The 57,671-nt window shown below is 42.1% G+C and carries 59 protein-coding genes, 1 rRNA gene and 1 pseudogene (1 of these 61 running past the window's edge); 27 read left to right on the top strand and 34 right to left on the bottom strand.

From position 1 onward, the window contains the following. The 4 genes from tgt to secF form a co-directional block, all read left to right on the top strand. On the top strand, positions 1–973 hold the 3' portion of the coding sequence (gene tgt, locus F946_RS13840; RefSeq protein WP_004697695.1) for a tRNA guanosine(34) transglycosylase Tgt. It extends 158 nt beyond the left edge of the window; the window shows 973 of its 1,131 coding nt (coding positions 159–1,131); the start codon falls outside the window, past its left edge; its stop codon occupies positions 971–973. A 104-nt stretch (positions 974–1,077) separates the two neighbouring features. Continuing rightward, entirely contained in the window at positions 1,078–1,407 is a 330-nt protein-coding gene (gene yajC, locus F946_RS13835; RefSeq protein WP_004697692.1) for a preprotein translocase subunit YajC, read from the top strand. 55 nt (positions 1,408–1,462) lie between these two features. Continuing rightward, positions 1,463–3,364 (top strand): protein translocase subunit SecD, encoded by a 1,902-nt coding sequence (gene secD / locus F946_RS13830; protein ID WP_004983529.1) that lies wholly within the window; start codon positions 1,463–1,465, stop codon positions 3,362–3,364. 8 nt (positions 3,365–3,372) lie between these two features. Next, complete coding sequence (gene secF, locus F946_RS13825; RefSeq protein ID WP_171065426.1) at positions 3,373–4,347, top strand: protein translocase subunit SecF; 975 nt, start codon at positions 3,373–3,375, stop codon at positions 4,345–4,347. A gap of 32 nt (positions 4,348–4,379) precedes the next feature. Here the strand turns inward: secF and F946_RS13820 are convergent, their stop codons facing one another. The 20 genes from F946_RS13820 to F946_RS13725 form a co-directional block, all read right to left on the bottom strand. Then, positions 4,380–5,054: a 4'-phosphopantetheinyl transferase family protein gene (locus F946_RS13820; protein ID WP_004983522.1), complete on the bottom strand. Its 675-nt coding sequence runs from the start codon at positions 5,052–5,054 to the stop codon at positions 4,380–4,382. 90 nt (positions 5,055–5,144) lie between these two features. After that, positions 5,145–6,554: a ribosome biogenesis GTPase Der gene (gene der / locus F946_RS13815; protein WP_004697684.1), complete on the bottom strand. Its 1,410-nt coding sequence runs from the start codon at positions 6,552–6,554 to the stop codon at positions 5,145–5,147. A gap of 167 nt (positions 6,555–6,721) precedes the next feature. Continuing rightward, the gene (gene bamB / locus F946_RS13810; RefSeq protein WP_004983521.1) at positions 6,722–7,867 is read right to left on the bottom strand and encodes an outer membrane protein assembly factor BamB; all 1,146 of its coding nucleotides are present in this window, start codon (positions 7,865–7,867) and stop codon (positions 6,722–6,724) included. Next, a complete protein-coding gene (locus tag F946_RS13805) occupies positions 7,864–8,562 on the bottom strand; it encodes a YfgM family protein (protein WP_004983519.1) in 699 nt (232 codons plus the stop codon). Before F946_RS13805 ends, bamB begins: the two co-directional genes overlap by 4 nt. Before the next feature lie 27 nt (positions 8,563–8,589). Next, entirely contained in the window at positions 8,590–9,885 is a 1,296-nt protein-coding gene (gene hisS, locus F946_RS13800) for a histidine--tRNA ligase (RefSeq protein WP_004983518.1), read from the bottom strand. Continuing rightward, entirely contained in the window at positions 9,882–10,997 is a 1,116-nt protein-coding gene (gene ispG, locus F946_RS13795; RefSeq protein WP_004697677.1) for a flavodoxin-dependent (E)-4-hydroxy-3-methylbut-2-enyl-diphosphate synthase, read from the bottom strand. The genes hisS and ispG overlap by 4 nt, the downstream gene beginning before the upstream one ends. 18 nt (positions 10,998–11,015) lie before the next feature. After that, entirely contained in the window at positions 11,016–11,792 is a 777-nt protein-coding gene (locus tag F946_RS13790) for a helix-turn-helix domain-containing protein (protein WP_004697676.1), read from the bottom strand. Then, positions 11,783–12,583 carry a type IV pilus biogenesis/stability protein PilW gene (gene pilW / locus F946_RS13785; RefSeq protein WP_004983514.1) on the bottom strand — a complete coding sequence of 267 codons (801 nt, stop codon included), beginning with the start codon at positions 12,581–12,583 and terminating at the stop codon, positions 11,783–11,785. Before pilW ends, F946_RS13790 begins: the two co-directional genes overlap by 10 nt. Positions 12,584–12,599: 16 nt before the next feature. Then, on the bottom strand, positions 12,600–13,835 hold the full coding sequence (rlmN, locus tag F946_RS13780; protein WP_004983510.1) for a dual-specificity RNA methyltransferase RlmN: 1,236 nt from the start codon (positions 13,833–13,835) through the stop codon (positions 12,600–12,602). Positions 13,836–13,957: 122 nt separating this feature from the next. Next, a complete protein-coding gene (gene ndk / locus F946_RS13775) occupies positions 13,958–14,389 on the bottom strand; it encodes a nucleoside-diphosphate kinase (RefSeq protein ID WP_004983508.1) in 432 nt (143 codons plus the stop codon). Between the two features lie 110 nt (positions 14,390–14,499). Continuing rightward, positions 14,500–14,700 (bottom strand): Fe-S cluster assembly protein IscX, encoded by a 201-nt coding sequence (gene iscX / locus F946_RS13770; protein ID WP_004697668.1) that lies wholly within the window; start codon positions 14,698–14,700, stop codon positions 14,500–14,502. 90 nt (positions 14,701–14,790) lie between these two features. Continuing rightward, positions 14,791–15,342, bottom strand: a complete 552-nt coding sequence (locus F946_RS13765; protein ID WP_004697666.1) for a phosphatase PAP2 family protein — start codon at positions 15,340–15,342, stop codon at positions 14,791–14,793. 191 nt (positions 15,343–15,533) lie between these two features. Further along, positions 15,534–16,814 carry a glycosyltransferase family 4 protein gene (locus F946_RS13760; RefSeq protein WP_004983507.1) on the bottom strand — a complete coding sequence of 427 codons (1,281 nt, stop codon included), beginning with the start codon at positions 16,812–16,814 and terminating at the stop codon, positions 15,534–15,536. A gap of 140 nt (positions 16,815–16,954) precedes the next feature. Continuing rightward, positions 16,955–17,371, bottom strand: coding sequence for a hypothetical protein (locus tag F946_RS13755; RefSeq protein WP_004983505.1), 417 nt, complete (start codon positions 17,369–17,371; stop codon positions 16,955–16,957). A 13-nt stretch (positions 17,372–17,384) separates the two neighbouring features. Further along, positions 17,385–19,688 carry a fimbria/pilus outer membrane usher protein gene (locus F946_RS13750; protein ID WP_004983502.1) on the bottom strand — a complete coding sequence of 768 codons (2,304 nt, stop codon included), beginning with the start codon at positions 19,686–19,688 and terminating at the stop codon, positions 17,385–17,387. A 20-nt stretch (positions 19,689–19,708) separates the two neighbouring features. Continuing rightward, entirely contained in the window at positions 19,709–20,413 is a 705-nt protein-coding gene (locus F946_RS13745; protein ID WP_004983499.1) for a fimbrial biogenesis chaperone, read from the bottom strand. Between the two features lie 72 nt (positions 20,414–20,485). Beyond that, complete coding sequence (locus tag F946_RS13740) at positions 20,486–20,998, bottom strand: hypothetical protein (protein WP_004983496.1); 513 nt, start codon at positions 20,996–20,998, stop codon at positions 20,486–20,488. A 1,174-nt stretch (positions 20,999–22,172) separates the two neighbouring features. Further along, positions 22,173–23,189, bottom strand: coding sequence for a ketol-acid reductoisomerase (gene ilvC, locus F946_RS13735; RefSeq protein WP_004983494.1), 1,017 nt, complete (start codon positions 23,187–23,189; stop codon positions 22,173–22,175). Between the two features lie 105 nt (positions 23,190–23,294). Next, entirely contained in the window at positions 23,295–23,786 is a 492-nt protein-coding gene (ilvN, locus tag F946_RS13730; protein WP_004697653.1) for an acetolactate synthase small subunit, read from the bottom strand. Continuing rightward, positions 23,783–25,510 carry an acetolactate synthase 3 large subunit gene (locus F946_RS13725; RefSeq protein ID WP_035327125.1) on the bottom strand — a complete coding sequence of 576 codons (1,728 nt, stop codon included), beginning with the start codon at positions 25,508–25,510 and terminating at the stop codon, positions 23,783–23,785. Before F946_RS13725 ends, ilvN begins: the two co-directional genes overlap by 4 nt. A 790-nt stretch (positions 25,511–26,300) precedes the next feature. On the opposite strand from F946_RS13725, the gene F946_RS13720 reads away from it, so the two are divergent. From F946_RS13720 to F946_RS13690, 7 genes are all read left to right on the top strand, one after another. Beyond that, positions 26,301–26,648, top strand: a complete 348-nt coding sequence (locus F946_RS13720) for a DUF4124 domain-containing protein (RefSeq protein WP_407637091.1) — start codon at positions 26,301–26,303, stop codon at positions 26,646–26,648. A 134-nt stretch (positions 26,649–26,782) separates the two neighbouring features. Continuing rightward, positions 26,783–29,404 carry a leucine--tRNA ligase gene (gene leuS, locus F946_RS13715; RefSeq protein ID WP_004983486.1) on the top strand — a complete coding sequence of 874 codons (2,622 nt, stop codon included), beginning with the start codon at positions 26,783–26,785 and terminating at the stop codon, positions 29,402–29,404. Positions 29,405–29,621: 217 nt separating this feature from the next. Further along, on the top strand, positions 29,622–30,131 hold the full coding sequence (locus F946_RS13710; RefSeq protein WP_004983482.1) for an LPS-assembly lipoprotein LptE: 510 nt from the start codon (positions 29,622–29,624) through the stop codon (positions 30,129–30,131). Positions 30,132–30,140: 9 nt separating this feature from the next. Continuing rightward, the gene (gene holA, locus F946_RS13705) at positions 30,141–31,130 is read left to right on the top strand and encodes a DNA polymerase III subunit delta (RefSeq protein WP_004983481.1); all 990 of its coding nucleotides are present in this window, start codon (positions 30,141–30,143) and stop codon (positions 31,128–31,130) included. A 115-nt stretch (positions 31,131–31,245) separates the two neighbouring features. Continuing rightward, complete coding sequence (locus F946_RS13700) at positions 31,246–32,580, top strand: MacA family efflux pump subunit (protein WP_004983480.1); 1,335 nt, start codon at positions 31,246–31,248, stop codon at positions 32,578–32,580. A 2-nt stretch (positions 32,581–32,582) separates the two neighbouring features. Further along, positions 32,583–34,574 carry a MacB family efflux pump subunit gene (locus tag F946_RS13695; RefSeq protein ID WP_004983479.1) on the top strand — a complete coding sequence of 664 codons (1,992 nt, stop codon included), beginning with the start codon at positions 32,583–32,585 and terminating at the stop codon, positions 34,572–34,574. Positions 34,575–34,583: 9 nt separating this feature from the next. Further along, on the top strand, positions 34,584–35,993 hold the full coding sequence (locus F946_RS13690; protein WP_004983478.1) for an efflux transporter outer membrane subunit: 1,410 nt from the start codon (positions 34,584–34,586) through the stop codon (positions 35,991–35,993). Positions 35,994–36,017: 24 nt separating this feature from the next. Here F946_RS13690 and F946_RS13685 read toward each other — a convergent pair whose 3' ends face one another. From F946_RS13685 to orn, 6 genes are all read right to left on the bottom strand, one after another. Further along, entirely contained in the window at positions 36,018–36,434 is a 417-nt protein-coding gene (locus tag F946_RS13685; RefSeq protein ID WP_004983477.1) for a hypothetical protein, read from the bottom strand. A 259-nt stretch (positions 36,435–36,693) separates the two neighbouring features. Further along, positions 36,694–37,068 (bottom strand): hypothetical protein, encoded by a 375-nt coding sequence (locus F946_RS13680; protein WP_212749327.1) that lies wholly within the window; start codon positions 37,066–37,068, stop codon positions 36,694–36,696. Between the two features lie 26 nt (positions 37,069–37,094). Beyond that, positions 37,095–37,682 (bottom strand): DUF6036 family nucleotidyltransferase, encoded by a 588-nt coding sequence (locus F946_RS13675; RefSeq protein WP_004983475.1) that lies wholly within the window; start codon positions 37,680–37,682, stop codon positions 37,095–37,097. Between the two features lie 257 nt (positions 37,683–37,939). Next, positions 37,940–38,743 carry an enoyl-ACP reductase FabI gene (locus F946_RS13670; RefSeq protein ID WP_004983469.1) on the bottom strand — a complete coding sequence of 268 codons (804 nt, stop codon included), beginning with the start codon at positions 38,741–38,743 and terminating at the stop codon, positions 37,940–37,942. Positions 38,744–38,886: 143 nt separating this feature from the next. After that, entirely contained in the window at positions 38,887–39,621 is a 735-nt protein-coding gene (locus F946_RS13665; RefSeq protein ID WP_004697636.1) for a Bax inhibitor-1/YccA family protein, read from the bottom strand. Positions 39,622–39,779: 158 nt separating this feature from the next. Continuing rightward, positions 39,780–40,334 (bottom strand): oligoribonuclease, encoded by a 555-nt coding sequence (gene orn / locus F946_RS13660; protein ID WP_004697635.1) that lies wholly within the window; start codon positions 40,332–40,334, stop codon positions 39,780–39,782. 124 nt (positions 40,335–40,458) lie between these two features. Between orn and rsgA the strand changes: the two genes are divergently transcribed. From rsgA to secB, 4 genes are all read left to right on the top strand, one after another. After that, complete coding sequence (rsgA, locus tag F946_RS13655) at positions 40,459–41,517, top strand: ribosome small subunit-dependent GTPase A (protein ID WP_004983468.1); 1,059 nt, start codon at positions 40,459–40,461, stop codon at positions 41,515–41,517. A gap of 97 nt (positions 41,518–41,614) precedes the next feature. Beyond that, entirely contained in the window at positions 41,615–42,022 is a 408-nt protein-coding gene (locus F946_RS13650) for a rhodanese-like domain-containing protein (protein ID WP_004697633.1), read from the top strand. A 19-nt stretch (positions 42,023–42,041) separates the two neighbouring features. Further along, a complete protein-coding gene (gene grxC, locus F946_RS13645; protein WP_004697632.1) occupies positions 42,042–42,296 on the top strand; it encodes a glutaredoxin 3 in 255 nt (84 codons plus the stop codon). Positions 42,297–42,323: 27 nt separating this feature from the next. Continuing rightward, entirely contained in the window at positions 42,324–42,773 is a 450-nt protein-coding gene (secB, locus tag F946_RS13640) for a protein-export chaperone SecB (protein ID WP_004697631.1), read from the top strand. A gap of 60 nt (positions 42,774–42,833) precedes the next feature. Here secB and F946_RS13635 read toward each other — a convergent pair whose 3' ends face one another. Beyond that, positions 42,834–43,223 carry a cytochrome b562 gene (locus F946_RS13635; protein WP_004983466.1) on the bottom strand — a complete coding sequence of 130 codons (390 nt, stop codon included), beginning with the start codon at positions 43,221–43,223 and terminating at the stop codon, positions 42,834–42,836. 77 nt (positions 43,224–43,300) lie between these two features. Further along, positions 43,301–44,575, bottom strand: a complete 1,275-nt coding sequence (gene coaBC, locus F946_RS13630; RefSeq protein ID WP_004983463.1) for a bifunctional phosphopantothenoylcysteine decarboxylase/phosphopantothenate--cysteine ligase CoaBC — start codon at positions 44,573–44,575, stop codon at positions 43,301–43,303. 111 nt (positions 44,576–44,686) lie between these two features. Here coaBC and radC point away from each other — a divergent pair, with 111 nt between their 5' ends. Together radC and F946_RS13620 are read left to right on the top strand one after the other, a co-directional pair. Continuing rightward, complete coding sequence (radC, locus tag F946_RS13625) at positions 44,687–45,379, top strand: RadC family protein (RefSeq protein WP_004983461.1); 693 nt, start codon at positions 44,687–44,689, stop codon at positions 45,377–45,379. Between the two features lie 75 nt (positions 45,380–45,454). Beyond that, positions 45,455–46,366, top strand: a complete 912-nt coding sequence (locus F946_RS13620) for a bestrophin family protein (RefSeq protein WP_004983451.1) — start codon at positions 45,455–45,457, stop codon at positions 46,364–46,366. 67 nt (positions 46,367–46,433) lie between these two features. Here the strand turns inward: F946_RS13620 and F946_RS13615 are convergent, their stop codons facing one another. Beyond that, positions 46,434–47,285, bottom strand: a complete 852-nt coding sequence (locus F946_RS13615; RefSeq protein WP_004983448.1) for a PHP domain-containing protein — start codon at positions 47,283–47,285, stop codon at positions 46,434–46,436. A gap of 44 nt (positions 47,286–47,329) precedes the next feature. On the opposite strand from F946_RS13615, the gene F946_RS13610 reads away from it, so the two are divergent. Genes F946_RS13610 through mnmC form a run of 4 tightly spaced genes read left to right on the top strand, consistent with a single transcriptional unit; the run spans position 47,330 to position 50,728 of the window. Then, complete coding sequence (locus F946_RS13610; protein WP_004983445.1) at positions 47,330–47,944, top strand: inner membrane-spanning protein YciB; 615 nt, start codon at positions 47,330–47,332, stop codon at positions 47,942–47,944. A 29-nt stretch (positions 47,945–47,973) separates the two neighbouring features. Next, positions 47,974–48,276: a YciI family protein gene (locus tag F946_RS13605; protein WP_004697623.1), complete on the top strand. Its 303-nt coding sequence runs from the start codon at positions 47,974–47,976 to the stop codon at positions 48,274–48,276. A gap of 4 nt (positions 48,277–48,280) precedes the next feature. Then, positions 48,281–48,784, top strand: a complete 504-nt coding sequence (locus F946_RS13600; RefSeq protein WP_004983442.1) for an SH3 domain-containing protein — start codon at positions 48,281–48,283, stop codon at positions 48,782–48,784. A 30-nt stretch (positions 48,785–48,814) separates the two neighbouring features. Beyond that, positions 48,815–50,728 carry a bifunctional tRNA (5-methylaminomethyl-2-thiouridine)(34)-methyltransferase MnmC2/FAD-dependent 5-carboxymethylaminomethyl-2-thiouridine(34) oxidoreductase MnmC1 gene (mnmC, locus tag F946_RS13595; protein WP_004983440.1) on the top strand — a complete coding sequence of 638 codons (1,914 nt, stop codon included), beginning with the start codon at positions 48,815–48,817 and terminating at the stop codon, positions 50,726–50,728. A gap of 100 nt (positions 50,729–50,828) precedes the next feature. Here mnmC and F946_RS13590 read toward each other — a convergent pair whose 3' ends face one another. After that, positions 50,829–51,143, bottom strand: coding sequence for a rhodanese-like domain-containing protein (locus F946_RS13590; protein ID WP_004983438.1), 315 nt, complete (start codon positions 51,141–51,143; stop codon positions 50,829–50,831). A 91-nt stretch (positions 51,144–51,234) separates the two neighbouring features. Here F946_RS13590 and F946_RS13585 point away from each other — a divergent pair, with 91 nt between their 5' ends. From F946_RS13585 to F946_RS13575, 3 genes and pseudogenes are all read left to right on the top strand, one after another. Next, entirely contained in the window at positions 51,235–51,723 is a 489-nt protein-coding gene (locus F946_RS13585; protein ID WP_004697619.1) for a YajQ family cyclic di-GMP-binding protein, read from the top strand. Between the two features lie 28 nt (positions 51,724–51,751). Continuing rightward, positions 51,752–52,252, top strand: coding sequence for a DUF4442 domain-containing protein (locus tag F946_RS13580; RefSeq protein ID WP_004983432.1), 501 nt, complete (start codon positions 51,752–51,754; stop codon positions 52,250–52,252). A gap of 137 nt (positions 52,253–52,389) precedes the next feature. After that, positions 52,390–52,888, top strand: a pseudogene (locus F946_RS13575) (nuclear transport factor 2 family protein). Between the two features lie 73 nt (positions 52,889–52,961). Here F946_RS13575 and F946_RS13570 read toward each other — a convergent pair. Genes F946_RS13570 through F946_RS13560 form a run of 3 tightly spaced genes read right to left on the bottom strand, consistent with a single transcriptional unit; the run spans position 52,962 to position 54,730 of the window. Beyond that, entirely contained in the window at positions 52,962–53,384 is a 423-nt protein-coding gene (locus F946_RS13570; RefSeq protein WP_004697616.1) for an acyl-CoA thioesterase, read from the bottom strand. Positions 53,385–53,401: 17 nt separating this feature from the next. Beyond that, positions 53,402–53,833: a thioredoxin TrxC gene (trxC, locus tag F946_RS13565; protein WP_004697614.1), complete on the bottom strand. Its 432-nt coding sequence runs from the start codon at positions 53,831–53,833 to the stop codon at positions 53,402–53,404. Beyond that, positions 53,834–54,730, bottom strand: a complete 897-nt coding sequence (locus F946_RS13560) for an alpha/beta hydrolase (RefSeq protein ID WP_004983429.1) — start codon at positions 54,728–54,730, stop codon at positions 53,834–53,836. Between the two features lie 124 nt (positions 54,731–54,854). On the opposite strand from F946_RS13560, the gene F946_RS13555 reads away from it, so the two are divergent. The 3 genes from F946_RS13555 to F946_RS13545 all read left to right on the top strand — a co-directional run bounded on the left by F946_RS13555 (position 54,855) and on the right by F946_RS13545 (position 57,215). Next, positions 54,855–55,190, top strand: coding sequence for a protein tyrosine phosphatase family protein (locus F946_RS13555; protein WP_004983428.1), 336 nt, complete (start codon positions 54,855–54,857; stop codon positions 55,188–55,190). After that, complete coding sequence (locus F946_RS13550) at positions 55,183–55,608, top strand: protein tyrosine phosphatase family protein (protein WP_004983427.1); 426 nt, start codon at positions 55,183–55,185, stop codon at positions 55,606–55,608. The genes F946_RS13555 and F946_RS13550 overlap by 8 nt, the downstream gene beginning before the upstream one ends. Before the next feature lie 209 nt (positions 55,609–55,817). Next, positions 55,818–57,215, top strand: coding sequence for a dihydrolipoyl dehydrogenase (locus F946_RS13545; protein ID WP_035327142.1), 1,398 nt, complete (start codon positions 55,818–55,820; stop codon positions 57,213–57,215). Between the two features lie 243 nt (positions 57,216–57,458). On the opposite strand, the gene rrf is transcribed toward F946_RS13545, so the two are convergent. Then, positions 57,459–57,573: ribosomal RNA gene (rrf, locus tag F946_RS13540) — 5S ribosomal RNA — on the bottom strand. Positions 57,574–57,671: the final 98 nt, after the last annotated feature.

Below are 57,671 nucleotides of genomic sequence, written 5' to 3'. Positions count from 1 at the left end.
TATTTTAGGTAACACCTTCCATCTTTACCTACGCCCTGGCCTTGAAGTGATTAAAGAGCATGGCGGTTTGCATAAATTCATGAAGTGGGATAAGCCCATTCTGACCGATTCAGGCGGTTTCCAAGTCTTCAGTTTGGGCGCGATGCGTAAAATTAAAGAAGATGGCGTAACGTTCCGCTCTCCAATTGACGGTTCTAAAGTATTTTTGTCTCCTGAAATCTCAATGGACATCCAACATACATTGAACTCAGATATCGTGATGATTTTTGACGAATGTACCCCTTATCCTGCAACGCATGAAGAAGCGCAAAAGTCGCTACAATTGTCATTGCGTTGGGCAAAGCGTTGTAAGACTCAGCATCATGATGTGCTTGAAAATAAAAATGCGCTATTCGGCATTATTCAAGGCGGTATGTATGAAGACTTACGTGATGAGTCTTTAAAAGGCTTACTTGAAGTGGGTTTTGACGGTTATGCCATTGGTGGTCTGTCCGTCGGTGAACCGAAAGAAGAAATGATCAAGGTGCTGGATTATCTTCCAGAAAAAATGCCAGCAGACAAACCGCGCTACTTGATGGGCGTGGGTAAACCTGAAGACATCGTGGAAGGCATCCGCCGTGGTGTCGATATGTTTGACTGTGTCATGCCTACACGTAATGCCCGAAATGGACATTATTTTGTGACCGACGGTTTAGTACGTATCCGTAACAGTAAATACCGTCATGATCAAAGTCCGCTTGATCCACACTGCGACTGTTATACCTGTACCAACTTTACTCGCGCGTACTTATTCCATTTGGAAAAATGTGGAGAGATGCTGGGTTCAATGCTAGGTACTATTCACAACTTACGTTACTACCAACGCTTCACTCAAGACATTCGTGATGCATTGGATAATGATCGCTTTGATGCCTTTGTTGAAGATTTTTATGCACGTCGTGGTTTAGAAGTTCCACCTTGCCCCCAAGATTAATTGTTGTGAGCATTTGCGCTTGGTAAAAAGACAAGGTAAATTGCAGAACAAGTCTATTTATGATCAATTCGTTGGTCACCGTTTTTTTAGTTTAGGAATTTGAAATGAGCCTTTTTATTTCTACAGCTCACGCAGCGGGTGAAGCTGCACAACAACCAAGTATGGTCGCAAACTTATTGATGATTGCTGTTTTTATTGCAATCTTCTATTTCTTAATTTGGCGCCCTCAAGCAAAACGTGCTAAAGAGCACCGCTCTTTGGTTGAAAGCCTTGGCGTAGGCAGCGAAGTAGTATTTGCTGGTGGCTTAATGGGTAAAATCACTAAACTCGAAGGTGACTTTGCAGTGGTTGAACTGAGCCGCGGTGTAGACGTAAAAATTCAACGCGCAAGTGTGATTTCAGTTCTTCCTGAAGGCACATTAAATAACCTTTAATCAAAAAAATTAGTCGTGCATCCGCACGACTTTTTTCATTTTAAGAAGAAAACAAATGCGTTACCCAGCATGGAAATATCTACTGATTCTCGTGGTTTTGACGATCAGTACATTATATGCCCTGCCTAGTTTGTATCCGGATGAGCCTGCGGTTCAAATTTCTGGTGCCAAAGCTGGTACCCAAATTGACCAAAGCATCGTACAAAAAGCAGAGCAGATTTTAAAATCTGAAAGTATTTCAAGCCATGACAACAGTTTTAGCAATAATGCTGCACTGTTACGTCTTGACTCTAGCGAAGCACAATTAAAAGCCAAAGAAGCGTTACGTCGTGGCCTTGGTGATGACTATGTTGTCGCGTTGAACTTGGCGCCAACCACGCCAGAGTGGCTACAAAAAATTGGTGCAAAACCAATGAAGCTCGGTCTGGACTTACGTGGTGGTGTTCACTTCTTATTAGAAGTGGATATGGATAAAGCGATTGCTCAACGCATGGAAACCTCTGCGACTGATTTACGTCGTCAGTTCCGTGACAACAAAATTAAATTTAACAGCCTTGCATTAAACAACAACACCATTACCGTTCAGTTCGCCAACAATGATGATCGTACTGCGGCTCAAGACTACTTACGTAGCAATGGTAATGAATTTAATCAGCAAGCGGTCGCAACTGCGACAGGTTCAACCTTACGTTTAACCTATACCGATGTTCGCCGCCAAGAAATTCAATCTTATGCCGTGAACCAAAACTTAACCACTTTACGTAACCGTATTAACGAGTTAGGTGTGGCAGAAGCCTTGGTACAAACACAAGGTAGTAACCGCATCGTGGTTGAGCTTCCAGGTGTTCAGGACACTGCTGAAGCAAAACGTGTCTTGGGTCGTACAGCAAACCTAGAGTTCCGTTTGGTCTCTGACCAAAATGACCAAGTGATTGACCCTTATACCGGCAAGAGCAATGGTCAACCGCTTCCACCAGGAACCGAACTTTTTGCATATCAGTCTTTAGACAGCGGACGTGAATTACTTTTAAACCGTAACCGTATTTTAACGGGTGAACGTGTTCAAAACGCATCAAGTGGCTTTAGCCAAGACACTGGCGGTGCTGAGGTAAACATTACCTTAGACACAGCAGGTGGTAAACTGATGGCGGATGCAACCCGTAATGCGGTGGGTAAGCGTATGGCTGTGTTGTTCATTGAAAATAAACAACGTATTAGCTATATCACCGATCCTGCGACTGGTGCGCAAACCGAAGTCCGTACACCTTATGCAGAGTCTGTCGTGATTAACGCTGCAACTATTCAAGCAGTCCTCGGCTCTCAATTCCGTATTACGGGTCTAGATTCACCTCAAGAAGCGTCTGAACTCGCACTAATGCTACGTGCGGGTGCACTTGCTGCGCCAATGTACTTTGTTGAAGAGCGTGTTGTTGGTCCAAGCCTCGGTCAAGAAAACATTGATAAAGGTGTGCTATCGACTCAAATCGGTTTCTTACTTGTCGCGATCTGGATGGTGGTGTTCTTCCGTCTCTTTGGCTTAATTGCTAACTTTGCCTTGGTCTTCAACTTAGCCATGATTCTAACGGTCATGTCTTGGATTGGTGCTTCCCTTACCCTCCCAGGTATTGCGGGTATCGTGATTACCATTGGTATGGCGGTCGATGCCAACGTCTTGATCTGTGAGCGAATACGTGAAGAAATAAAGTGGGGAGCATCGCCCAAACAAGCCATTGTGGCGGGTTATGACCGTGCTTATAACACCATTTTCGACTCAAACTTAACCACGTTCTTGGTTGCGTTTATCCTATTTGCTATCGGTACTGGCCCAATTAAAGGCTTCGCTGTGACCTTAATGATCGGTATTATCTGCTCTATGTTTACTGCTATTACAGTAACACGTGCGATTGTACAGCTCATTTATGGCAAAAAACGTAACTTGAAAAAGTTGAGCATATAAGGAGATCGATGATGACTGATGTGACTCAACAAGATTCAAAAAAATACGGCCGTCCAGATGATGAACGTGTGATTGATTTTATGAAGATTGCGCTGCCTGCAGCCATTCTTTCTATTGTCTTAACCATCGGCAGCCTATTCTTTATTTTCACCAAGGGTCTTAACTTAGGTTTGGACTTTACTGGTGGTATTTCTGCCGAATTGAACTATAGCAAACCAGTGAAATCAGCCGATGTATCTGCTGCACTAACCAAAGCTGGCTTTCATGACCCTGTGGTACAAACCATTGGTTCAGATCGTGATTTGATTGTGCGTATGCCTGTACAAGAGGACACAGCCGCAGAAGACTTAACCAAAACCATTACCCAAGCTGTACAGTTACCGGGTAACTCTGCTTCAGTTAACAAAGTTGATGTGGTGGGTGGACAAGTCGGGAATGAACTCTACATTCGCTCAGCGGGTGCTGTGGCTTTAGCGTTACTGCTAATGTTGGTCTACGTAACGGTTCGCTTTGAGTTCAAACTGGCGATGGGTGCGGTACTGTCTTTGTTCCATGACGTGGTGGTCACCATTGGTATTTTTGCCATGATGCAGTGGCCATTTGACTTAACTGTATTGGCTGCAATTCTGGCTCTGATTGGTTTCTCACTGAATGACAATATTGTCGTTTCGGATCGTATACGTGAAAACTTCCGTAAGATTCGTGGCGCTTCGCCTTTAGAGATCGTTAACATCGCTTTAACTGAGACCCTACGTCGTACCATTCACACCTCAATGACTTTATTGTTGGTGGTGATCTCGATGATGATCCTCGGTGGTGATGGCCTTAAATGGTTCTCTGTTGCGATGTTTGTGGGCGTCTTTGTGGGTACCTACTCTTCAATCTACATCGGTACAGCTTTTGCTTTATGGCGTGGCTTAAACCGTCAAGACTTCATTGTTCAAGTGAAGCCTGAGTTTGAAGAAGAAAATGAAATTCCATAAATGCACACCATAGTGTGAAAAAAGAAAGCCTCTCAATCGAGAGGCTTTTTTATGTCGGTGTGAAGATGTTGTATCAGCTCAATCTGAGGCAACGCATAGCCACGGCAGGACTGTTCTGCCCGCCAAGCCACGGTCAACATCACATCTCCCAACTCAAAATTTTGATAGGCAAAAATCCCAATCAGCGGATGACTACACATGCCGCCATTATGCGTTGGATGTGCTTGAGTGTTCAGTTCATTTAAGTTTAAACGAATGCCTAAACCTGATGCTTTAAGCACAGCTTCTTTGGTGGTCCAGACCTTAAACCAGTATGCTTTGTCCTGATCATACTGTTGCCACACGCGAAGTTCCTCTACGTGAAAAGCATGTTTAGCCAAAGCCTCAAAGCGGACTTTTCGGCTTAACTCCTCCACGTCCACGCCTAGATCCTGCATCCGCTCACTGGTAGCTAAAGCGTAGTAGTTTTGGCTGTGACTATGATTGAAATGAAAGGTAGGTTGATCAAGCAAATAAGGTTTACCTGTCTCACTCAGCGCAATGGAGTGATCATCCACAACCATCTGCCGTTGTTCGGATAAGCATTGATTGCGATATTGATAAATGGCTTGTTTTCGCTGTGCAATTTGCTCCACACGTGACAGGCTGTGATCGACCTGCACAATGTCCTCAATCTTTTTCAGCTCAACACGTATTGTCCTTGCCACTTTACCGTCCTATCATGGTTTCATGCATCATAAAATAAAAAAGCCCAAAGATCACTTTGGGCTTTTCAGCATCAAAAACTTAATGCCTGATTAGCGTTTGAATTTCTTCTCAGCTTTCTTAAATTTCTGAACATAACGACGCTTACGCGCTGCTGTACGTTCATCCACCTGTGACTTACGTCCTTCAAATGGGTTTTCAGAGGTTTTAAACTCAATACGTACTGGCGTACCTTCAAGTTTGTACACTTTACGGAATACGTTTTCTAAATAACGACGATAATCCGCAGGCGTTTTATCAACTTTGTTACCATGCACCACAATCGTAGGTGGATTTTGTCCGCCCATATGGGCATAACGCATTTTAATACGGCGACCACCGACCATTGGCGGCTGGTGCGCATCCGTAGCATCACTTAAAATTTGTGTGATTTTTGCAGGTGAAACTTTCAAATGTGACGAATCATAAGCACGGTGAATCGATGGATATAGATCCCCCACCCCCGTACCATGCAATGCAGAAATTAAATGTACTTTTGCCCAAGGAATAAAGTCAAAGCGACGATCGACATCCAATTTACATTGTTTGCGATCATACTCAGACATGTTGTCCCATTTATTAATCGCAATCACCATCGCTCGGCCCGCTTCAAGCGCATAACCAATCAAATGTAAATCTTGCTCAACCACACCTTCACGTGCATCAAGTACAACCACGATAACATGGGCATCTTTAATGGCCTGTAGCGTTTTCACAATTGAGAACTTCTCAATCATTTCATCGACTTTACCTTTACGACGCACACCTGCAGTATCGATTAAGGTGTACTGACGGCCATCACGTTCATACGGAATATAGATCGAGTCGCGGGTTGTCCCCGGTTGGTCAAATGCAACTACACGCTCTTCACCCAATAAACGGTTCACTAGCGTCGATTTACCGACGTTTGGACGACCAATAATCGCTAAACGTAAGCCTGTGTTCTTGTCGTGCTCATCTGCATCTTCATCTTCGGGCACACTTGAAAGCACGTCTTCAAGCATTTGCTGTACACCGCGACCATGGCTCGCAGCCACTTGCATAGGTTCGCCCATACCTAACTTGTAAAATTCAACAAGTGCAGCTTCGGCATGTACACCATCAACTTTATTCGCCACAAGGTAAACTTTCTTACCGAGTGTACGTAGCTCACGAGCAATTTGCTCATCCGATGCGAGCAGGCCTGCGCGTGCATCAACTACGAATACAATAATATCGGCTTCATTGATGGCAGTTTTAGACTGTTCTGCCATGTAAGAGTCGATACCACCTTCATTTTCGCCAATACCACCAGTATCAACCACAATGAAAGACTTATTTTGAAATACAGCATCACCATATTTACGGTCACGAGTCAGACCGGCAAAGTCAGCAACAAGCGCGTCTCGGCTTTTGGTGATCTGGTTAAATAGCGTTGATTTTCCGACGTTCGGACGACCAATGAGCGCAATTACGGGTTTCATAGATTAACCTTTATTCAAGATCAGCCAGTGAGACTGGTCTGAACATCAGAAACTGGAAGAAAATTAGGTGAAAAACCTGAATAAAAACTCGGGGTTTTGACTAAGCAAACACCCCGAGGAATTTAAAAAATACGAATTTCGACTAGTTTAACATAAGTCGAACAGAATTAACGATTCTGCCAAATGCTTAATGCACCCTTTCGTGTTGCAACATAGAGTTGATCATCAATCACACGTAAAGTACGAACTTCACCAGACGTCTTCGCACGACCGATCAACTCACCTGTCGCAGGGTTCAGCATGTGCAATACGCCATCTAGATCACCGACAATTAGGTCTTGGCCCAAGATCACTGGATTACTCAATTGGCGGTTCAGCAAGCTGTCATTTTCCCAAAGCTTTTGACCCGTGCTAATTTCATAAGCCACTAACTTGCCGTCAGTTTGCGCCACGAATACACCATTACCCACCACTTCAGGGCGCTGCGTACTACTCGAATCTTCACTCCACACCACTTGCTGTGAAGCCAAGTCTGTCATGGTCACTTGACCTTGATAGCTGGTCGTAATCAAGTACTGACCTGCCACTACAGGATCACCATCAACATCATTCAAACGTTGAATATCCGAACGACCATCCGACACAGCTACACGGCGCTGCATACGTGGCACGCCAGTGAGCACATCTAAAGCATAAACATAGGCATTAGCTGAAGAAATGAGCACTGTACGCGCATCAACAGGAACAGGCGCTGCATTACCACGTAAGCTAAGTTGTACATTTGGTAAGTTATAGGTCCACACTTGCTGACCTGTTGCCAAATCATGCGCAAAAACAGTGCCATCATTACTGACAGAAATAACACGACCCGCTTGAATCAACGATGGCGCAAGAAGTGCACCTGTTAATTGTGCAGTCCATTTTTGCTCACCAGTTGCCTGATCTAAAGCAAACAATTGACCTTTGGCGTTGCCTACAATGACATGACCATCGGCAGCTTCAACGCCTGAACTCAAACCGGCTTTAGATACTTCTTTCTGCCATAGTTTTTGTTTACCTTGATATGCCGTCACTAGACCTTTAGGGTCAAGTGCAAAAACTACACCGTTGTCTGCATCTAAGCGTAAACGTAAAGGATCAGCAGTCGAAGTTGAAGACACACTTTGAGAAAATACAGGAGTCAGGGTTTTCGCCTGCGTCAGTTTTGGAAGTGGATTCGGCTTAACTTCTTCTACTTTTCCGCTACTTGCACAACCCGCAAGTGCTAAAGTTAATACGGTTAATGCGCACGAAATTTTGTATTTTCTATTCATTCAGTTTCTTCCGCTGCTGTTTCTATAAGTGGACGTTCGATTTCAGGATCATCAACTAAAATACCAACACTTTCGAGTTTAATTTGTAAAATTTGGCGTTCTTGTTTACGTTTAACCAATTGATCCCATGCACTTTGGTAGGCTTTTTTCGCATTTTCGATGTCGTTTTTAGCCACATAGACATCGCCCAAAGCTTCATCGGCTGTCGCTTTAAAAGCAGGATCTTTTACCAATGCGAGGTTTTTAATCGCATCATCAAACTTCTTTTGAGCCAATTGTGCATACGCTAAACGCAATTTCACAATTTGCACTAAGCCGTCGTCATCCACTTTCGAGTTTTCAACTTTCTTCAACGCTTTTTCAGCACTAGCATAATCCGCTTTGTCATAAGCCAATTTTGCCATCAACAATTGCGTTTGAATGGCCTGCGCCGAATCTGGTGCTTCTTTCACAATTTTGTCCGCAGTTGCAGACAAGGCTGTAAATGCATCGCCTTGCGTTGCACGTGCTTCATCCATCAATTGCTGAACTTTAGCCGTGTTCATTTGGTTCTCGGCCAAAGTTTTCTTCTGCCAGTATTGCCATCCAAAAAAGGCAATCAGCGCAATTAAAATCCCACTAATAATGGCTGAACCATATTTCTTAGTGAAAGACTTTAAACTATCAAGTTGTTCTTCATCACTTAATGCGCTCATGTGACTACCCTTTCCTTATATTTTGGCTTATTTTGAAGAAAATTTTTCAATCATAAATGGCACGATGTCATCCACCGCAACCAAAGTTTGTTCAGCTGTTGCCAACTCTTTTACGGCAAACTGTGCAGCTTCCACCTCGCGCTCACCCAAAATGAGGGCAAACAGTGCGCCAGACTGATCCGCTTTTTTCATTTGCGACTTCATTGAACCATGTGAACCAACTTTCAAACGAAGCGTGCTTGATGCAGCATCTAACTGGTTACGAATTTGTTCTGCAAGCACCAAAGCTTTGCCTTGAGAAGCGGGATCTGCCAATAAAAACATTTCGCAGTCACGTATAGGTGTAGCGTCTTCGACTTGCTCAAGCAATAACAACAGACGCTCCATGCCCATCGCAAAACCAACTGCAGGTACAGACTGATCCGCCTTGCCTTTAAGCTGACCCACTAAGCCATCGTAACGACCGCCCGCACAGACTGTGCCTTGTGAACCCAAATGCGTGGTGGTCCATTCAAATACAGTTTTATTGTAATAATCTAAGCCACGCACCAGTTTTTGGTTAATCACGAAGCTCACACCTGCATCGGTTAAATACTGCTGCAAAGTGGCAAAGTGCTGTAGTGTCTCCTCTCCCATAAAGTCATGCAACTTCGGCGCATTTTCTAAAATGGCTTGAGTTTTGGCATCTTTAGAGTCAAGAATACGTAGTGGGTTGGTGGTTAAACGACGCTGTGAATCTTCATCCAAATCATTTTTATGTGATTCTAAGAACTCCACCAATGCCGCACGATAAGCTGCACGCTCATCAGACTCACCCAAAGTATTCAACTCAAGTTGAACTTTATCTGCCACACCCATGCGTTTCCACAGACGTGCCGTCATCAAAATCAGCTCAGCATCCATATCTGGGGTTGCAACACCAAAGGTTTCCACGCCGAACTGGTGGAACTGACGGTAACGACCCTTTTGCGGCTTTTCATAACGGAACATCGGCCCGATATACCAAACACGAGGCGTCGCACCGCGAAGCAAGTTATGCTCAAGCATGGCACGTACACAGCCTGCCGTTCCTTCAGGACGCAAAGTCAAAGACTCAGGCGGATTACCTTTGTCCAAGAAGGTATACATTTCTTTTTCAACGATATCCGTTGCATCACCAATTGAACGTTTGAACAAATTGGTTTGTTCAACAATAGGCAAACGAATTTGTTGGTAGCCATACGCATCCATCAATGATGCGAGATGCTGTTCAAGACGTCTCCACGCTGGTGTTTGCGTAGGAAGAATGTCATTAAAACCTTTGATTGCGACAATTGAACTCATGATGAACTACGGATGATCTCTTTAGATTTAGCTTCTTCAAGCTCTGAAACACGCTGACGAACCATCGTTTCGATTTCGTCAACCAACTGATTTGTGTCAATTAAATGGCTCTTTTCACCATTACGATACACCAGTGAACGTGGACTTGCACCAACTACACCAATATCGGCTTCTTTGGCTTCACCCGGACCGTTCACTTTACACCCAATCACCGATACATCCATTGGGGTACGAATATCCTCTAAACGCTCTTCTAAGGCTTGCATCACTGAAATCACGTTAAACTCTTGACGTGAACAGCTTGGACAAGCAATGAAGTTAATGCCATTTGAGCGAAGACTGAGTGATTTTAAAATATCAAAACCAATCTTAATCTCTTCTTCAGGTTCCGCTGCCAAGGAAATACGCATGGTGTCACCAATGCCATCCAACAACAAGCCGCCCAATGCAATCGCAGACTTCACTGAACCTGTACGGTAAATCCCAGCTTCCGTTACACCCAGGTGTAACGGATTATCAATTTGCTGTGACAGTAGACGGTAAGCATCCATGGTTAAAAACACATTGGATGCTTTCACTGAGACTTTGAATTCATGGAAATCTAAACGATCTAGAATATCAATATGACGCATCGCCGACTCAAGCAAAGCCTGACCTGTTGGCTCACCATATTTCTTTTGAATATCTTTTTCCAGTGAACCTGCATTCACTCCAATACGCATAGAAATATCGTTATGGCGCGCTGCGGCCACCACTTCGCGAATTTTTGCTTCAGAGCCAATATTTCCGGGGTTAATCCTTAAACAGTCCGCACCCAAGTCTGCAACACGCAGTGCAATCTTGTAATCAAAATGAATATCTGCAACCAATGGCACCGATGAACGCTTACGAATTTCACCAAAAGCCTCTGCAGCTTCCATCGTCGGTACAGAAACACGCATGATGTCCGCACCTACATCTGCACAGCGCTGAATTTGCGCTAGCGTTGCTTCCACATCACAAGTTTCAGTATTGGTCATACTTTGAATGCTGATGGGCGCATCGCCACCGACATAGACTGAACCTACACGAATCTTACGAGTAGGCTTGCGTTTAATTGGATTTACAATCATTGCTTTTCCTTGATCCCATTAACGTGACAAGCGGAAATCTGCTTTTCCACCGACGGTATATGGTGACAATGAAATACTTTCATTATTTAAGCTGAGTGACACAGCAGCGGCATCATCGATACGAATTTGAAAAGGTGTCTCACCCGCAAGCTCAAGTGTAGAGGCTTGACGCCCTGTTGCCAGTACTTTCCCCGTTGAATCAACAATATGTACAGAAGTAGGACGATTGAACTCAAGTTTCAACTGATCCCCTGTGGTTGCAGCAGCCCCATTCATATTGATGATTTGTACATCAGATTCCGTCTGCGGAGTCGCAGCCTCATCTGTACTGCCTGACCAATTCTGAATCATACCGAACAACGCTGCCAAAATCGCAATTACAACAATTGCAATCAGCCCACGTTTCAACCATTTACGGTTACGGTCACGGTTAGAACCGGGTAATTTACCCATGATTTTAATCGGTGAATTATTCAATGCGTGATTTGGCAATAGCCCCGTATCATTGGCATAGATGTCATCAAAACGCTGAATAATCGTAGTAGCATCCACTTTTAGGAACTTCGCATAAGTACGATAGTAACCCTTAATGAAGGTTGCTTCTGGAAGCGCTGTATATTCGTCCTGCTCAAGCGCAGTTAAGGTCTTGAGTGGAATATTCAACTCTTTGGCAACGTCGCTTAATTCACGTTTTTGTGTAATACGAATTTGACGAAGATAATCACCCGGACGTTGGATATTTCCTAAAGCATTGCTAGAACCATTCGATTGTGGTGAATTAGGATTTACTTCCATACGGCCTCAGTAGTGTACTGTAATTGCAAATAACGTTTGTATTCTTGACTGTCTGGATACAATGCACGTAACTGGTTGACCAGTACTTGCGAACCCATCGTGTCATGATTTGCTCGCGCAATTCGGATCCCAATCCAAAGCGCACGTGCATCTAAGTTTTTCTCGCCAACCGCTCGCACAAACTGTTCATAGTACTGCGTAGCTTCAGCATTTTGCTGACGTAAATATGAAATTTCCGCCATTTCGATCATGGCAAGATAGGCACCTGAGTTTACCTGTAGGGCTTGTTTAAAAGCTGCTTCTGCTTCCGCCACTCGACCTACTTGTAGATACGCACGACCTAAATTTTCCAATGCTCGATAACGTTGATCATACCCTAAAGTTGAACCTGCAACTTGAAGTTGATCAATCGCGTCATTATAACGCCCAATTTGATATAAATACGTACCGTAGTTGTTACGAGCCTGTGCATTTTTTGGCTCAGCCGCAATTGCATGCTTAAAATAACGCTCTGCCTTTTCCACATTTTGTGGACTGCCTTCACGCTGTAACAATACGCCCATCATCATATTTGCAGATGCATCACGAGAGTCGATGTCTAATGCTTGATCCAATGTACGTTTCGCAGCATCGTAATCATTCGACTTAATATATTCAGCCGCCAACTGCGTTCTAACTTGTACTGCTTTACTTGGATCACCTTTCGTATTCACGGTTTGGCAACCCACCAAGTACCACACTGACACACCCAGTGTCAGCGCAAGGCAAAGTTTAGAAACGGGTTTTTTCAATTGGCATCCCCTTATATTATCCTTGTGAACGTAGAATCTCGTTTTTCTCTGCTACTTTCTTTTTCCACTGCTCAGCACGACGTGTTCGATCGGCCACTTGACCGACCAATTGTCCGCAGGCAGCATCAATGTCATCGCCACGCGTTTGACGAATCGTACACACAAATCCAGCGTCAGACAAAGTTTTTTGGAAAGAAATAATGCGGTTGCGACTTGAACGACCATAAGGCGCATGTGGAAATGGATTAAACGGAATTAAATTAATTTTACTTGGTAAGTTCTTCAACAGTTTAATCATCTGCTGCGCATGCTCAGGATGATCATTCACCCCATCCAACATCACATATTCAATTGTGACATGCTTACGCGCACTTTCATTACCGTCTTTAGCGATATAACGCTGACATGCTGCAATCAATTGTGCCAATGGATATTTTTTATTGATTGGAACCAATTCATTCCGTAGTTCGTCATTTGGCGCGTGTAGGGAGATTGCCAATGCAACATCAATATCTTGTGCCAATTGATCAATTTTCGGCACTACACCTGAAGTTGACAAGGTCACACGGCGCTTAGACATACCATAAGCAAAATCATCTAGCATAATACGCATTGAGCTCAATACGGCATCATAGTTCAGTAATGGCTCGCCCATCCCCATCATTACGACGTTGGTCACCGAGCGCTCACGCTCAGCTACAGGCACATCTTCCATATAAGAATAGTTTGCGACCCATAACTGACCAATAATTTCATCTGGGTTTAAGTCGCGCTGAAAGCCTTGTTTACCGGTTGAACAGAATGAACAATCCAGTGCACAGCCCACTTGAGATGAAATACATAAAGTACGGCGCAAACCACTGCGATGCTCAGCAGGAATCAATACGGTTTCAACCAAAGAGCCTTCGCCCTCACCGACACGAAAGACCCACTTACGCGTACCATCTTTAGAATAGTTTTTATGCACCACTTCTGGCGCTTTAATTTCACAAAGTTTTTCAAGTTTTTCACGCAATTTACCTGAGATATTGGTCATCTCAGCAAAATCAGTCACAAAAAACTGATGAATCCATTTCATCACCTGTCCTGCGCGAAACTTTTTTTCTCCCATATCTTCGAAGAATTTTTCAAGCTGCAGACGTGACATGCCAAGTAAGTTCACTTTCGCAACAGAATTTTGCTGTGCAGGAGCGGATGGAGATTGTTGCTGTTCAGCCGAAACTGTAGAGACAGCGACCACTTCAGTACTCATGTGTATTACCTAAACCATGTCTAACGATGAAAGGAGAAGCTCAATAAACGAGCAGAAATTTATTCAGGGAATAAAAAAACCAGATAAGTATAATAACACTTATCTGGTTTGAATACTTCGAATTAACGAGTACGTGGAGCAATCTCAGTTTGAGCGAAGAAGTAGTTAACTTCACGATCAGCAGATGCTACAGAATCAGAACCGTGAGCAGCATTTTCGTCGATGCTTACAGCGAAGTCAGCGCGGATAGTGCCTGGAGCAGCTTCTTTAGGGTTAGTTGCGCCAAGGATTTCACGGTGAGCAAGAACTGCGTTTTCGCCTTCAAGAACTGAAACAACAACTGGACCAGAAGTCATGAACGCAACTAGGTCAGCAAAGAAACCACGTTCTTTGTGCTCTGCGTAGAAACCTTCAGCTTCAGTTTGAGTCAAGTGTTTCATTTTAGTTGCAACGATTTGAAGACCAGCTTTTTCAAAACGAGCAAAAATGTCACCAATGTGGTTTTTAGCAACTGCGTCTGGTTTTACGATAGATAAAGTACGTTCAATAGCCATGATTGGCTCCTTAAGTCAATGTAGACATGAAAATTTTGGCGCATTATACCGACATAATGCACAATTTTCTGCTTTTACTCTGTAAAAAGTTGCTTTTTTCGATGCAAGGATTATCGCGCTTCGTCAATCCATGCCATTTGAATTGCTTCAAGCAAACCTTCAGTCGACTTGGTCGGATCATCACTAAAGTCTGGTAAGGCACACACCCAAGCATGTAAGTCTGTAAAGCGAATCCACTGCGGATCAACATCTGGATGAGCTTCATACAACTCAATAGCAATATCAATAGTGTCTGACCAACGTAAGCCCATGGTGGAGTCTCATCACAATGTAGAAGATGCTGTACTGTAGCAAACTCTGAAATTTAAGCGCTAGTTTGTTTGAGATAAAACTGGGCTTTTTTACAACACGATATTTAAAAATGGTGCACTACAAATTAAAGCCACTGCTACAACTGCGCCAATTGCAGCCCCGACTAACACATCACTTGGATAATGTAGCCCTAAAATCATGCGTGACGCGGCAACTAAAACAGTAAAAGGCAACATGAGTACCAATAAAATCGGCTGTACGAAGCCCAATAAAGTACTCACCATCACCGCATGTAAAGTATGGCCCGAAGGAAAACTAAAGTGATCGAGCGGTCGCTCACCCATTCGAATCACCTGATGTACTTGATAGGGTCTTGGGCGAATAGTTTTGATTTTTAAGACCTTATAAATTAAAGTCCCGCACAATGAACCAAGAACCAAATACACGATTTGCAAACTGTAGACCAAGCCTTGCAATAACCAAGTTAAAGCCAACATCGTGTACCAAAAGATGCCATCTCCCAATCGACTGATCCGCTTAAAAAAATTAGCTACAGCATGCGAATGGGAGAAATGATTGAGATAGACACAGCCTTTTAAATCTAAATCTAATATTCTTATTTTTGCAGTTTTAAGATTCATACCACTTCTCCTTAACAACAATGTTGAAAGTTCAGCTGGAAAATCATTGTTATATGACGATTTAATTCATCAAAATCGCTTCTCGTTAAGCTCATATTAAAGGGTATTTTTGACAGTTTGATGATTTAAGTTAAAACCCATCAAAATTACCCAACTCATCTTTATCACGGACGCTTTAATACAACTATTGGTTAAGGGGCTGCCTTAATATTGGCCACGTGATATAAGGCTTGCTCAAACTGTTTCACAGGATACTGCCAACCCACACTCTCAATGTCTTGACGCGCTTGAGTTCCCATACATCTAAGCACCTTTTGCTCTGGCAACTGCATAATAGCTTGCATAAAGTATGCCACTTGTCCACAAGGACTCAACCACCCTGTTATACCTTGCTTGATATAGCGCTGTGGACTGGCATAGTTATAGGCCACCACGGGCAAGCCACTGGCCATGGCTTCGAGTACCACATTGCCAAAAGTTTCTATTTGGCTAGCAAAAACAAAAACATCCGCACTGGCATAGGCTTGAGCGAGTGACTGTCCTGTTAAGCTGCCTGTAAAAATCACATCTGAACCACTGGCCATCTCCGTTAAACGCTTACAATCTGGCCCATCCCCCACAATCACCATTTTAAATTTGCGTGATGACTGCTTCTTGATATTCAAATAGCTTTGAATGAGCACATCCACCTCTTTTTCAGGAGATAAACGCCCTACATATAAAAGCACAGTGGTATTTGCATCTGCCTCCCAACGCTGACGCAGTTGTTCTGAGCGATGCTCTGGATGGAAGCGAGCTGTATCTACCCCTCGTCCAACCTCAACCAAAGGGCAAGTCACACCAAAGGCCTTAAGCTGATTTAACGTAGTTTGACTAGGCACACAGGTGAGTAGCGTATGGTTATGAAACCAGCGAAGATAACTTTCAATCGGTTTGACCAGTAAAGCCAAATCAAAGAAGCGACTAAAGTCATGAAAAGTTGAATGAAAGCCACTCGACACTGGAATTTGATGTGCTTGAGCAGCATACAGTGCCGTCAACCCCAACGGTCCTTCCGTCACAATATGGACCACATCTGGTGCGAAGCGTTCAATCGCTTTGCTGACTTTAACATACTGTGGCATACCAAATTGCATGTCGGCATATTTAGGAATGCTCTTTGCCCAAACCAAACACTCCTGTTCTGCCTGAAAGTCGGTACATATGGTTTTTTGTACTGGGCGGATGAGCTGAATACGATGCCCCAGTTTTTGCAAACCTTTACACAGTTGTAATAAAGAGTTCGCAACACCATTGATTTCTGGTGACCATGTTTCCGTCACGATGGTTATTTTTAACTTGGGCTTGAGTGTTTCTTGAAGGATAGAAAGTTCTTGCTGAATATTATGCTGATGTTGTTGCTTGAGATAAAACCGCTGAGGTTCTGGGAAATTGTGCTGTTTGAATAATTTTGTTGTCATTGAACCGATCATGCTATTCCAAACTTTTCTTATTTTCCTCCAAGTTTAGGCAAACTATTTGACAGTTTTATGATAATGAATGCAATCAAATAAAAAGATACCTATGATTAGTAGGTATCTTTTTACATATTAATAGGTTAAAGACCTAAAATTTAAAACATCAAATTAATATACAAGCTATCTTTATACACACCTGCTGGGGTTAAGGCAGTTGGGCGCTCCATCAATTGCACCAAGACTACAAACTTATTTTGCTCAGTTGCTGGTTGAGCAATAGGGCTATTCCAACGTGATGCACTTGCTCCTGAAATATTCATTTGAGTTCTCAATTTATAGTTTTTCTCATTGACTAAATAACTACTCCCTGTTGCATTAGTTAAATTACGCGAATTGAATTTAATCGCGTAATTACTATCACAAGCCACTGAGAAAGAAGTTGCAGCTTGACTAAGATACGATGAACTTAGATTCAACTGGCTTGAAGTTAAACGCTCAATTTGACACTGTTTTGCATAAGCTATTGGGGTGGCCGCTACACAAAACAGCAGTATAATAATGTTCAGTTTCATGGCTCTACTCCATTTATTTACACTGAAGATCCAGTACTGATGAGTTGTCATCATTCTTAGTATCTGTAATTGTAAGTTCTGCCGAACAACTGCGTGCTTCTTTAGTTTTAATTTGTATCTTATATGTTCCCGGAATCAAACCATAAAGCGTTACGCTACCATCGGTAGAAATCGGATAAACCTCTCCTTCACCATTATTATCAATATAAAGCTCTGAACCAGCAGCAAAAGACCGATTGTTACTATCTACTGGCTTAACAGTGACTTGTTTCGCATGGAATACTGGGAAATTGATGATATAGCCGCGTTGATTTAAAGCTGTTAATTGTTTGCTTGAATACTGTATTTTATCTTCGATAGGTAGTTGATTTTGATCAAATGCAATGTCGTATTTAACATAAGGAATAACATCATGAATAAAGGCATACCCCTTTTTATTAGTTTTATCAACATAGGTCAGCGATCTTAAAATATCAATATCTTGGTAATCCCCTACTTTGACTAGAGTAAATGCATTATCAACCATTTTAGTAAAACTGATTTTATTACCCAACCAAACAACTGCTCCTCGATAATTTAACTGTGATTCACGATCTTCACGACCTTGCACATGATAGAAATCTAAATCTCCTACATCTGTTTTAACAACACCATTAAAGTTAAACATCGTGTCTTCACTACGACGGTTTACTCCAAGAGAATAATCGAAACCGACTTGATTGGAGTCATATTTCACTAACTGGAGGTTTGTATTTTGGTCAGCTGATTGACTAAAGTAAACGGACTTATTATCAAAACTGTAGCTAAGTGAGAGAATGCCGCCTGAGTCTTTCCTGTCACCAAAAGAGTTGAAATAACTCAAACCAAATGAAATTCGACGACCAAAATTCCGATTAAACCCAACATTTATTACCTTTTGGTTACTATTAGGAAACTCAGGATTTTCATAGTATTTTTGTTCTGCATAGTTAATATTTAGATTATGCAAATAGGGCACATTACTCATACCAAAATATGCAAGATTTTCAAATTTCGGATAGTTAGAATTGGCACCTAACTCATCTCCTAAAAATTTAAAATCTTTTTCTGTATATTTTGAACTCGCCCCCATTGAAAATCGACCAAAGTCTTTACTTGCGGATAACCCATAGGAATAATTAAATTGGTTTTCATCATCATGAGAAGCAAGAACAACACTATCGAGAACAAAAATATTACTAATCGCTTGTGTCCACATGAACCCTATATTTTGTATATCTTTACTGTAAGATAAATTGCTTCCTAACGTAGTTGAGTTTGACATACCTCTGCGAAAATAAGTATTCACAAAGAAGTCCCTATAATCACTGCTATCCAAATTATAGTTGTAACGAAGTTTACCTGCTGCAACACTATATTCATTCAAACCAGATCGTAATAGTCTATTGGTCACCATAATAGGAAAGCTTTGTACACTTCGATTCCCGAGTACATCCTCAACTACAATTTGCGCATTACCTGCTTGTTGGATTTGTGCCCCCATCAGTAAGTTATAATCACCAGGGCTCACCTTTTGATTATAAATATTTACGCCATTTATATATAAATCAACAGTAGAAGGAACGCGTGCACTCCCTTGTAAACTTGGCATATTCCAGTACACAAAATTTGGTCTTTCAGTGTAATTCGTCCCCCAATTTAAACCTGCAAAACGTAAAGAATTAATCAAAGGGTTATATGTAGTTGTAGTATCCCCTATCGTTAAGCGAGTCATATGTTTAGGAAATTCAAAATCGACACTACTACTTAGGCGAACCACCCGCTCATCAGTGGGGGTATTCTGATACAACATCGAGTTTTTCATGATCCAATAATCTTTGAAAACCCCTAGCTCCATAAGTCCACTATATGAGTTATTAGAATTACTAGTTGCATAAAGAAAATCATAATTTATGAAACCACCAAAACTGGCTTTTTCTGGAATAACACTTCCATTTAAGTTATTAAAATCAGATTCAAAAGAGTCTGTAGGAATAGTCAATTTAATGGATTGTGATGAGTCATCAAACGCTGACTGAATTACTCCTGATGACACTGAACAAAACTCTGGCCGAGAGGAGAGCGTTTTTAATTGGCTCGTTGTAATTTGACGTTCTGCCAGTATATTACATTCAATATAGTATTGATCGCCTTCTTTTAATAAGGCAACATCCGTATGATGATCTAAATCATTAATCCATAAATTTGCAATATTCTCTTCCAGCACAGCTTCACTGGCATTCACATTTAGTGCAAAAAAAATATGAATAACGATAAGTATTCTTATTTTCGTATTCATCGTAAACTCCCCACCTCAGACTAATCCGAGAATTTGAGTTCCACCATTTTATCGTTCTTATCAGTAAACAATTGAACATAATAATTTTTAGGATTTGATATTCGTGTATTGTTTAAATCATAGGACGTGCTTTTATTTGCAAGCAAATAACTCATAGTCTCCGTTTTAAAAACTTCTTTTTTATTAGCATCGACAATCTTCAAATTTGCAATTTGAATATGTGAATTCGCGTTATTTTTAACAACGAGTTTATTATTTTCCACATTAAATTTGAGTTTAACATCTTCTTGCTTTCCAACAAAGAGTGGCAAGTTAAAACTTACAAGAAAATTCACAGATGACTCTTTCACTGCCTGCGGAATCTCATCAACCATCACACGCCATGTCCCTTCTTGCTGTCCACTTAAAATAGACTCAATGGGACGGTTAAAGCCCACACGAATAGTCTGTTTACCATTCGGCTGCAAAATAAAGTTTTTAGGATTAATAATTAAGGAGTTATCAGGCTCCAGTACGTTTTCGCCATTTTCTTTTTGCGTCCACTTAAATGCTTTTACTTCAAAAATTCTCTTCTCAGTTTCATCTTTAGATTCTAAGGTAAGTGTTGTGGTTCTTTGTTTTATTGGATTTTGAATATACATTTGGACTGGATCAACTGAAACACCAGCATTTGATACCGACATATAAAACATCGAAGACACCAAAAGCGCTATTATTTTTTTCATGTTACACCGCCTTATTATAATTTATAAAAAAACCTAACCTGATGCTGTGATCAAGTTAGGTTTAGTAAAAAATTAGTAATAGACTTTGATACGATAAGTATCAGTATATGTACCCGCACGTTGGAATGCACCAACTGCTGCATTAGTTACCGAAACAGAATATTGATCGTCAGCTAGACCATTATGATTTGAATTACCGAATGGAATTACACCGCCACCTGTTTTATTTGTAACAATTGTTGTTGGTACACGAACACTGCCATCGTCCTCATGTTTAACATAAGTACTTGCACTTGTACCTGTGTTCGCTGTTTGAATGTTAAGTGTATAGTGCGTATTACTACGTACAGTGTAATTTGAACTTTGTGTTCCACCATTTTTATTCAGCGTAATGGCACTACCGCCAAGCACTTCACATTTTTTAGGGATTTCTAATTTAATAGGAATATCTTTTTCACAACCTAGAGAAGTACAGTTCCCCCAGTTATAACTAGGGCGTGATGCTGTATCATCCTCTGCATAAAGGGCTGTAGAACCTGCACCTAATAGTGTTGCAACTAGTGATGCTTGAAGTATTTTATTCATAGCTACTCTCCGAGATTTTTCTTTTAAAACTGATTAATTGTTATGATCACCCTTAATTAAACTGGACCTTGTTTGGCTACCAAGCTTTTCTTAAGTGTGTTTTTATTCTAGTTGTTCTGTATAAAAAACCATCTATGCAGCCTTTTTCACTCAAATAAAGAACCAACTTTAAAACCTCAACAAAGTAAAATTAAAATAAAGTTTTTATTGATATTTTATTTATTAATTAACTTTGTAAATCCCTAAAAATAGTTACACTACTTTCAGTGATACACAATTTTAGTGCTTTTTTATATTTTAAGTAGATCTCTGTTTTATCTTAGAAATTTTTAACATTTCAAATTTACATTTAATTACATATTTAGGTGAATAATTTCTTAACCCGCTAAAAAATCCATTTTTCATCTTTTTTTTACTTTACATTTCTACTAATTATTAAATTTAGGTCGATCATCTCGCTAAAATTCAAAGTTTATTCACATGCTATTTACCCAATTTCAGTGATTGAACAATATGACTAAAATCACATAATCAAGCCTTAAATTTACATGACCTACTATTTTAGAAATCAAAAACTCACACTAAAAACCCAAACGTAATGATAGGTACACTTTTTTGAGAGTTTAATTTATTGCAATAAAGCCCATGGATACGTTATTAATCCAATAGTTTTTTGACGATATATGCTGCCCATATATCTAGCACTGAAATGAAATAAACGTGGACTCCATATAACGATTTTGAACACGGGTAAGATCAACTTATAGCTGTGTACCGATAGCCATATCATGGCCCTATTTATACTCACATCTTTTTAATTAATAGCTTTGCCCCACATAAAACATGATAGTAGATCAATAAAAAAACCCTACCGAAGCAGGGTTTTATTACTTAAAATAAGCTAGATCAGAAACTTAGTTCTTTTCTTTATCTACAATCTTGTTCGCTTGAATCTAAGGTACGAAAAAAAAGGGAAAGCATTGCTTTCCCTTTTTTAAAGGCACGTAACATAACCTTAGTTCTTTTCTTTATCGACGATCTTGTTTGCTTGAATCCAAAGTACGAAAAAGATGAAAGCACTGCTTTCATCTTTTTGAGGCACGTAACAATAAAAATAGAAAAAACCCACTCAAATAGAGTGGGTTTTCGCATTCAAATCAATTGATTCGAGAAATTAATTCTTCTCTTTATCAACGATCTTGTTTGCTTGAATCCAAGGCATCATCGCACGTAACTTACCACCAGTTACTTCAATACCATGTGCTGCGTTTTGACGACGACGTGCAGTCATTGATGGGTAGTTCAACGCACCTTCGTTAATAAACATCTTCGCGTATTCACCAGATTGGATACGTTTAAGTGCATTACGCATCGCTTCACGAGACTGTTCGTTGATCACTTCAACACCAGTTACGTATTCACCATATTCAGCGTTGTTAGACACTGAATAGTTCATGTCCGCGATACCGCCTTCAAACATCAAGTCAACGATTAACTTAAGTTCGTGTAAGCATTCGAAGTAAGCCATTTCAGGTGCATAACCTGCTTCTACTAAAGTTTCGAAGCCCATTTTCACAAGTTCTACCGCACCACCACAAAGAACTGCTTGCTCACCAAATAAGTCAGTTTCAGTTTCTTCACGGAATGAAGTCTCGATAATACCTGTACGACCACCACCTACACCAGAAGCATAAGAAAGTGCTAGGTTACGTGCATTACCAGACGCATCTTGATGAATCGCGATTAAGTCAGGAACACCCGAACCACGTTGGTATTCAGAACGTACTGTATGACCTGGTGCTTTTGGTGCAACCATGATTACGTCAAGATCAGCACGTGGAACAACTTGGTTATAAAGAACAGAGAAACCATGAGCAAATGCTAATGTTGCACCTTCTTTGATGTTTGGCTCAATCACGTCACGATAAAGTTGTGATTGGAACTCATCTGGAGTCAAGATCATGACTACGTCAGCTTGTGCTACAGCAGCAGGAACTTCAGCAACTTTAAGGCCTGAATTTTCAGCTTTTTTCCAAGAAGTAGAACCTGCACGTAAACCTACAGTTACGTCTACACCAGAATCTTTAAGGTTAAGCGCGTGTGCGTGGCCTTGTGAACCGTAACCAATGATCGCTACTTTCTTAGATTGGATGATAGATAAGTCGCAGTCTTTATCGTAAAAAATTTGCATTGCTGTCTCCGCTAAAATGCTTGGTATTCTGTAATTCCATCAAGGGGTTTATTGTTTGATGAAATCCTCCTCTTTCTCAAAAGGAGGTTGAATCGTGTTAATAAATTAAATGGTTAAAACTTTTTCGCCACGCGCGATGCCTGAAACACCTGAGCGTACAACTTCCAGAATGGTGTTTTCTGCTAACGCATCAATAAAACCATCAATTTTTTCAGTCGTACCCGCAATTTGAATGGTATACGTCGTTGGAGTGACATCAACAATTTGCGCACGGAAAATATCAGCAGTACGTTTAATTTCAGCACGTGCCGAGCCAAGTGATTTGACTTTAATCAACATCAACTCACGCTCAATGTGCGCACCTTCAGACAAATCAACCACTTTCACCACTTCAACCAATTTGTTGAGCTGTTTGGTGATTTGTTCAATTTTATGGTCATCGCCATAAGTCGTTAACGTCAAACGAGATAAGGTCGGATCTTCGGTTGGTGCAACATTTAAAGTCTCAATGTTATAACCACGTTGAGAAAATAAACCTACCAAACGAGAAAGCGCACCAGCTTCGTTTTCTACAAGTACAGAGATAATGTGTCTCATGACGTGCGCTCCCCTTTACCTAACCACATATCTTGCATTGACTGACCTGCAATAAGCATTGGATAAACATGCTCTGTACGGTCAACCATCACATTAATAAATACGCATTTATCGTTGATCGCCATTGCTTCAGCAAGCTTCGACTCTAGCTCATCCGCATGGTCAATTTGAATGCCAACATGACCATATGCTTCCATTAATTTAGGAAAGTCAGGTAATGAATCAATATAAGAACTTGAGTGACGTCCTTCATAGTTCATATCTTGCCACTGCTTCACCATCCCTAAAGCTTGGTTATTCAAGCAGAGGATTTTTACGTTTAGGCCATATTGCTTACAGGTCGAAAGCTCTTGGATACACATCTGAATCGATGCTTCACCCGTGATACACACCACTTGTTGGTCAGGGAAAGCCAATTTCGCCGCCATCGCATAGGGTAAACCTACACCCATGGTGCCTAAGCCACCTGAGTTAATCCATTGGCGTGGACGTTTATACTTATAATAGTTCGCACCAAACATTTGATGCTGGCCTACGTCAGAAGTAATGATCGCATCACCATTGGTGATTTTATCCAGCGCTTCCACCACTTGTTGTGGTTTCATTACGCCGTTTGCACCAGACTCATAACGCATGCCATGAACTTTACGCCATTCATTGATTTGCGCCCACCAAGCAGCGATATCTTCAGGATTTGGTTTAGACACATTCATTTGTTTCAACTGTGTCAACATTTCCTGAAGGACAGGTTCTACCGCACCCACGATCGGGATATGCGCCATGATGGTTTTTGAAATCGTCGCAGGGTCGATATCAATATGAATCACTTTGGCATTTGGACAGAATTTTGCTGGATTATTGGTCACACGGTCATCGAAACGCGCACCGATACACAAAATCACATCAGCATTGTGCATGGTCATATTGGCTTCATAGGTACCATGCATACCCAACATGCCAATAAACTGCGGATCATTACCTGGAAATGCACCAAGCCCCATCAAGGTATTGGTGACTGGGAAGCCCAAAATGTGCGCCAGTTCAGTTAACTGTGCAGAAGCATTCCCCTGAACCACGCCACCGCCGGTATAAATCACAGGACGTTTAGCATGAATCAGCTCTTCAATCGCTTTACGAATTTGACCTGAGTGACCACGATGTGGCGGTTGATACGAACGCATCTTCACTTTTTCTGGGTATTCGTAAGCAAATTTCTCAGCAGGATTGGTTGCATCTTTTGGAATATCGACCACAACTGGACCCGGACGACCAGAAGCTGCAATATAAAATGCCTTCTTAATAATCGAAGGAATTTCGCTGGCATGGCGCACTTGGAAACTATGTTTTACGATCGGACGAGAAATACCGACCATATCTGTTTCTTGGAATGCATCTTCACCAATTAAATGTGACGCAACCTGACCTGACAAAATCACCATTGGGATTGAGTCCATATAAGCCGTTGCAATTGGAGTCACAGTATTGGTTGCACCCGGACCTGAAGTCACGAGGACCACACCCGTCTTACCTGTTACGCGTGAGTAAGCATCTGCCATATGACCAGCAGCTTGTTCATGGCGCACGAGGTAATGATTGATTTTGTCTTGTTGAAAGAACGCGTCGTAGATATGTAAAACTGCGCCGCCTGGATATCCAAATACATGTTCAACGCCTTCGTCCGCCAATGCGCGAACGAGCATTTCACCACCAGATAAAAGTTCCAACGTGATTCACCCTAATCTTTATCACTGCAATGGTGGAAGGCACCAGCAGTGTTTCATTCATTGATTGTCTGCACTGTTATAGCACACATATTTCTTAGTTTTCATAGCAATAGGAAAAAATTCTGATCTGTATGCTGTTTGAGCAATATGAGATCTAAAACGTGTTGGGATAAACACATTTTTTTACTTTGTTCACGGTCTCGGCTAGAAAGCGTGTCCATTGCATGAAATGACACTTTATCGAAGGGTGATCGAGTAAAGGCATATAAAACTAAAGACAGCATTTTTAGGAGTTTCGTGACTAAAGTCAAGTTTAAAAATTAGCTTTTTTTTGTTTATTTACAGAGCGTTTGTTTTTTATTCATCACGGACAAAGAAAACTGAGCTGCTTTTTCTTGGTTTTTTAGTGCAAAAACAAATAGATTTCTATTTCACTGAATTTATTAATAAAAAAACATAATAAAACCCATAAATAAGTTTAATAAGATATTCACCCAAATTTAAATCCAACATCTATCTCAGATTTTTTCAGTTTTAAATATAGATCAGCATTTATACATCAGGTTTTAGCATAACCTTCTTATTTTCATACTGTGCCATAACGCATATTTCACACTTTAAACTGAGGATTTGACCTGCAAAACATTTCAAAAACACAGATGAAAAAATGCATCAAACACTGCTTATTGCTCTAAAATTGGCATAAAATAACGACAACGATAAACCCGATAAAATCCAATGACTACGGATATAAAAAGGACAATGGTAGATGAGTATTCAGTTTGCAAGAATGGCAGCATGTTTGGTGGGGATGGGGCTTGCAATGGGCAGCACACAAAGCTTTGCTAAAACTTATTATAAGTGGGTCGATAATCAAGGCTCGACACATTACACCACGACGCCTCCACCTAAAACAGCAAAGAAAAAAGGCAAAGTCGATACCTATGGTTGGAAAAATTCGCCACAAGCTGCGTCATCGGAAGCACCTCCACCTGCCAATATGCCAAATACCGTACCAGCTCCCCCCAATGCTGTACCAAGCGCTGCCCCAGCAGCACCAGCGGTTGAGTTAGAAAATCAACGACGTGAAGCGAATGAAGCACTTCAACAAGGCCAACAAGTCCGCCCTGCGGTTTAATCATTCCTTACGGTTCCAGATTAATTTTCAGCCTCTTTAATTTCCTGCACAAAACATAGCGCAAAATTCACTTTTAGGTGCATTTTGCGCTATGCTGTGCAACAAACTTTTTAACCATTGTTCTACATACGTATATGACTACTCACATTGACCCTGAATATCAAGCGAGCGCGATTGAACCTACCGTCCAACAAGACTGGGAAGCTCGTAAAGCCTTTAAAGTTGCCGACTCTGTAGAAGGTCCACATCGTTATATCCTCTCGATGTTCCCTTATCCAAGTGGCAAACTGCATATGGGTCATGTGCGTAACTACACCATTGGTGATGTCATCAGCCGTTTCCACCGTCTCAAAGGGGAAACCGTCCTGCAACCTATGGGTTGGGATGCTTTTGGTTTACCTGCTGAAAATGCTGCGATTGCACACCAAGTTGCACCTGCAAAATGGACCTTTGAAAACATCGCATATATGCGTGACCAATTAAAAAAATTAGGTCTATCAGTCGATTGGGATCGTGAATTTGCGACTTGTACCCCTGAATACTACCGCTGGGAACAGTGGTTGTTCGTGCAACTTTATAAAAAAGGCCTTATTTACCGTAAACTTTCAACAGTAAACTGGGATCCTGTGGATCAGACGGTACTGGCCAATGAACAAGTTGAAAATGGTCGTGGCTGGCGTTCAGGTGCATTGGTTGAAAAACGTGATATTCCAATGTATTACTTCCGCATTACCGACTATGCGCAAGAATTATTAGACGATTTAGATACCTTAAAAGACGGTTGGCCACAACAAGTCTTGACCATGCAACGTAACTGGATTGGTCGCTCACAAGGAATGGATATCACCTTCCCTTCAGCGAATCCTGAAATTTACGCAGACGGCCTTACTGTATTCACCACACGTGCTGACACCTTAATGGGTGTGACTTATGTTGCAGTTGCAGCAGAACATCCAATGGCGCTGAAAGCTGCGGAAAATAATGCTGAACTTAAAGCATTTATTGAAGAATGCCGTATGGGTTCTGTGGCTGAAGCTGACCTTGCCACTGCTGAAAAGAAAGGCATGGCAACAGGTCTGTCTGTGAAGCATCCTGTCACTGGCGAAGAAATTCCTGTTTGGATTGCCAACTACGTGTTGATGTCTTATGGCTCTGGCGCAGTGATGGCTGTACCTGCACACGACGAACGTGATTTTGAATTTGCCAATAAATACGGCTTAACCATCAAACAAGTGATTGATGCTCAAGGTGCAGACGATGCAGACTTTGATGCTGCACAATGGCAAGAATGGTATGGCTCTAAAGACGGTAAATTGGTCAATTCAGCAGAATTTGACGGTTTAGACTTCCAAGCTGCTTATGATGCGTTCCTTGCAAAATTAGAACCAACAACTCTTGCAAGCACGAAAGTCCAGTTCCGTTTACGTGACTGGGGCGTATCGCGTCAGCGTTATTGGGGTTGCCCAATTCCAATGATCAACTGTGAAAAATGTGGTCAGGTTCCTGTACCTGAAGAGCAACTTCCAGTGGTCTTACCAACTGATGTCGTACCTGATGGCTCGGGTAATCCATTGAACAAGATGCCTGAGTTTTATCAAACCACTTGCCCAAGCTGTGGTGGCGACGCACGTCGTGAAACTGATACTTTAGATACCTTTGTAGAGTCATCTTGGTACTATGCACGTTATGCATCTCCTGATTTTACTGATGGTTTAGTTAAACCTGAAGCTGCTCAAACATGGCTTCCTGTAAACCAATACATCGGTGGTGTTGAACACGCGATTCTACACTTACTTTATGCACGCTTCTTCCACAAATTGATGCGTGATGAAGGCGTAGTACAAGGCAATGAACCATTTACCAACCTGTTAACTCAAGGTATGGTCTTGGCAGACACTTATTACCGTGAAGCTGAATCAGGCAAGAAAACTTGGTTTAACCCTGCGGATATCGACCTCGAACGTGATGAAAAAGGTCGTATTCTGTCTGCGAAATACCAAGGTGATGGTCAGGACGTGATTGTTGGCGGCCAAGAGAAAATGTCGAAATCGAAAAATAACGGTATCGACCCACAAGCTATTATTGATCAGTACGGTGCAGATACGGCACGTGTGTTCATGATGTTTGCAGCTCCACCAGATCAATCACTTGAATGGTCTGATGCAGGTGTAGAAGGCGCAAACCGTTTCTTGAAACGTGTATGGCGTTTGGTTGCCAGCTTCCTTGAAAAAGGCAATGCAGCCTCTGCAATTGATACTGCTCAACTGTCTACAGAAGCACAAGACTTACGTCGTAAAACGCATGAAACCATTCAAAAAGTGGGTGATGACATCGAACGCCGCCATGCCTTTAACACGGCTATTGCAGCAATGATGGAACTGTTAAATGCGAACAATAAGTTTGAAGCGAAAAATGATAATGATGTTGCGGTTGCTCGTGAATCGATTACAACGCTTTTAACTTTACTTGCGCCATTTGCACCACATTTAAGCCAGACTTTATTGGCTGAATTTGGACTGGACTTAACCAGTGTATTGTTCCCGACTGTAGATGAATCTGCACTCACACGTAATACGCAAACGATTGTGGTTCAAGTGAATGGTAAACTGCGTGGCAAATTAGAAGTGTCTGTCGATACATCGAAAGATGAATTGCTTGCACTGGCTAAAGCATTACCAGAAGTTCAACAATTCTTGACAGGTCCAACCAAGAAAGAAATTGTGGTTCCAAATAAATTAGTGAATTTGGTGGTTTAAGGCCTTTGAGCCTCCCTTTTATAAAGGGAGGTTTGGTGGGATTTTATTAGAAGATCTCCCTTGCGAAGCATTGCTTCTCACCTCTTTCAAAAAGAGCGGGAAACGAAAAGGAATAAACAATTCCCAAACAAAGCCCGTTGCCAGTCAACGGGCTTTGCACATACAATCACGACATATTATTTTTCTTTTATCAAAAAGAGCAAACAGAGGACAACACATGCATTTAGGCAAACGTTTGGCAGCTATTGTTTTAACTTGTGGCCTAAGTGCTGGCTTGGTCGGGTGTGGCTTTCATTTAAAAGGCACCAATCCAAGCGCAACACCGATTGCTTATTCAAAAATGAATTTGGTGCTTCCGAAGAACACCGATGAACTGCATGAAAAATTGGCCATTTATTTGGGTGCGTCAGGTGTACAGCTGAGCAGTGGATCAGATGCCTATGTGCTTCGCGTGCTAGACTATAAACCACAGCGTTTAGAGCTGAACGGCAAACTGATTGAAGTATTACTACGCCTCAATGTCACCTTCCGTATCGAAGATGCGCAAGGCCGTGCGCTGACTGAACCACGAACCGTAGTTGCAACGCGTAGTTATCAATACAACGTTGAAACCGTCAACACCGATGACCAAGAGAAAAACTATTTGAATCAAGTCATCGTGGATGATGTCGCGCAGCAAATTGTGCGTCAGATTTCTTCGAACCGCTTACCACCAGCACAGCAGTAAGGTTTAACAATGAAACTTGACTATTTGCAGGCCCTAAAACGTGTCGATGAAGCTCGCGGCGCGTGGATTATGCAAGGTCAAGAACCATTGCTTGAGCAAAATTTACTGGATGCATTTCGAGCAAGTTGGCAAAAGCAAGAGATTGAACGACAACGGCATGACATCAACAATGTCAATGACTGGAAAAATGTCTTTAATGCGCTCAATAGCTTGTCCTTATTTTCAAGTCAGCTTGCCATTGAAGTTCATGGCAATATTAAGCCCGATGCTAACGCTTTAAAGTTGCTAAAAAGCTATATCCAAAGCAATGAACAGAACTTGCTTTTGGTGGTGATGCCAAAACAGGACAGCGCCAGCCTAAAAACGGGCTTTTTCCAAACGGTTGAAGCCAATGGAGTGCATGTTGCCCTGACCGCGAATTATCCGCGTGATCGTCAGCAGATTTTAAGCATTGAAGCAGATAAGCTTGGGGTTAAACTGAGTCAGGATGCATGGCAGTGGTTAGAACAACACCATGAACACAACTTACTCGCAGCTAAAAATAGCTTAATGCGTGTCAGCGACACCTTTGCCGAGGTTGAGCTGATTCAGATTGATCATTTACATGCCTGCTTACAAGATCAGTCCCGCTATAGTACTTTCGATTTAAGTGATGCTCTGCTCGAAGGCAATCTGGCGCAATCGATTAAAATTTACCAATACCTGATTGCCTCAGGTGAACCCCTCAGTTTGATTTTGTGGAGCATCAGTAAAGAAATGCGTTTACTCATGCAACTGTTTGAGCAACCGCAAAATGCACTACAACTGGGGATTTGGAAGAATAAAGTCAGCGTCTATCAACACGCCTTACGTCGACTGAATCCGCAGTGCTTTTTAACGTGGCCTAGTCTCTTGCTTCGCATTGATGCTTCGATCAAAGGTTTGGGGCATGAAAATGCTGAACATGTCGTGATGCAAGCCATTGCAACGCTGTGTGGAAAGTCACTCTTCCCCGCTTAAATTACCGCAACGAGTCTTTTAAAAATAATAATCATTTCTATTTGTTCAAAAAATTCACGATTTATCCGTATTTCGCTTTTATACTATCTGCAATTCTGTTTACTCCCTGATTCCAATGCAAAAAATAAAAGCTGTCAAAATGGTTATCGCGGTACTATGTGTTGCCGTACTTGCTTATGTCGCATGGACATATTTCAAACCAAAACAAGAACAACCACAGTATATTAGCGAATCTGTCACTCGTGGTGATCTTGAAAATACGGTATTGGCGACAGGTACTTTAGATGCAACCAAACTGGTGAGTGTCGGCGCACAGGTCTCAGGTCAAGTACAGAAAATGTATGTGCAACTGGGTGATGAAGTTAAACAAGGACAATTGATTGCGCAGATTGATTCAACCACTCAAGAAAACAGCTTCAAAACAGCAGAAGCCAACATTAAAAATTTGCAAGCACAGCGTCTACAACAAGAAGCTAGTCTTAATGAGGCGCAACTGGCCTATAAGCGTCAACAGCAAATGTATGCACAAGATGCTACATCAAAAGCAGAATTAGAATCAGCTGAGGCCAGCTATAAAACAGCACAAGCACAAATTAAAGCCATTGATGCACAGATTGAATCTGCAAAAGTAACCAAGTCGACTGCACAAACCAATATCGGTTATACCCGCATTGTGGCACCGACTGACGGTACCGTGGTGGCGATCGTGACTGAGGAAGGTCAAACGGTAAACGCCAATCAAAGTGCGCCGACCATTGTTAAAATTGCAAAATTGCAAAACATGACCATTAAGGCGCAGGTCAGTGAAGCGGACATCATGAAAGTTGAAAAAGGCCAACAGGTGTATTTCACCACTTTAGGCGATGACAGCAAGCGCTATGCTAGCCTACGTCAAGTTGAGCCCGCGCCAGACTCGATTACCGATGAAAGTACCACCAGCACATCAACCAGCACCGCAATTTACTACAATGCGCTATTTGATGTACCCAACCATGATGGCAAGCTCCGTATTGATATGACTGCACAAGTCTACATCGTGCTCGATTCTGCAAAAAATGCGTTATTAGTCCCCTCTTCTGCGATTTCCACTCGTCCTGCAAATGCAAAGCGTAACAGCAGTTCAAATACGCAAGCTGCGTCATCGACACAAAGCAAATCGGACTCAGACCGACCTCAAGGTCCACGTCTTGAACGTCTGAATTTAAATGCAGCACAACAACAATTGGTTAAAGAAGGCAAAGCTACGCTGAGCGTAGTTCGTGTCTTACAAGCGGACGGCTCAGCTCAACCCAAACAAATTTTGGTGGGGATCAATAACCGCGTCAATGCACAAGTGCTTGCAGGCTTAAAAGAAGGTGATCAAGTGGTGATTGCAGACAGTTCGGAGAACACTGCGGCTTCTGCAAATAGCAGCAACCGCCGTCGTAACAGTCCACCAATGGGAATGTAAGCATGACCAAAAAAGCCTTGCTTGAAGTCAGCAATCTGGTGCGAGAGTTTCCTGCTGGCGAAAGTACTGTCCAAATTCTCAAAGGCATTGATCTGACCATTTACGAAGGTGAATTGGTTGCCATTGTCGGTCAGTCAGGTTCAGGTAAATCCACCCTGATGAATATTTTGGGCTGTCTCGACCGCCCGACCTCTGGGAGTTATCAGGTCAATGGTCGCGAAACCGGTAAACTCGAACCGGATCAGTTGGCCGAGTTACGTCGTGAGTATTTTGGTTTTATTTTCCAGCGTTACCACCTTTTAGGCGACTTAACTGCAGAAGGTAATGTTGAAGTACCTGCGGTTTATGCAGGTGCAACACCGTATGCGCGTAAACAACGTGCCACTGCTTTACTGACAGAATTAGGACTGGGCAATAAAACTCAAAACCGTCCGAGTCAACTTTCTGGGGGGCAGCAACAACGTGTCTCGATTGCACGTGCCTTGATGAATGGCGGTGATGTCATTCTCGCTGACGAACCGACAGGTGCCCTAGACTCGCATAGTGGCGTGGAAGTGATGCGGATTTTGCGTGAGTTAAATGCCGCAGGCCATACCATTATTTTGGTCACTCACGATATGCAAGTGGCAAAAAATGCCTCACGGATTATCGAGATCAGTGATGGACAAATCATTGCAGACCGTGTCAATCAACCTGAGCACGACACTGAACTACATAACGACCCTGATGCAGAAACGGCGATTTCTGCCCAACAAGAAAAAAATAAAAGTGTCTCCGCATGGCGTTCCCTACTCGACCGTTTAGGTGAAGCCTTTCGTATGGCACTTTTGTCGATGAATGCACACCGCATGCGAACCTTTTTGACCATGCTCGGCATTATTATCGGGATTGCCTCGGTCGTGACAGTGGTGGCTTTGGGTAATGGGTCACAACAGCAGATTTTAAGTAACATCAGTAGTTTAGGAACTAACACCATTACGGTGTTCCAAGGGCGCGGTTTTGGTGACAACTCCAAAACGGCCAACTTTAAAACCCTTGTTCCTGCCGATGCTGAAGCGCTCGCCACCCAACCGTATGTGAGTGCGGTCAGTCCAATGGTGAGTTCATCTAAAACCATTCGCTATCAACAAAGTGAAGCCAATGCCACCATTAATGGTGTCGGTGGCGATTATTTCACAGTGAAAGGCCTGACCTTCAAAAATGGACAAACCTTTGACCAGCGAAGTGTCCGCGACCGCACCCAAGACGTGGTCATTGACACCAATACACAAAAACAGTTTTTTAGTGATGGTAGCAGTCCGATTGGGCAAGTTGTACTTTTGGGCAGTGTTCCTGCACGAATTATTGGTGTAGTCGAACCACAAACCAGTGCTATGGGTTCCGATGATACTTTGAATGTCTATATGCCCTACACCACGGTCATGAGTCGTATGCTCGGTCAAAGTAATGTGCGTAATATCGTGGTGCAAATCAACGATAAGTACTCCACTAGCGCGGCTGAAAACGCAATTGTGAACTTACTCACCTTGCGCCATGGTCAACAAGATGTGTTCACCATGAACAGCGATAGTATTCGCCAAACCATTGAAAAGACCACCAGTACCATGACCCTATTGGTTTCTGCAATTGCCGTGATTTCTTTGGTGGTAGGTGGTATCGGTGTAATGAATATTATGTTGGTTTCAGTGACCGAACGGACGCAAGAAATTGGGGTTCGGATGGCGGTGGGTGCACGTCAAAGTGATATTTTGCAGCAGTTCCTGATTGAAGCCATTTTAGTCTGCCTGATTGGTGGCGTGTTAGGCGTGTTGCTCTCGCTGGGTCTAGGACAAATCATTCAAAAATTTGCTGGGGGTAATTTCGGGGTTGCCTACTCAACCACCTCGATTATCGCCGCATTTGTATGCTCGACTTTAATTGGTGTGGTGTTTGGTTTCTTGCCTGCAAAAAATGCAGCCAAACTCGACCCTGTTGCAGCACTTGCCAGAGAATAAGGAAAAAATATGCCTTTTTTATTAACGCGCCTTTGTACCGCGATGCTGCTTGGCAGCACGTTGGTTGGCTGTGCAGCTGTGGTTAAAACACCTTATCAAGCACCAGCAGTACAGACGCCGACTCAGTTTCAATACGACAAAGCAACATCACAACAACGTCAACAAGCCTTGTATGCCGATCAATGGTGGACGTTATTTGGTGATGCACAGCTCAATCAACTGATCGATGCTGTGCTCGCAAAAAATGCCGATTTAGCCGTTGCAGGGATGACCTTAAAACAAGCGCGCTTACAAGCAGAACTGGCTGAAAATCAGCAAAAGCCACGGGTGAGCTCTACGGTATCTACAGGCCATCAGTTCGACTTAAACTCAGGCAATGACAGCTCAAGTGGCCTGTCTTTGGGTGCTGGCTTAAGTTATGAAGTCGATTTATTTGGTAAATTGGCCCGTCAAACGGAAGCAAAAAGATGGGAAGCACTGGCAACTGAGCAAGATTTACAAGCCACTGCTCAAAGCTTAATTGGCACCACGGCGAAATTATATTGGCAGTTGGCCTATTATAATGAAAGCCTTACAACGGCTGAGCAAAGCCTTGCAACCTCACAAAAACTCTACGACTTGGTTAAAGTTCAGTATCAAGCTGGGGCTGTATCAGGACTGGACTTAACCCAAGCTGAACAGTCAGTACAAAGTCAAAAAGCCAGTCTGAGTCAAATTCAGCAAAGTTTGGTCGAGACCCGTACCACAATTGCCGTGTTACTGCATATGCCTGTGCAGCAGTTAAGTATTGATGAACCACAGCGTTTACCACGTTTAGCTTTGCCAAGTATCGCAGCGGGCTTACCTGCCGACATTTTGTCGCGCCGTCCAGACTTAAAAGCGGCTGAGCTTCGTTTACGTGAAAGCTTAGCGACCAAAGATGCCACCACGGCGAGCTATTATCCTTCGATCAGCTTGACTGGAAATCTTGGTTCAAGCAGTACCTCACTCACCCAACTGCTGAAGAACCCAGCCCTAACCTTAGGCGCAAGTTTAAGTCTGCCGTTCTTGCAATATAACGACATGAAACGTGACCTTGCGATTAGTCAATTGGACTATGAAAAAGCCATCGTGCAATATCGTCAAACCTTGTACCAAGCCTTTGCCGATGTGGAAAATGCATTGTCTGCACGTACTGAACTCAGTCAACAAGTACAATTGCAACAGCGAAATTTGGAACTTGCTGAAAAAGTGGAACACTTGACCCAAGTGCGTTATCGCTATGGTGCTGTGGCTTTAAAAACCTTGTTGGATCAACAAGAAACCACGCGCACTGCGCGCTTAACTTTGGTCAATACCAAACAAAGCCAATACAACGCTTATGTGACGTTGATGCAAGCCTTGGGTGGAAGTCCTGTAAAAGAACTAGTAAAACAATAGTCCTCGCGCTATGGTTTTGCTCTGTTATTCTTTCACCAGATCTGGATTATTCTGGATCTGGTGAATACGTTTAATATTGTCCTGATCATCAAAAACAACTTCATACGAAAGTTGCTGACCATCGAAATACATCTCAGCTGGAGAGCCAATCACTTCCCATAGACCAATCGAGGCAATATCCGCAGTCGTGTGCCATAACGTACGACTGATTCTGGCTGCTTTTGAGTAGCCCTGTTGGAAAGTATAAATCTCTTTACGCTCTCCATTAACGGTTTCTGAGGTGACTGGCGCACCCAATTCAGAAATCACATAATTACGGTGTTTTCCAACCTCTAAAACTGTCAAATTCTTTTTATGCGGCTGGTTACTCGCCATCACCGCGGCACAACCTTGAAGTGAAAGAAGAGTGACTAATCCAAAAACAACAGTTATTTTTTTCACGCTTTAACCTACCCCGAAAGCTCAAAATTATATGCTTATTGACTTTATCTTTAGAATTTTAATTCAACAAAAACTAGGATTTATTAGCATATAAAATATTAGATGACAAATGATTAGGTATATTTTTCGATATGTTTATAAATATAGTTAATTATTAAATTGAGTATCACATTAAAATTTTTAGCTATAAATTGTTGTATAGTCGCAGTAATATATGCATAAATAAAAAAGCACCTCATAAGGTGCTTTAATTTATTGCTTAAGTATGTTTATAGTGTCTCGTTTGATATTCGAGAAGTTCTCGAACTTGTTGTTTCAGGTCTTCTGCTAACCCCCAGTTTTGAGCCAACTTATCACAATTTTTGACTTTAACTGGTGTGAAACTAAACTTCGCTTTAAGTTCTGTCAGTACATTTCGTAGTTTTGCTTTAAGCTCTTGAGAAACACAATTAAAGCGCATTAATTTATCTACTATATAACCAGCAGCTTTTGCAGAGAATTCAGATAAATGTTTCACTTGAGGTACGAAATTTTCATGCCACATAGCTAAAGCAACAGTCTTGACATCTTCAAAAGATACTAAACTGAACTCACTACTGACCAATCTATCAAAAACTTCTTGTGTACGTTTCATTGTTACAAACCTACGATGATTAATAATCATACTTCCTCTATGCATCTTATAGCATAGTCTACGTTCTTTTGCAAACTATCAGGCGTAGGACTGTAATACACAGCATCTCTTGCTACACGTTGAAAGTCTTCTAAACTAAAACGTTCTGCTTTATAAAGTGAAATAATATCTTTTAAATCATCTTCCGCCAATCTAGATAGCTTAGATACAGCAATATCAACCGCACTCACTAAGAATATATGTAATACACTGTCCTCACTTACTAAAGGTATAGCATTTTCTTTGTAATCAGGACCTAAGGATGGCAAACCAATATTAAAATTTATATCAAAATCTAGGCTTGACTCACCTGCCTCTGGATCATCAAAATAGACAGGATCAAGCTCTAAAATTATGCTGTTGATATCAAGTTTGTTTGCAGCGATTAATTCTGCATCTAAATCATTACTTCCACGTGCATTTGTATACAAGTGAACTGCACAACCTCCAAATATATAAGCAGTTATTGAACCAGCAACTAAGTCTCTGTGATTGTCTTTGATTAATTGAGCCAAATCATTGAATAGTTCAAAAATAGCCTTTGCTAAAGGTGTTTCAGTGTGTAGAGTGACCATGCGCTATCTCTAGATGAAGTATATGAGTTGACATTTTTCTTGTAAACTCAATCAAATTTTAAATCTTTTGAAAATGATTATCAACGTTTCAGCTCTTTAGTTTTAATAAATTTTTATTTTATAAAACAACAAATTAAATTAACTTTAAAGCAACAATATTAGGAGCTTAACATATTGCTATAATTTTTAGAGCCTCACTCTCTTAAAAATAAAGCCGCTATAAAAGCGGCTTTATCAAATAATTTGAATCAATCTAATTATTCGTCGAGCATCAAGTCTGGGCTCATACCTACCGTATTGAAACCTGCATCGACATACATGATTTCACCGGTAATACCATTTGCCCAAGGTGAGCAAAGGAATAATGCAGCATTACCGACATCTTCAATGGTCACATTACGTTTAAGTGGTGAAATTTTTTCGTTTACATCTAACATTTTGCGGAACGACTTAATCCCTGATGCCGCCAAAGTACGGATTGGCCCTGCTGAAATCGCATTCACACGAATCCCTTCTGCACCCAAGCTTGATGCCAAGTAACGTACGCCCGCTTCTAATGATGCTTTCGCCATACCCATCACGTTGTAGTTTGGCATCACACGCTCAGAACCTTGGTAAGTCAAAGTCAATAAGCACCCTTGACGAACTAAAAGTAATGGCTTCGCAGCACGTGCCATAGCGATGAAACTATACGCACTGATGTCATGTGCCACTTTAAAACCATCACGATCAGTTACATCGGTAAAGTCACCATCCAAGGTATGCGCAGGCGCAAAACCAATCGAATGCACTACACCGTCTAAACCATCCCAATGTTTTGCCAATTCAACAAAAGTCTGTTCAATTTCAGCATCGACAGCCACATCACATGGTAGAACAATCGTTGAGCCAAATTGTGCTGCAAATTCATCTACACGTTTTTTCAGTTTTTCATTTGGATAAGTAAATGCAAGTTCCGCACCCTCACGGTGAAGCGCTTGAGCAATACCAAATGCAATTGATAATTTACTTGCAATACCTGCTACTAAAAAACGCTTTCCAGCCAATAGTCCTTGTGCCATGTGACTCTCACTCAAAATAATTTATCTGCATAATGCCAAGTTTAAGTTGAAACCGAAATTGCATAATGCGCCTTTTTTCAATTCATCAACATTCAATAACAAATACGCCCCGATGAAGGGGCGTATTTGTAAAACTAGGAAGATTAGTCATCGCCACGCAGCATGCTGAGTAGACGTAGGAATGAATAGTACATCCACACCAGAGTCGCTAGTAGTGCAATACCACACAGCCACTCCATCGCTTTCGGAGCATGTTGTGCCGCAGCACTTTCAATCAAATCAAAATCTAGAATTAAGTTAAGTGATGCAATCACTGCAACAAAAGCGGCAAAACCTAAACCTAATAAATTGTTTTCAAATAAAAATGGAATGCTTGAACCAAAAGCCAAACGCATAACCATCTGCACCACAAACACAATCGCGATGGCAATTGATGCCGACATCACTACAGATTTGAATTTTTCAGTGGCACGAATAATTTGGAAACGATACAAACCAAACATCACTAAAGTGGTGACAAAAGTTGCCAACAGCGCTTGTAAAGGGACACCCGGATATTTCAATTGAAAAATAACCGACACCCCACCTAAAAAAGCACCTTCAAACAAGGCATACGGAATGGCAAGGGTACGTGCGGTATTTGGTTTAAAAGTTGCAATTAGGCCTAAAATTAGACCACCAATCGCACCGACTAAGGTTGCAGCATAGGCTAGCGAAATATTTAAGGTCATGAAACAGTATAAAAACAGTGCCATACCGACCACAGCTGCAATCACTGTAAGTAATACAGACTTCTGAATAGCACCTTGAACAGTCATCGGTTGACTATAGTCCGCATGTGTTTCCACGCGGTTCAAAATAGGGTTATTACTTTGCATAACTCAACTCTTTGTTATAATTTAATTAATTTACTTTATCATAAAGCGTGTTTTAAACTTGTATAGCAAAAAAGTGTTTCTTTTTTCTACACAAACACCCTCAGCTCTATTCTATTCAATTTCAATAAAAAAGAGGCTAGCGCCTCTTTCTTTACTACTTATTTATTCATAATAAAAAAGTATTCACGATAATACTTCAGTTCCGCAATCGAATCACGAATGTCATCCATCGCTAAGTGTGAAGCATTCTTTTTCAAGCCACTCATAATTTCTGGACGCCAGCGTTTAGCCAACTCTTTTACCGAAGACACGTCTAAATTACGGTAGTGGAAATATTGTTCCATTTCAGGCATTAAACGGTGTAAAAAACGGCGGTCTTGGCAGATTGAATTGCCACACATCGGTGAGCTTTTTGGATTGACCCATTTCTTTAGAAATTCTAAAGTCTGCTGCTCCGCATCTTGCGCAGTCAATTTACTGCGACGTACACGTTCAATTAAGCCGGATTGACCATGTTGGCGGGTGTTCCACTCATCCATTGCATTCAGCACACGGTCTGGCTGATGTACAGCAAGCACAGGCCCTTCAGCTAAAATATTTAAGTTATCATCCGTTACAATTGTAGCAACTTCAATAATTTGGTCATTATCAGTATCGAGACCTGTCATTTCAAGGTCAATCCAAATCAAACGCGTATCAGCGGTGCTGCTCATAAATGTGCAATCTTATTCGGCTTAAAAACGATGATAGTAGCAAATTAATTGCTTCGATGCTGTAACTGATACCCTGCTTCGTGCTATTTTTGCCATCTTGAATTCATGGTTTTTTAGGATATGAATGGCTTTAATTCGTAAACGTCGTTTAACTGAACAGCAACAACGCCGCATTCAGAAACAACAGCAAACACGTCAAGAAGATATCGACACTTCAAATGATTTAGAAGGCTTGGTGGTACAACACTACGGCCGTCAGCTTGAAGTGCAAGCCCTTACGACTCCGGACCCACATCCCATCAAACCGACAGTACAAGCAGGCGAACCTGAACCGTTTTGGAAACCGATTGAACTCGGCAGCATTTGGCGCTGTCACACACGAACCAACCTCGAACTACTGGTCACAGGTGATCGTGTCAAATGGCAAGCCGACCCAAATACGGGGCTCGGTATCATCAATGCGATACAGCCACGTCAGTCACTACTGACTCGTCCAGACCGTTATCATAAAGTAAAACCTGTCGCTGCCAATATCAGCCTGATTGTGATTGTGTTTGCGCCACTGCCTGAGCCTGCACCAGGTCTAATTGACCGTTATTTGGTGGCCTGTGCCGATGCCAATATTCCAGCACTTTTGGTGCTGAATAAAACCGATTTGCTCAAAGACAATGACCCGATTTTAGCGTTGATTGCAGAATATCAAGCCTTAGGCTATGAAGTGATGCAAACACAAGCCGATGGTGATTTAACCGCACTGACTCAGCGTTTAAAAAATGAAACCGTGGCTTTTGTTGGCCAGTCTGGTGTTGGTAAAAGCACTTTAATTAATGCCATAGTGCCTGACGCTGCACAAAAAACCAATGTGATTTCTGAAAACTCAGCCTTAGGACAGCACACCACGACCTCTACCCGTTTGATTGGCTTTGGCGAAGGCGCCTCGCTGATTGACTCACCGGGAATTCGTGAGTTTGGTTTATGGCACTTAGATGCGGACAAAGTGCAACGCGGCTTTCCTGAAATTGAAAACTTGCTGGGCTACTGTCAGTTCCGTAACTGCACCCATAAACATGAAAAACAATGCGCTTTACGCTTAGCTGCGGCAAATGGTGAAATTTTAACGCGCCGTTTAGACAGCTATTTACGTCTGATTGATGAAATTGCTGAAGCTCAGCAAAAAAATTAATTTTTATTCAACCTTAGCCCTTGAAGCGGTGATTTTGATCACCATATTTTATGAGCTATACTCTCTAGCAATTTTTGAATTGTAATTTAGGTGACTTGTGGAACGTTGGTTCGAGTTTATGGGGAATCACCCCTTCTTATTTGGAACACTTGCGGTATTGGTTGTTTTGTTTTTCGTACTTGAAGGACAACGCAATGGTCGCAAAATTTCACCACAATCTTTAGGTATTTTAGTGAAAGCTAAAAATGCCATGTTGATTGACTTACGTGATGCCAAAGATTTCCGTGAAGGTCATATCAGTGGAAGTCGCAACATTCCCTACAGCCAAATTACAAAACATGCTGAAGAGTTAAAAGCTGCAGATCGCCCACTCGTGTTCATCTGTAACTTAGGCCAAGTGGCAGGTACCGCTTTACAACAAGTTGCACATACTGACAGCTATCGTTTAGATGGCGGGATTAGCAACTGGAAGGCTCAAGGCTTACCACTGGTTAAAGCTAAATAATTTGCACAAGGAGAAACTCATGGCTCAAGTCACTATTTACTCAACGACTGTATGTCCATATTGCGTTCGCGCAAAGCAGCTCCTTGAGCGTAAAGGCGTTGAATATAAAGAAATTAATTTATCTAAAGAAGCGCCAGAAGTCCGCATTGAATTGATGCAACGCACCAATCACCGTACGGTTCCACAAATTTTTATTGATGACCAATTTATTGGTGGTTTTGATCAGCTTTATGCTTTAGAGCGTGAAGGCAAACTCGACCAACTATTGGCATAATTAGCTCAGCATATTAAGGATTAGAAAATGAGTGAAGCTCAACCACAACTTGCTTTAGAACGTATTTACACAAAAGATATTTCTTTTGAAGTCCCTGGGGCGCAAGTTTTTACCAAAGAATGGCAACCAGAGTTGAACATCAACTTATCATCTTCTGCTGAAAAAGTTGATCCAACTCACTACGAAGTTTCACTTAAAGTGGTTGTACAAGCAAACAATGCAGGCGACACGGCGTTTATTGTCGATGTTACTCAAGCGGGTATTTTCCTTGTAGATGGTGTTGAAGAAGAACGTCTTCCGTACATCTTAGGTGCATATTGCCCAAACATCTTGTTCCCGTTCCTTCGTGAAGCGGTGAATGATATGGTGACTAAAGGCAGTTTCCCACAATTGTTACTTACACCAATTAACTTTGATGCTGAGTTCGAAGCAAATATGCAGCGTGCTCAAGCAGCCGCTGTTGAAGGTCAAGCTTAAAACTTTAAGCTCTTCATACATAAAAAAGACCGCTTTTGCGGTCTTTTTTATTGTACTGAATTATTTAAATGCTTTATGACCTTGCTGCTTAATAGCCTCAAACTTGGCTGAACTTTGTTTAGCTTCTGCAAGTTTCCCAGCATGTACCAAATGCTGAGCATGTTCAATTTCTTCGGTTAATGCATCAAACTTTTGTTCATATTGTTTCACTTTAACACTGTCTTTTGGTTGTTTCACCAAAGTGTCAGGTTTGTTTTGCTTGGCAGTTGCCGCAGCTTTTTGCATTTCAGTTAATGCGGTATTCGCCTCTGCGGCAGTCTTGGCTTGAGCAAAAGCTTTTGAGTTTTTCGCCAAAGATTTCATCGCACTTTCTAGCACTTCCGACGCTTGTGCAAGTCCTGCCAAACATAAACCACTGCTCAACAGCACAACCTTTAATAATGTTTTCATTCTTATTCCTATGAGTTTGCAAAAAAAATGCAGCCTAAGGCTGCATTGAATATCGCAAAAATTAAGACTGATGTAAATTAAAAATCATCATCACTTTCAGGGTCTCGATGTAAAGCATCATGAATCGCCTCAACCAACTGCAAAGCAATTTCTTGTTTCGACGCTTTTTCCAAATCGCGCTTGTCCATTTTATAGCTTTCTGCAAAAAAGACCGTCATCGCATTTTCATCAGAAGCAAAACCAATATCAGGACGTGACACATCATTACAGGCAATCATATCGAGCTTTTTCGCGACCAATTTACCTGCGGCATATTCCTCGACATTACGTGTTTCTGCTGCGAAACCCACCATGAACGGGCGTTTATCTTGCTGTGCAATGGTCGCCACAATATCAGGGTTTTTGATTAAAGAAACATTGAGCTCGTCCCCTGCTTTCTTAATCTTATGTTCTGCAACTTCTGCAACACGATAGTCCGCAACAGCGGCAGTCGCGATAAACACATCACAGCCTTCATCTAACATTTGCATACTGGTATCCAGCATTTTCATGGCAGATGAAACATTGATTCGGCGTACACCGTTCGGTGTGTCTAAGCTGACAGGACCTGCAATTAAAGTTACTTTGGCTCCTGCCGCATAACAGGCAGCAGCAATGGCAAAGCCCATTTTTCCGGTACTGTGGTTGGAAATATAACGCACAGGATCAATTGCTTCACGCGTTGGCCCAGCAGTAATGGTGACTTTTTTACCCGCCAACATCCCAAATTTTTCAGCCATGGCACGCTGCACTTTATGGAAGTATTCTGTCACTTGATGTGCCAAATCCTCAGGCTCAGGCATACGGCCTAAACCGACATCACCACAAGCTTGCGCACCCGCATCTGGCATGATCACATGCATGCCATCTTCCACCAAAGTCGCTAAATTACGCTGTGTCGCTTTTGCTGCCCACATTTGTTGGTTCATGGCTGGTGCGACCCATACAGGGGCTTTGGTGGCTAAATATAAAGTAGAAAGTAAGTCATCAGCTAAACCCGCAGCAAACTTTGCAATGGTGTTGCAACTGGCAGGCGCAACCAAAAGCAGGTCTGCCCAGCGTGCCAGCTCAATATGCCCCATGCCCGCTTCGGCTTCAGGGTCGAGAAGTTCTGTATGTACGGGGTTGCCCGACAAAGCTTGAAAAGTTAGCGGCGTAATAAAAGCCTGCGCACCTTCGGTCATCACCACACGGACTTGAAAACCCGCATCTTTTAAACGGCGAACCAAAATGGCACTTTTATAGGCAGCAATACCGCCCGTAACAGCTAAAAGGATATTTTTATTTGGAATTACACTGAGATCAAAGCTCACGAACAGGCTACCTTTCTGTTGCAGTGGCGCTCACAATAGCATTAAATAGTCTCGTACCCAATCATCGATTGGGCCCTGTTTCTCGGATTAAGAATAAAAAAGTATAAAATAATGCACTTATCCATAAAAAAATGGCCTGAACAAGAACGGCCTCGTGAACGCTTATTACAACAAGGGCCAGCCAGCCTATCCGATGCAGAACTGCTGGCTATTTTCATCCGCTCGGGTTCAACACAACATTCTGCAGTCGAATTGGCACGTCTTTTGTTGCAACATTTTGGTAGTCTGAATGCGGTTTTCGATGCTGAACTGCCCGAGCTCAGCCAGTTTCACGGCATTGGCCCGACCAAGTATTCACAATTAATGGCCGTCAAAGAATTGGGGCGACGTTACGGCAGCCAGCAGCTCAAGCAACACAAGTTGGAACTCAATCATTCAGCTCAACTGCTCAAGTTTTTACAGTATGAATTTTCTGGCGAAAACCAAGAAGTCTTTGCGGTGCTCTGCTTAGATGCACATTTAAGAAAAATAAACTTTAAAAAATTGTTTTTTGGCGCAGTCAATTCTTGTGAAATATCGATCAATCAATTGCTACGTTACTGTATTGCTCAACACGCTACATTCATGGTGCTTGCCCATAACCATCCGCTTGGAAAAGCTCAACCCTCCACGGCGGACATTGAACTGACTGAGCGCATTCTTCAAGCCACTCAGCTCGTGGATATTCAACTGATTGATCATTTCATTTTATCACCCGAAGGTGCTTTTTCTTTTGCTGAACACGGTCTGATCCAATCCGTTTAAATATGCAGACAAATGATTGACAAATACGACGACAAATATGAAGATCAAGCAAAATTTTAAAAGAATTCTAATCACATGATTGTGCGTGATCAGCCCAGTATTTTTAAGGTGCTTTTTTCATGGCGTGGCACCATTCTTCCCAAAGTTTTACCGCCTTTGGGTGTGGTCATGTTGGTCTCTGCCATTATTGGCATTTTGTCCTATGTCGGCTATTTCCACTTCCCTGAACTGCCTTTGGTCGGCTTCACCCTCATTGGGGTGGTACTTTCTATTTTCCTCGGCTTTAAAAATAGTGCCTGCTATGACCGTTGGTGGGAAGCGCGAAAGTTATGGGGCATTTTAATTGCCAACTCACGTCACTTTGACCGCGACTGTCGTATCTTGACTCAAGGTCGTCGTGAACGTGTGATTCAACATGTGATTGTCTTTGCCAATGTCTTACGTGACCGTTTACGCCATCAAACAGCCAATCCAACAGAACTGGTGGAAACCAGTGGCTTAAGTCAAAATGCACTGACTCAGCTGTATCAACAAGCCAATGCCCCGCAGTACACGCTCAGCTTAATTCAGTGGGAGTTGATGCAGGCATTAAAAGAAGGTGAAATTAGTGACATTGTGTATGCGCAGCTAAATCAGCACGTTGCTGACTTGAGTGTGGTGCAAACCGGTTGTGACCGTATTGCGACAACACCACTACCTTTTGCCTACTCGGTATTACTCAATCGTACGGTGTATTTTTTCTGTCTCATTTTACCGTTTAGCTTAGGCTCAACCTTAGGTATTTTCACCCCGCTATTGGTTGGTGTGTTGGCCTATACCTTCTTAGGACTCGATGCTTTGAGCTCGGAAATTGAAGAACCTTTCGGAACGCAAAGTAATGACTTGCCGCTGGACTCGATGGTACGCACCATCGAAATTGAACTGCTTGGGACTTTAGGTAAACCGACCCCTCCACCCATTCAAGCACAAGACAATAACTTACTCTAATCAAGCGCACACTGACCTTCTCTTAGGCTATATAGCTCTTGGAGAAGGTAGGAATGGTCAAAAATCTTTAGACAAAACTTTCCCAAATCCCCACTTGCCCGTCTTTAACTCTGGGAATATTGCCCAACTTAATCCACGGCATATTGTCACCATGAAAGTCACTCCCGACCGATACTTTTAAACCATGCTCGGCAATAATCCGATCCACCATTTGACGGGTAGATGTCGGTTCGACATTGGGCGGCAATTCAACCGCATCCCCACCAAACTGCGCAAATATTTCAATCAGATAACGAATGTTCGTAGCAGATAAGTCATAACGTGTCGGATGCGCCAATACTGCAAAACCACCACTGGCATGAATCACTTGAATGGTTTCTTCTAAACCCAGCCCATCAAATTTCACGTAGGCTTTCTTGCCTTCCTTAATATATTTATCAAACGCTTGTTGCGCACGACTCACATACTTTTTTTCAACCAAGGTCTTGGCAATATGGGTTCGAGTCACACGGTCAGGAATCTGTTCAACTTTCGCTAAAACATCGAGATAAATATCTTCACCAATCAATGGAATCAACAAATCACAGATTTGTTTAGCGCGTCGCGCACGGATTTGTTTTTGCTGTTCAAGGCATTTTTGCAGTGGTTCTAAGTCTTGCATATTCAATGCAACCACATGCACACCATAGTTTTTCTGGGTTGAGGGTCTCGACCACTGACTCGAAATTTCTACCCCCGAAATAATACGCATCGCATGCGACTTTGCAGCCAACTCTGCCAACGCAAGACCATCCATGGTGTCATGGTCTGTCAAAGCCAAGGTGTGGATGCCTTTTTCCGCGGCAGCATCAACCAATTGCTTCGGTGTGAAAGTACCATCAGAAATATTGCTGTGAGTATGTAAATCTACGCCTTCCATCACTTATACTAGCTATTTATTTGAACAGATTTAGATACTCTAACATGAAAGCACTTTTAGACTTTGTGCCGCTGATAATTTTCTTTTATTTATATAAAACTGTAGATCCTAAAAATACTGATCACCCATTGCTCCAATTGATTGGTTCTGCTGGGGGTGTCGATAATAATAATATTCTTGTAGCGACCACAGGTTTGATCATTTCGATGCTGGTGGTTTACGGCGCACTGTTCTTCATGCAAAAGTTCCGTTTAGACAAACAACAGTGGATTGTGTTGTTTATGACGGTTATTTTCGGCGGTGTCACCTTAATGCTGTCGGATGACTTTTACATCAAACTTAAAGCGGCCTTGCTGAACATTATTTTCTCAGGTGCTTTCTTACTTTCTCCTTATTTTGGCAAAGAACGCAAACCGCTGATCAAACGCTTGTTCGGCCCAATCTTTAATTTAACCGACGCAGGTTGGAAAAATTTAAACTTTGCGTGGGCTGCTATGTTTGCCCTCATGTCTTTTTTACACGTATTTTTCGCATTTTTATTTATGGACGGAAAATATTGGGGAGAATTCACGGCTTTTGGTGACATGATCGTGATGTTTTCCTTTATCATTATTCAGTTTATTGTATTGCGTAAATACTTTAAATCTTCTGAAGAGTAATTTAGCCAGAACATACATCGAGAACTCTTATGCCGCTATTCGTCGTCACATGTACCGATCAAGAGGGTACAGTCGAAAAACGTCTTGCTACACGTCCAGAACATCTTGCTCGTTTACAAAAACTTAATGATGAAGGTCGTTTAATTGTTGCAGGAGCGATGCCGAAAGATCCAAGCAATCCACAAGCAGGCTTTTACGGCAGTACAATCATTGTTGACTTTGACTCACGTGAAGCACTCGATGTCTGGTTACAGGAAGAGCCATTCTTAAAAGCAGGGGTTTATCGTCAGATTGATGTTAAACCATTTAATAAAGCATTCCCTCAAGGATAAGGTCATGCGCGTTGTTGTCACAAGCTTATTGGGCTTATCTCTTCTTTCTTCTATGGCGTGGGCCGTTGAAACCGCTCCTGCCCCGAGTGTAGCCTCTGCTGTACCAGCAACGACTGCCGCACCTGTTCTGGTGCAAGGCAGTACGACTCAACCGAAAATCATTCCTGCGGTGGCCACAGTTAGCCCTACAGGTCAACCGCAAGAAGCCAAACCACTCACCGCTGAACAACTTGCCAAAAACAAAGCATTGCAAGATGCCAAAGTCAAAGCATTGGTCAAAGACCAAGCTTCACGTCTTGCACAATTGGAAAAAGCCAACCTTGATGCTTTGGCGCAAAACCAAGAGCTACAACTCAAAAATGATAGCCTCGGTGTACAAGTACAAGTCTTACAAAGCGAACGCAGTGCACAAATGTTCCTCTACGGCGCAGCGACCATCGCTGTTGGTGTATTACTGGGTTTCTTAATTGCCAGTTACGTTTACACCAAACGTCGTCGTCAGTGGTAAGCTAAGCCCTATTGAAAACAATAGGGTGCTGTGGTTGTGTCGCGTGCAATTCAAACTGCCGATTTAGAGTGGCAACAGATTGATGGCATAGATGTGCCGGTCTCAAAACAATTTGGCGATGTCTATTTTTCCAAAGACAATGGTCTACTCGAAACTCGCCATGTGTTTTTAAATGGCAATGATTTACCTGAGCGTCTGTCCAATCTTCAGCCCTTTGAATATTTTAGTGTTGGTGAAACAGGCTTTGGCACAGGGCTCAACATCTTGGCGCTTTGGCAACTTTGGCAACAGGTGCGCCCAAATAACCACAGCCACCTTCATGCCATTTCAGTTGAAAAATTTCCGCTGTCTAAAACGGATCTAATACGTGCACTCAATGTCTGGCCTGAACTCAAACCTATCGCCAATCAACTGATTGCACAGTACCCGCACCCAATTGCGGGTTGTCATCGCCTGAGCTTCCCTGAGGAACGTTTTAGCCTTGATCTTTGGTTAGGCGATGCCCACGATGTTTTCCCCAGTATGGCAAAAACCAGTAGCGTTAACGCATGGTTCCTCGATGGTTTTGCACCTGCCTGTAACCCAGACATATGGGAAGAGCAAGTACTGAATCACATCGTTCGCTTATCTGGTATTGGAACGACATTTTCTTCATTTAGTGTCGCAGGCGTACTCAAACGTGGTTTAACACAGCATGGTATTTCTATTTCACGTCCGCGCGGCTATAAGCATAAACGCGAAATGCTCAAAGCCATTTGGTTACCTGCTGAGCCTGAAAATACATCAGACGCTGTAGATACCAAATCAGTATTGAATCAAAATCGACCTGATCAAGTACCACACGCTTTTAAGCAACGCCAAATTGCTATCATTGGCGCAGGGATTGCAGGTTTAACTAGTGCATGGGCCTTTGCTGAGCGCGGGCATCAAGTCACGCTCTACGACCAATCTGAGCCACTTGCAGGAGGTTCAGGCAATCCGCTGGCCTTACTCAACCCCAAACTTTGTCCAATTGAACAAAGTCATGAACATCTAATGACCTTGGCTTGGCAACATGCTTTACAGCACTATCCCAAATTTCAGGCTTTTCGCCCCATTCAAGTACATCAACTGGCGCTGAAAAAAGCCGAAGACTTACTCGATCTCGAACAGCAATATCCTGCGGATCTTTTGACAGCCGAAACAGCTGCTGATTGTACGTTAATCACTGAATATCCAAGTCTGAATCTAACTGAAGCCGGCGCTGTCTCACCACATCAACTCAGAGATCAAATCTTAGCGCATCTGCTCATTCAGTTCGTACAAGCCAACATTACTCAAATCCATCCAGAGCACAATGAACTTTTCAATGCACAAGCCCAATCTCTAGGTCAGTTTGATCATGTGATTGTCTGTTGTGCACGCCACACGGCTGCTTTCTTTGAGCAGTACCCTGTGCTGAAACCCATTCGCGGACAAGTCAGTTGGGTGGAGAATACTGCGCAACCTTTAGCCCTCAATCAAGCTTATAGCTATGGCGGCTATTGTATGCAGCTTGATGCTCAACAGTTCATTTTAGGTGCATCCTTCCATCCCAATCGGGACGACAGCGATGTTTTGCTTGAAGACCATGTGCATAACTACGAGCTTATCCACAGTGTCTTTCCACATTATGCACAATCACTTCCTGATGTGAGGACTTGGCAAGGCCGTGCATCTGTTCGCGCGCAAAGTTTGGACTATTTTCCAGTCCTTGGAAAAATGTCTGAACAGACTGAAATTTATAGCTTTGCGGGCTTGGGCTCTAAAGGCTTTTTGTTTGCCCCTTTATGTAGTGAAATTTTAGCAGCGCAGATACTGAAAGAGGCCTGTCCCGTTCCTGAGTCACTGTTACAGAAGCTCAGTCCGACCCGATTCCATAAAAAGCTCAAAGCCAAAAAGCCTTATTTTAAAGCGCAGTCTTAATTCTGCTTATGACTCAAGTGCAGCGTATGGCGTTATAGAGAAAAAAATCACATTTCCAAGACATTAAAAAAGCGCCTTACGGCGCTTTTTTTGCTTCTGCTTAATTACTTTGTTCTAAGGCTAAACCAGCATCACGAGCAGCACGGGTACCACCCATTAAAATCACATACTCACGCGCACTGTCAAAACCTTCGAGTAACTCTGCAGCACGTGGCGCTTTACTACCGCCACCACATAAAATGTAAATCGGTTGATCCGTCGACACTTGAGTAAGGCTCTGTGCTGAAAGTTCTGTGATTGGCTGATTAATCGCCCCTTTCACGTGTGCTTCAGCATAAGCACTTGAATCGCGTACATCCCAGATGATCGCATCCTCTGGGAACTCAAATGTTGTAATTTCTTGTTTACGGATCATTGCGCACTCCTTTGATGTAAACAACACTTGGCAAATGAAGAAAACATCCCTAGCATCTCAGATATTCTTTCCATTTGTAAAGGTTTAATCCATGCCATCTTTTGATATTGTTTCAGAATTAGAAATTTTTGAAGTAAATCATGCCGTTCAGAACACCCAAAAGGAAATCGCAACCCGTTTCGACTTCCGTGGTCAGGACGTTTCAATTGAACTCAATGAAAAAAACAAAGAAATCAAAATTTCAACTGAAAGTGATTTCCAGTGTGAACAAGTGTACACCATGTTAGAGAACCATTTCTTTAAGCGTAAAGTCGATATTCAAGCGCTTGATCCACAAAAAATGACTGCTTCAGGTAAAAATGTACTTCAAGTGGTGAAATTAAAAGACGGACTTGACTCAGATACCGCAAAAAAAATTAACAAGGCCATTAAAGAAAGCGGCATTAAAGTGCAATCTTCAATTCAAGGCGACAAAATTCGTGTGACTGATAAAAAGCGCGATACATTACAACAAGTAATGACGTTTTTAAAAGAACAACAATTTGGTCTGCCTTTACAGTTCAATAACTTTAAAGACTAATACTCTTGTTTGATCATTTGAGGTAACTATGCAAAAGTCCAATCGCTTATCAAAACTTGTAAAAACCACGTCACGCTTGCCGAAAGCGTTGCGTACGCGATTATGGAGTCAAGCTTTTGGTCGCATAGTTCCGATGGTCGGCAGTGCCAATATTCGTTATTTGCAAGTCAGCCCAAGTGAAGTCGTGGTCAAAATCGAAAATCACCGTGCCATGCAAAACCATATTGGTCAACTGCATGCCTGTGCCATGGCCTTGATTGCTGAAACGGCAACTGGTTTTGTAACAGGGATGAATGTGCCTGACCATTGCATCGTTCTGATTAAAAGCATGCACGTTGACTTTAAACGCCCAAGTAAAGGTGCCATGACAGCGACAGCCACCTTAACACCAGAACAGCAGCAGCTGATGCAAACCACCGCTAAAGGTGAAACTTTAGTTTCTGTGACAGTGATGGATGAATCGGGTGAAGCACCTGTTCAATGTGAAATGTTATGGGCGTGGCTCGACAAAGCATCATTAAAAAAGTAAAAATGTAAATATAACTTACTGTTTGGTAAGTATAAAATTTACAACAATACGCTAAAGCTGCGACTAAAACTTACTATATCTTTGTTTCGACTCAGCTCAAAATCATGCTACATAACATGAATATTTGAGCTGACTTGATGAAAAAAAGACTAATTTTAGCGATTGCCCTATTTTCTTTAGGGCTGGTGGCCTGCCAACAGCACAATCCCGCCAATGAATCTGTTTCAACAATGCCGAGTCACCATTCTGCCTCTGCCCTGACCGAACAAAATAAAAAACTTGTAGTGGACTTTTATGAAGGAGTTTTTAGCAAACATCAGGTTCAAACCTATTCTGACCGCTATATTGGTACACAATACATTCAACATAATCCCTATGTTGCAGACGGAAAAGCACCTTTTGTAAACTACTTCACCCAGTATTTTAAAGAACATCCAGATGCAAAAAATACCATCAAACGTGTCGTGGCCGAAGGTGATTTGGTGGTGCTCCATGTACATTCCACTCAAAATACACAAGATCGTGGTGAAGCCGTTGTCGATATTTTCCGCGTCGAACAAGGCAAAATTGTAGAACACTGGGATGTGATACAAACTATTCCCGCGGGAGTCCGCCAACCGCAATACCATGTTTTAATCCATCGGACTGTGTGGAATAACAATAAAAAAGCCAGTGATTACACTGGCTTTTTTGCAGACCGACTCAAACCTTAGTTGGATTGGCTCGCAAGAAACTTTTCTTTAACATCCGCTGGAATCTGACGTTTATTGCCTTTGACATCAACAGCAACAAAGGTAAATACACCTTCAGTCACACGTACAGGCGGACGTGAACTGTCATGACTATCCCACACTTCAATTTCCATCTGAATAGACGTATTGCCCACTTTTAACAGTTTGGTATAACAACTGATGACATCGCCAACTTTCACTGGGACTAAGAACGTCATCTGATTAATTGAAATCGTTGCACAGCGTCCCTTACTAAAACGCTCTGCGTGAATTGCACCCGCCAAATCCATTTGTGACACAATCCAACCACCAAAAACATCTCCACTCCAGTTGGTATCGGCTGGCATTGCAATTGTCTGAAGAGACAACATCCCTTCTGGTTTCACATGAATCTCTGACACGTTGACTCCAATTTTCGTTATGACTGGGCTTGCAACTGTTGATCTAACCATTGTTGCAATTGTGGCGCACGGAGCGCACCGCTTATTCTAGCAATTTCAGTAGTTTTATTCATTAAAACTAAGGTTGGAATACTACGTACGTTAAACGCACTGCTCAAGCGCGGAGATTCTTCGGTATTAATTTTAGCAAAAATAACCTGCGGATTTTGCTTGGCCACTTCAGCAAAGTGCGGAGCCATCATTTTACATGGACCACACCACTCTGCCCATAAATCAATAAACACAGGTAAATCGCTATGGCTAATGAACTGGCTAAAATTCTGCTCATTCAATTCAATCGGTGCCGCAGGTAAAAGCGCTGCGTGGCATTGACCACAGCTCGGATTAGCACTTAATTTCTCTTCAGGCACACGATTCTTGGCCAAACAAGTAGGACAGACGATAATCATTTAGTTGACTCCAATATGTTGATGTAAGAATTCTAATTGGGTCGAAATGGCTTTTTCAAACCAACTGGCATGATAAATATCAAAATGCTGCATTTCCCACTCATGATATTGAACAAAAGGGGCAATATTGGTGGCTGCTTCACGACTGGATTCGATCGGAATTAAACTATCATGCTTGGCAGCAATGAAAAGTACAGGAATATTAATTTGTCTGACATTTTGAATGGGACGATAACGAATTAGATTAAAAAAGAGTCGGGCAGGTATCTCTCCACTCCAATAATAATCAGGATTAATAATCGAACGATAACCCAAATACGCATCTTGCGTCGGCAAAAAACATAACTCACGTGGATCAACCACAGGTAAAGTAGTCGGGGACATCCCTACTTTTCCCCCCATATAATCTTGGCTGGATAGTTTTAAGGCTTTGGGGAACTGTTGCAAAGGATATAACTTAGCACTTGCTGCCCCATCTACAAAAGGCACTTGCGCCATCACGGCCTGTACATTCTTGAACTCTGCTGCGATATCGAGCACATAACCGCCACTGAGCGCGGTCCCCCACAGCACGATCCGTCGACTATCAATCGACTTACGTTCTTTGAGGTGGTTAATCATAGTCCGCCAGTCTTCCAGCTGTTTCTTAATCGAGACCAATTCTCGTGGACGTCCAGTACTACCGCCCCAATAACGGTAGTCAAATAACACGACTGCATAACCCGCTTGTGCAAAACGCTGCGCAAATTGGATCAGTTTGAATTGGCGCAGCCCAGCCAAACCATGGGCCATCAGAATCACTGCTGGCTTTTCTTCAGTTTTCGGACGATAGAAATCCGCAGCAATGACCTCTTGGCCACTTTTGACATATAGCGGTTCAACGGTATAGGCGTGCATACCTGCTCCATTGCGTTATTTTATGGTTGTAATCGCTTATAAATATTTCAACAGCATAGGCTGAGCTTTCAGCTTAATGCTATCATAAAGCATATCTCGATTAGTTTAATTTTGGAGTGACAGCATGAGCGAAAATGTAGGCTTTGCAGGTCAAATTGGCCCAGAACATTTGGTTCAAGTGGTTGAAAAAGGGTTTAAATCTGTGATCAATAACCGCCCAGATATGGAAGGTGGCCCAGAACAACCAACCAGCGCTCAAATTGAAGAAGCAGCACGTATTGCAGGCCTCGATTATGTCTATCAACCTGTGGTTGCAGGGCAAATCACAGAAATGGATGTACGCACTTTTGCCAATCATTTCAATGAGCTACCAAAACCTGTTTTAATGTTCTGCCGTACTGGTAATCGCTCAAACAACTTATACCAACTGGCGAAACAAATGGACCTGTTAGATGACTAAACGGTTGTTTAAAAGTGTCATCTGCACTGCTCTGATTTTAACAAGCAGTGCATTATGGGCGGCAACGAATAACCTGAGTCAAGCACTCAGCCCACAGCTCAGTATTTCAGGGGAAATGACCCAAGACAAGTTTCAACAGTTGATAAAACAAGGTTTTAAGTCGGTCATTGTCAACCGACCAGATCAAGAACAAGGTAATACCGTTCACGTTGATCAACTGCGTAATATTGCGGAACAGTCCAAAGTCAGCGTAATTTACCAACCGGTTACCAGCAGTAAAATTTCTGAAACAGACGTGGTCGAATTTGCTAAATATTATAATGAATTGCCCAAGCCTATTTTAATGGTCTGTAAGAGTGGTGCTCGCTCTAGTCTGCTGTTCAATCAGGCAAAACAACGAGGATTACTCCATGAATAAACTGTTGCTACTTTTACTCTGCTGTACCTTAATGACAGCATGTAGTTCAATGAATGTACGTCCTACTGTTGGGGTAAGCGTTGGTACTGGCTTATAAGTCAAATGAAAGTAAAGACGGCATCTAGTGCCGTTTTTTTACAAAATATAATCATCTACAGCCCTGAATATGTTAACTATAGAGTATGTCTCGCTTAGATAAACGTTTACTTATGTATGATCTGATTATTATTGGGGCTGGAACTGCGGGTATCGCAGCCTACCAACAAGCCGTGAAGTCCACACAAAATCTATTAATCATTAATGATGGGCCATGGGACACTACTTGTGCACGTGTCGGCTGCATGCCGTCAAAAGTGCTGATTTCTACAGCAAATCGCATGCATGATATTCAACATGCGGATCGTGTCGGATTGCAAGTAGAGTCAAAAATAGACCGCAGTCAGGTCATGCAACACGTACAAAAACTCCGTGATCGCTTTACTCATAGCACCCTTAAAACCGTAGAGAGCTGGCCTGAGTCTCATAAAATTCGGGGTCGTGCTCGCTTTGTCGATGCAAAAACGGTCGAAGTTAATGGGCAACTCTACCAAGCCAAAAGCTTTATTTTAGCTGTAGGCTCCACACCTAGCTTTGACCCAGCATGGAAGAATGAACTTGGTGATCGACTCATCACCTCCGATCAAATCTTTGAACTCAATGCTTTACCCAAATCTTTAGCGGTGATTGGGAGCGGAGTCATCGCGATTGAACTTGCGCAAGCCATGCAACGACTTGGCGTCAATACCACAGTCTTTGCACGTAGTCGTAAAGTCGGCGTTCTGACCAGCCCGAAATTGCAGCAGTTGGCACAAACAGAAATTAGCACTGAACTTGAGATCAAGTTCGAAGTTTTACCCACTAAAATTAAGTATATAAACGATCAAGTTGAAATTAGTTTTATTGAAAATGGTCAGCCTAAAACACTCAACGTCGATTATTTATTGGTTGCTACAGGACGCAGCAGTCTTTTAAATACCCTTAAACTCGAAAATATCGACACCTCATTCACAGACTTAAAACATTTACCTGTTGATCCTGAGACCAAACAACTCGCCGACTATCCGATTTTTATCATTGGCGATGCACATACTGATACTCCATTACAACATGAAGCCTCACACGAAGGTAAAGTTTTGGTCAAAAATGCATTGAACTTCCCCACTATAGAACCAGTCAAAACTTTAACACCTTTAGGCATCGTGTTTAGTAGCCCAGAAATGGCAATGGTTGGACAAAACTTTCAGCAACTACAAAGTGCACCTATCGATTTTGTCATCGGCGAAGTATCTTATGCTAAACAAGGGCGTGCATTAGTTCTGGGTAAAAACCATGGGGCCATTGACGTGTATGTGGATAAAAGCAGTCGAAAACTACTTGGTGCTGAATTACTCACAGAATCTACTGAACATTTGGCCCATTTACTGGCATGGATGATTTCAGAACAACTGACCGTCGATGAAATTTTGGAAAAACCGTTTTATCACCCAACCCTTGAAGAAGGTTTAAGAACGGCATTAAAACATGCACGTCGACAGCTAGATACGATACCTAAACTGCGAAATTCATGATGCATGTTCTTTTAATAAGATTTTCTGTGTGCAATTAAATGATTTCATCAAATAATATATAAAAGCCAGCAAATGCTGGCTTTTTACTATTTAGGCCCTTATAGATAGCTTATTTCCAGCTCTTTTCATCTGATTACTTCTTCTTATTTTTCCCTCTTAATAATTCTTTATTTATATTATTTACCATTTCCTTGCATAAAAAAATCCCCCTCTGCGATTAGCGGAGGGGGATTTGAATTAATGAGCTGGCGATGACTTACTCTCACATGGATAACTCCACACTACCATCAGCGCTAAGAGGTTTCACTTCTGAGTTCGGGAAGGGATCAGGTGGTTCACTCTTGCTATTGTCGCCAGCACAACTGTTTATGACTATTCGTTGGGTCTTATTTACACATTGTGTATGCCTAACTTTCATCAAATGAGTTATTAACAGGTATATTTGAGTTGGATATT

The sequence above is a fragment of the Acinetobacter johnsonii ANC 3681 genome (genome assembly GCF_000368805.1).
GTDB lineage: Bacteria > Pseudomonadota > Gammaproteobacteria > Pseudomonadales > Moraxellaceae > Acinetobacter > Acinetobacter johnsonii.
Note: the sequence above shows the minus strand (reverse complement) of the source record. Positions and strands in the feature narration are given on the sequence as shown.

Bases quoted from the DNA above. Each gene is read 5' to 3' on its own strand.
- holA (WP_004983481.1), top strand. From the start codon at position 30,141: ATGAAACTTGACTATTTGCAGGCCCTAAAACGTGTCGATGAAGCTCGC.
- F946_RS13680 (WP_212749327.1), bottom strand. From the start codon at position 37,068: ATGAAACGTACACAAGAAGTTTTTGATAGATTGGTCAGTAGTGAGTTC.
- F946_RS13605 (WP_004697623.1), top strand. From the start codon at position 47,974: ATGCCGCTATTCGTCGTCACATGTACCGATCAAGAGGGTACAGTCGAA.
- F946_RS13760 (WP_004983507.1), bottom strand. From the start codon at position 16,814: ATGATCGGTTCAATGACAACAAAATTATTCAAACAGCACAATTTCCCA.
- leuS (WP_004983486.1), top strand. From the start codon at position 26,783: ATGACTACTCACATTGACCCTGAATATCAAGCGAGCGCGATTGAACCT.
- secD (WP_004983529.1), top strand. From the start codon at position 1,463: ATGCGTTACCCAGCATGGAAATATCTACTGATTCTCGTGGTTTTGACG.
- F946_RS13560 (WP_004983429.1), bottom strand. From the start codon at position 54,730: ATGCACGCCTATACCGTTGAACCGCTATATGTCAAAAGTGGCCAAGAG.
- F946_RS13740 (WP_004983496.1), bottom strand. From the start codon at position 20,998: ATGAATAAAATACTTCAAGCATCACTAGTTGCAACACTATTAGGTGCA.
- grxC (WP_004697632.1), top strand. From the start codon at position 42,042: ATGGCTCAAGTCACTATTTACTCAACGACTGTATGTCCATATTGCGTT.
- ilvN (WP_004697653.1), bottom strand. From the start codon at position 23,786: ATGAGACACATTATCTCTGTACTTGTAGAAAACGAAGCTGGTGCGCTT.
- F946_RS13765 (WP_004697666.1), bottom strand. From the start codon at position 15,342: ATGAATCTTAAAACTGCAAAAATAAGAATATTAGATTTAGATTTAAAA.
- hisS (WP_004983518.1), bottom strand. From the start codon at position 9,885: ATGAGTTCAATTGTCGCAATCAAAGGTTTTAATGACATTCTTCCTACG.
- yajC (WP_004697692.1), top strand. From the start codon at position 1,078: ATGAGCCTTTTTATTTCTACAGCTCACGCAGCGGGTGAAGCTGCACAA.
- F946_RS13710 (WP_004983482.1), top strand. From the start codon at position 29,622: ATGCATTTAGGCAAACGTTTGGCAGCTATTGTTTTAACTTGTGGCCTA.
- rlmN (WP_004983510.1), bottom strand. From the start codon at position 13,835: ATGAGTACTGAAGTGGTCGCTGTCTCTACAGTTTCGGCTGAACAGCAA.
- F946_RS13615 (WP_004983448.1), bottom strand. From the start codon at position 47,285: ATGGAAGGCGTAGATTTACATACTCACAGCAATATTTCTGATGGTACT.
- radC (WP_004983461.1), top strand. From the start codon at position 44,687: ATGCACTTATCCATAAAAAAATGGCCTGAACAAGAACGGCCTCGTGAA.
- F946_RS13610 (WP_004983445.1), top strand. From the start codon at position 47,330: ATGAAAGCACTTTTAGACTTTGTGCCGCTGATAATTTTCTTTTATTTA.
- iscX (WP_004697668.1), bottom strand. From the start codon at position 14,700: ATGGGCTTACGTTGGTCAGACACTATTGATATTGCTATTGAGTTGTAT.
- F946_RS13790 (WP_004697676.1), bottom strand. From the start codon at position 11,792: ATGGAAGTAAATCCTAATTCACCACAATCGAATGGTTCTAGCAATGCT.
- F946_RS13620 (WP_004983451.1), top strand. From the start codon at position 45,455: ATGATTGTGCGTGATCAGCCCAGTATTTTTAAGGTGCTTTTTTCATGG.
- secF (WP_171065426.1), top strand. From the start codon at position 3,373: ATGATGACTGATGTGACTCAACAAGATTCAAAAAAATACGGCCGTCCA.
- F946_RS13720 (WP_407637091.1), top strand. From the start codon at position 26,301: ATGGCAGCATGTTTGGTGGGGATGGGGCTTGCAATGGGCAGCACACAA.
- F946_RS13675 (WP_004983475.1), bottom strand. From the start codon at position 37,682: ATGGTCACTCTACACACTGAAACACCTTTAGCAAAGGCTATTTTTGAA.
- F946_RS13555 (WP_004983428.1), top strand. From the start codon at position 54,855: ATGAGCGAAAATGTAGGCTTTGCAGGTCAAATTGGCCCAGAACATTTG.
- bamB (WP_004983521.1), bottom strand. From the start codon at position 7,867: ATGAATAGAAAATACAAAATTTCGTGCGCATTAACCGTATTAACTTTA.
- rsgA (WP_004983468.1), top strand. From the start codon at position 40,459: ATGGCTTTAATTCGTAAACGTCGTTTAACTGAACAGCAACAACGCCGC.
- F946_RS13745 (WP_004983499.1), bottom strand. From the start codon at position 20,413: ATGAAAAAAATAATAGCGCTTTTGGTGTCTTCGATGTTTTATATGTCG.
- F946_RS13755 (WP_004983505.1), bottom strand. From the start codon at position 17,371: ATGAAACTGAACATTATTATACTGCTGTTTTGTGTAGCGGCCACCCCA.
- F946_RS13600 (WP_004983442.1), top strand. From the start codon at position 48,281: ATGCGCGTTGTTGTCACAAGCTTATTGGGCTTATCTCTTCTTTCTTCT.
- F946_RS13545 (WP_035327142.1), top strand. From the start codon at position 55,818: ATGTATGATCTGATTATTATTGGGGCTGGAACTGCGGGTATCGCAGCC.
- trxC (WP_004697614.1), bottom strand. From the start codon at position 53,833: ATGATTATCGTCTGTCCTACTTGTTTGGCCAAGAATCGTGTGCCTGAA.
- F946_RS13695 (WP_004983479.1), top strand. From the start codon at position 32,583: ATGACCAAAAAAGCCTTGCTTGAAGTCAGCAATCTGGTGCGAGAGTTT.
- F946_RS13585 (WP_004697619.1), top strand. From the start codon at position 51,235: ATGCCATCTTTTGATATTGTTTCAGAATTAGAAATTTTTGAAGTAAAT.
- orn (WP_004697635.1), bottom strand. From the start codon at position 40,334: ATGAGCAGCACCGCTGATACGCGTTTGATTTGGATTGACCTTGAAATG.
- F946_RS13590 (WP_004983438.1), bottom strand. From the start codon at position 51,143: ATGATCCGTAAACAAGAAATTACAACATTTGAGTTCCCAGAGGATGCG.
- ndk (WP_004983508.1), bottom strand. From the start codon at position 14,389: ATGGCTATTGAACGTACTTTATCTATCGTAAAACCAGACGCAGTTGCT.
- secB (WP_004697631.1), top strand. From the start codon at position 42,324: ATGAGTGAAGCTCAACCACAACTTGCTTTAGAACGTATTTACACAAAA.
- der (WP_004697684.1), bottom strand. From the start codon at position 6,554: ATGAAACCCGTAATTGCGCTCATTGGTCGTCCGAACGTCGGAAAATCA.
- F946_RS13550 (WP_004983427.1), top strand. From the start codon at position 55,183: ATGACTAAACGGTTGTTTAAAAGTGTCATCTGCACTGCTCTGATTTTA.
- ispG (WP_004697677.1), bottom strand. From the start codon at position 10,997: ATGATTGTAAATCCAATTAAACGCAAGCCTACTCGTAAGATTCGTGTA.
- F946_RS13665 (WP_004697636.1), bottom strand. From the start codon at position 39,621: ATGCAAAGTAATAACCCTATTTTGAACCGCGTGGAAACACATGCGGAC.
- F946_RS13805 (WP_004983519.1), bottom strand. From the start codon at position 8,562: ATGAGCGCATTAAGTGATGAAGAACAACTTGATAGTTTAAAGTCTTTC.
- F946_RS13750 (WP_004983502.1), bottom strand. From the start codon at position 19,688: ATGAATACGAAAATAAGAATACTTATCGTTATTCATATTTTTTTTGCA.
- F946_RS13690 (WP_004983478.1), top strand. From the start codon at position 34,584: ATGCCTTTTTTATTAACGCGCCTTTGTACCGCGATGCTGCTTGGCAGC.
- F946_RS13700 (WP_004983480.1), top strand. From the start codon at position 31,246: ATGCAAAAAATAAAAGCTGTCAAAATGGTTATCGCGGTACTATGTGTT.
- F946_RS13635 (WP_004983466.1), bottom strand. From the start codon at position 43,223: ATGAAAACATTATTAAAGGTTGTGCTGTTGAGCAGTGGTTTATGTTTG.
- F946_RS13670 (WP_004983469.1), bottom strand. From the start codon at position 38,743: ATGGCACAAGGACTATTGGCTGGAAAGCGTTTTTTAGTAGCAGGTATT.
- F946_RS13580 (WP_004983432.1), top strand. From the start codon at position 51,752: ATGCAAAAGTCCAATCGCTTATCAAAACTTGTAAAAACCACGTCACGC.
- ilvC (WP_004983494.1), bottom strand. From the start codon at position 23,189: ATGCAAATTTTTTACGATAAAGACTGCGACTTATCTATCATCCAATCT.